The 57671-nt window shown below is 65.3% G+C and carries 49 protein-coding genes (2 of these 49 only partly in view); 24 read left to right on the top strand and 25 right to left on the bottom strand.

Annotated elements, in window-relative coordinates; translation table 11 throughout:
• On the bottom strand, positions 1-618 hold the 5' portion of the coding sequence (locus tag OSH05_RS03915) for a mannonate dehydratase (protein ID WP_104217483.1). 444 nt of this gene lie to the left of the window's left edge; only the first 618 of its 1062 coding nucleotides appear in the window; its start codon is at positions 616-618; the stop codon falls past the left edge of the window.
• 385 nt (positions 619-1003) lie between these two features.
• On the opposite strand from OSH05_RS03915, the gene OSH05_RS03910 reads away from it, so the two are divergent.
• Complete coding sequence (locus OSH05_RS03910) at positions 1004-1921, top strand: fatty acid desaturase (protein WP_266352045.1); 918 nt, start codon at positions 1004-1006, stop codon at positions 1919-1921.
• Positions 1918-2730 carry a phosphate/phosphite/phosphonate ABC transporter substrate-binding protein gene (locus OSH05_RS03905; protein WP_207778687.1) on the top strand — a complete coding sequence of 271 codons (813 nt, stop codon included), beginning with the start codon at positions 1918-1920 and terminating at the stop codon, positions 2728-2730. Before OSH05_RS03910 ends, OSH05_RS03905 begins: the two co-directional genes overlap by 4 nt.
• Positions 2731-2833: 103 nt before the next feature.
• On the opposite strand, the gene OSH05_RS03900 is transcribed toward OSH05_RS03905, so the two are convergent.
• The gene (locus tag OSH05_RS03900; protein WP_104217486.1) at positions 2834-3988 is read right to left on the bottom strand and encodes an acyltransferase family protein; all 1155 of its coding nucleotides are present in this window, start codon (positions 3986-3988) and stop codon (positions 2834-2836) included.
• 295 nt (positions 3989-4283) lie between these two features.
• Here OSH05_RS03900 and OSH05_RS03895 point away from each other — a divergent pair, with 295 nt between their 5' ends.
• The 9 genes from OSH05_RS03895 to OSH05_RS03855 are packed head-to-tail and all read left to right on the top strand — an operon-like array spanning position 4284 to position 12441.
• Positions 4284-5222 carry an NAD-dependent epimerase/dehydratase family protein gene (locus tag OSH05_RS03895; protein WP_104217487.1) on the top strand — a complete coding sequence of 313 codons (939 nt, stop codon included), beginning with the start codon at positions 4284-4286 and terminating at the stop codon, positions 5220-5222.
• 2 nt (positions 5223-5224) lie between these two features.
• On the top strand, positions 5225-5620 hold the full coding sequence (locus OSH05_RS03890; RefSeq protein ID WP_165801458.1) for a GtrA family protein: 396 nt from the start codon (positions 5225-5227) through the stop codon (positions 5618-5620).
• Positions 5617-6642 (top strand): glycosyltransferase family 2 protein, encoded by a 1026-nt coding sequence (locus tag OSH05_RS03885; RefSeq protein ID WP_104217489.1) that lies wholly within the window; start codon positions 5617-5619, stop codon positions 6640-6642. Before OSH05_RS03890 ends, OSH05_RS03885 begins: the two co-directional genes overlap by 4 nt.
• Before the next feature lie 19 nt (positions 6643-6661).
• A complete protein-coding gene (rfbF, locus tag OSH05_RS03880) occupies positions 6662-7438 on the top strand; it encodes a glucose-1-phosphate cytidylyltransferase (RefSeq protein WP_104217695.1) in 777 nt (258 codons plus the stop codon).
• A gap of 37 nt (positions 7439-7475) precedes the next feature.
• Positions 7476-8654: a DUF4915 domain-containing protein gene (locus OSH05_RS03875; protein ID WP_165801459.1), complete on the top strand. Its 1179-nt coding sequence runs from the start codon at positions 7476-7478 to the stop codon at positions 8652-8654.
• Positions 8655-8686: 32 nt separating this feature from the next.
• Positions 8687-9766 carry a CDP-glucose 4,6-dehydratase gene (gene rfbG / locus OSH05_RS03870; protein ID WP_266352044.1) on the top strand — a complete coding sequence of 360 codons (1080 nt, stop codon included), beginning with the start codon at positions 8687-8689 and terminating at the stop codon, positions 9764-9766.
• A gap of 1 nt (position 9767) precedes the next feature.
• Positions 9768-10586, top strand: coding sequence for a transketolase (locus OSH05_RS03865; RefSeq protein ID WP_104217491.1), 819 nt, complete (start codon positions 9768-9770; stop codon positions 10584-10586).
• Entirely contained in the window at positions 10583-11506 is a 924-nt protein-coding gene (locus tag OSH05_RS03860) for a transketolase family protein (protein ID WP_104217492.1), read from the top strand. The genes OSH05_RS03865 and OSH05_RS03860 overlap by 4 nt, the downstream gene beginning before the upstream one ends.
• An 8-nt stretch (positions 11507-11514) precedes the next feature.
• Positions 11515-12441, top strand: coding sequence for a sulfotransferase (locus OSH05_RS03855; protein ID WP_104217493.1), 927 nt, complete (start codon positions 11515-11517; stop codon positions 12439-12441).
• Positions 12442-12444: 3 nt separating this feature from the next.
• On the opposite strand, the gene OSH05_RS03850 is transcribed toward OSH05_RS03855, so the two are convergent.
• The 4 genes from OSH05_RS03850 to OSH05_RS03835 form a co-directional block, all read right to left on the bottom strand.
• Positions 12445-12966 (bottom strand): L-2-amino-thiazoline-4-carboxylic acid hydrolase, encoded by a 522-nt coding sequence (locus OSH05_RS03850; RefSeq protein ID WP_104217494.1) that lies wholly within the window; start codon positions 12964-12966, stop codon positions 12445-12447.
• 1 nt (position 12967) lies between these two features.
• On the bottom strand, positions 12968-14833 hold the full coding sequence (locus OSH05_RS03845; protein ID WP_104217495.1) for an amidohydrolase: 1866 nt from the start codon (positions 14831-14833) through the stop codon (positions 12968-12970).
• A 122-nt stretch (positions 14834-14955) separates the two neighbouring features.
• Positions 14956-17334 carry a transketolase gene (locus OSH05_RS03840; protein ID WP_104217697.1) on the bottom strand — a complete coding sequence of 793 codons (2379 nt, stop codon included), beginning with the start codon at positions 17332-17334 and terminating at the stop codon, positions 14956-14958.
• A gap of 112 nt (positions 17335-17446) precedes the next feature.
• Positions 17447-19534, bottom strand: a complete 2088-nt coding sequence (locus OSH05_RS03835; RefSeq protein ID WP_104217496.1) for an acyltransferase family protein — start codon at positions 19532-19534, stop codon at positions 17447-17449.
• A gap of 260 nt (positions 19535-19794) precedes the next feature.
• Here OSH05_RS03835 and OSH05_RS03830 point away from each other — a divergent pair, with 260 nt between their 5' ends.
• The 3 genes from OSH05_RS03830 (at position 19795) to OSH05_RS03820 (ending at position 24127) form a co-directional block, all read left to right on the top strand.
• Positions 19795-20772 (top strand): alpha/beta hydrolase, encoded by a 978-nt coding sequence (locus OSH05_RS03830; RefSeq protein ID WP_104217497.1) that lies wholly within the window; start codon positions 19795-19797, stop codon positions 20770-20772.
• 26 nt (positions 20773-20798) lie between these two features.
• A complete protein-coding gene (locus tag OSH05_RS03825; RefSeq protein WP_104217698.1) occupies positions 20799-21920 on the top strand; it encodes an iron-containing alcohol dehydrogenase in 1122 nt (373 codons plus the stop codon).
• An 86-nt stretch (positions 21921-22006) separates the two neighbouring features.
• Positions 22007-24127: a hypothetical protein gene (locus tag OSH05_RS03820; protein ID WP_104217498.1), complete on the top strand. Its 2121-nt coding sequence runs from the start codon at positions 22007-22009 to the stop codon at positions 24125-24127.
• Here the strand turns inward: OSH05_RS03820 and OSH05_RS03815 are convergent.
• The 6 genes from OSH05_RS03815 to OSH05_RS03790 all read right to left on the bottom strand — a co-directional run bounded on the left by OSH05_RS03815 (position 24112) and on the right by OSH05_RS03790 (position 30523).
• Positions 24112-24330, bottom strand: a complete 219-nt coding sequence (locus OSH05_RS03815; RefSeq protein WP_104217499.1) for a hypothetical protein — start codon at positions 24328-24330, stop codon at positions 24112-24114. The genes OSH05_RS03820 and OSH05_RS03815 overlap by 16 nt on opposite strands.
• A gap of 74 nt (positions 24331-24404) precedes the next feature.
• On the bottom strand, positions 24405-25349 hold the full coding sequence (locus tag OSH05_RS03810; RefSeq protein WP_104217500.1) for an ABC transporter permease: 945 nt from the start codon (positions 25347-25349) through the stop codon (positions 24405-24407).
• On the bottom strand, positions 25346-26395 hold the full coding sequence (locus tag OSH05_RS03805) for an ABC transporter permease (protein ID WP_104217501.1): 1050 nt from the start codon (positions 26393-26395) through the stop codon (positions 25346-25348). The genes OSH05_RS03810 and OSH05_RS03805 overlap by 4 nt, the downstream gene beginning before the upstream one ends.
• The gene (locus OSH05_RS03800) at positions 26395-27909 is read right to left on the bottom strand and encodes an ABC transporter ATP-binding protein (RefSeq protein WP_104217502.1); all 1515 of its coding nucleotides are present in this window, start codon (positions 27907-27909) and stop codon (positions 26395-26397) included. The genes OSH05_RS03805 and OSH05_RS03800 overlap by 1 nt, the downstream gene beginning before the upstream one ends.
• The gene (locus OSH05_RS03795) at positions 27906-29351 is read right to left on the bottom strand and encodes an amidase (protein WP_266352043.1); all 1446 of its coding nucleotides are present in this window, start codon (positions 29349-29351) and stop codon (positions 27906-27908) included. The genes OSH05_RS03800 and OSH05_RS03795 overlap by 4 nt, the downstream gene beginning before the upstream one ends.
• Before the next feature lie 191 nt (positions 29352-29542).
• Entirely contained in the window at positions 29543-30523 is a 981-nt protein-coding gene (locus OSH05_RS03790; protein WP_104217503.1) for a BMP family protein, read from the bottom strand.
• 213 nt (positions 30524-30736) lie between these two features.
• On the opposite strand from OSH05_RS03790, the gene OSH05_RS03785 reads away from it, so the two are divergent.
• The 3 genes from OSH05_RS03785 to OSH05_RS03775 all read left to right on the top strand — a co-directional run bounded on the left by OSH05_RS03785 (position 30737) and on the right by OSH05_RS03775 (position 34028).
• Positions 30737-31174: a universal stress protein gene (locus OSH05_RS03785; RefSeq protein ID WP_104217504.1), complete on the top strand. Its 438-nt coding sequence runs from the start codon at positions 30737-30739 to the stop codon at positions 31172-31174.
• Positions 31175-31276: 102 nt separating this feature from the next.
• Complete coding sequence (locus OSH05_RS03780; RefSeq protein WP_104217505.1) at positions 31277-33322, top strand: NAD(+) synthase; 2046 nt, start codon at positions 31277-31279, stop codon at positions 33320-33322.
• A gap of 34 nt (positions 33323-33356) precedes the next feature.
• The gene (locus OSH05_RS03775) at positions 33357-34028 is read left to right on the top strand and encodes a phosphoribosyltransferase (RefSeq protein ID WP_104217506.1); all 672 of its coding nucleotides are present in this window, start codon (positions 33357-33359) and stop codon (positions 34026-34028) included.
• 15 nt (positions 34029-34043) lie between these two features.
• On the opposite strand, the gene OSH05_RS03770 is transcribed toward OSH05_RS03775, so the two are convergent.
• From OSH05_RS03770 to OSH05_RS03750, 5 genes are all read right to left on the bottom strand, one after another.
• A complete protein-coding gene (locus OSH05_RS03770) occupies positions 34044-35186 on the bottom strand; it encodes an ABC-2 transporter permease (protein ID WP_104217507.1) in 1143 nt (380 codons plus the stop codon).
• A gap of 3 nt (positions 35187-35189) precedes the next feature.
• Positions 35190-37907, bottom strand: coding sequence for a ribosome-associated ATPase/putative transporter RbbA (gene rbbA / locus OSH05_RS03765; protein WP_104217508.1), 2718 nt, complete (start codon positions 37905-37907; stop codon positions 35190-35192).
• The gene (locus OSH05_RS03760; protein WP_407660343.1) at positions 37904-38932 is read right to left on the bottom strand and encodes an HlyD family secretion protein; all 1029 of its coding nucleotides are present in this window, start codon (positions 38930-38932) and stop codon (positions 37904-37906) included. Before OSH05_RS03760 ends, rbbA begins: the two co-directional genes overlap by 4 nt.
• A 173-nt stretch (positions 38933-39105) precedes the next feature.
• A complete protein-coding gene (mbfA, locus tag OSH05_RS03755) occupies positions 39106-40083 on the bottom strand; it encodes an iron exporter MbfA (RefSeq protein ID WP_104217509.1) in 978 nt (325 codons plus the stop codon).
• 110 nt (positions 40084-40193) lie between these two features.
• On the bottom strand, positions 40194-41933 hold the full coding sequence (locus tag OSH05_RS03750; RefSeq protein WP_104217510.1) for a SulP family inorganic anion transporter: 1740 nt from the start codon (positions 41931-41933) through the stop codon (positions 40194-40196).
• Between the two features lie 170 nt (positions 41934-42103).
• Between OSH05_RS03750 and OSH05_RS03745 the strand changes: the two genes are divergently transcribed.
• A complete protein-coding gene (locus tag OSH05_RS03745; protein ID WP_104217511.1) occupies positions 42104-42589 on the top strand; it encodes a Crp/Fnr family transcriptional regulator in 486 nt (161 codons plus the stop codon).
• Here the strand turns inward: OSH05_RS03745 and OSH05_RS03740 are convergent.
• From OSH05_RS03740 to OSH05_RS03725, 4 genes are all read right to left on the bottom strand, one after another.
• Positions 42549-43355 carry a metallophosphoesterase family protein gene (locus tag OSH05_RS03740; RefSeq protein WP_104217512.1) on the bottom strand — a complete coding sequence of 269 codons (807 nt, stop codon included), beginning with the start codon at positions 43353-43355 and terminating at the stop codon, positions 42549-42551. The two genes, OSH05_RS03745 and OSH05_RS03740, sit on opposite strands and share 41 nt — an antisense overlap.
• A 244-nt stretch (positions 43356-43599) precedes the next feature.
• A complete protein-coding gene (locus OSH05_RS03735; RefSeq protein ID WP_104217513.1) occupies positions 43600-45855 on the bottom strand; it encodes a N,N-dimethylformamidase beta subunit family domain-containing protein in 2256 nt (751 codons plus the stop codon).
• A 23-nt stretch (positions 45856-45878) separates the two neighbouring features.
• Positions 45879-46199, bottom strand: a complete 321-nt coding sequence (locus OSH05_RS03730; RefSeq protein WP_104217514.1) for a hypothetical protein — start codon at positions 46197-46199, stop codon at positions 45879-45881.
• Between the two features lie 152 nt (positions 46200-46351).
• Entirely contained in the window at positions 46352-47608 is a 1257-nt protein-coding gene (locus OSH05_RS03725) for an ROK family protein (RefSeq protein WP_104217515.1), read from the bottom strand.
• A 339-nt stretch (positions 47609-47947) separates the two neighbouring features.
• Here OSH05_RS03725 and OSH05_RS03720 point away from each other — a divergent pair, with 339 nt between their 5' ends.
• From OSH05_RS03720 to OSH05_RS03705, 4 genes are all read left to right on the top strand, one after another.
• Complete coding sequence (locus tag OSH05_RS03720) at positions 47948-49393, top strand: extracellular solute-binding protein (protein WP_104217516.1); 1446 nt, start codon at positions 47948-47950, stop codon at positions 49391-49393.
• Between the two features lie 112 nt (positions 49394-49505).
• Positions 49506-50375 carry a carbohydrate ABC transporter permease gene (locus tag OSH05_RS03715; protein ID WP_407660377.1) on the top strand — a complete coding sequence of 290 codons (870 nt, stop codon included), beginning with the start codon at positions 49506-49508 and terminating at the stop codon, positions 50373-50375.
• Between the two features lie 49 nt (positions 50376-50424).
• Entirely contained in the window at positions 50425-51213 is a 789-nt protein-coding gene (locus OSH05_RS03710; RefSeq protein WP_407660376.1) for a carbohydrate ABC transporter permease, read from the top strand.
• Between the two features lie 5 nt (positions 51214-51218).
• Positions 51219-52277 (top strand): Gfo/Idh/MocA family protein, encoded by a 1059-nt coding sequence (locus tag OSH05_RS03705; protein ID WP_104217519.1) that lies wholly within the window; start codon positions 51219-51221, stop codon positions 52275-52277.
• A gap of 118 nt (positions 52278-52395) precedes the next feature.
• Here OSH05_RS03705 and OSH05_RS03700 read toward each other — a convergent pair whose 3' ends face one another.
• The 4 genes from OSH05_RS03700 to OSH05_RS03685 all read right to left on the bottom strand — a co-directional run bounded on the left by OSH05_RS03700 (position 52396) and on the right by OSH05_RS03685 (position 56867).
• Entirely contained in the window at positions 52396-53427 is a 1032-nt protein-coding gene (locus OSH05_RS03700; RefSeq protein WP_104217520.1) for an ABC transporter permease, read from the bottom strand.
• Positions 53424-54941, bottom strand: coding sequence for a sugar ABC transporter ATP-binding protein (locus OSH05_RS03695; protein ID WP_104217521.1), 1518 nt, complete (start codon positions 54939-54941; stop codon positions 53424-53426). The genes OSH05_RS03700 and OSH05_RS03695 overlap by 4 nt, the downstream gene beginning before the upstream one ends.
• A gap of 62 nt (positions 54942-55003) precedes the next feature.
• Positions 55004-56032 (bottom strand): sugar ABC transporter substrate-binding protein, encoded by a 1029-nt coding sequence (locus tag OSH05_RS03690; protein WP_104217522.1) that lies wholly within the window; start codon positions 56030-56032, stop codon positions 55004-55006.
• Positions 56033-56186: 154 nt separating this feature from the next.
• Complete coding sequence (locus tag OSH05_RS03685; RefSeq protein WP_165801460.1) at positions 56187-56867, bottom strand: GntR family transcriptional regulator; 681 nt, start codon at positions 56865-56867, stop codon at positions 56187-56189.
• 125 nt (positions 56868-56992) lie between these two features.
• On the opposite strand from OSH05_RS03685, the gene OSH05_RS03680 reads away from it, so the two are divergent.
• Together OSH05_RS03680 and OSH05_RS03675 are read left to right on the top strand one after the other, a co-directional pair.
• Positions 56993-57319 carry a UxaA family hydrolase gene (locus OSH05_RS03680; RefSeq protein WP_104217524.1) on the top strand — a complete coding sequence of 109 codons (327 nt, stop codon included), beginning with the start codon at positions 56993-56995 and terminating at the stop codon, positions 57317-57319.
• A protein-coding gene (locus OSH05_RS03675) for a UxaA family hydrolase (RefSeq protein ID WP_266352042.1) crosses the window boundary here: on the top strand, positions 57316-57671 show its start. It continues 844 nt past the right edge of the window; the window shows 356 of its 1200 coding nt (coding positions 1-356); it begins with the start codon at positions 57316-57318; its stop codon lies beyond the right edge, outside the window. The genes OSH05_RS03680 and OSH05_RS03675 overlap by 4 nt, the downstream gene beginning before the upstream one ends.

Genomic DNA, 57671 nt, shown 5'->3' with positions numbered 1-57671 from the left:
CGCCTCGGCGATCGGCACGATCCGTGTCAGGAACTCGCCAAGGCGCTGCCAGAGCTGTTCGCTCGTGACCGGCGGGCGGATGCCGGTCGCGTGCTCGTCGACGACCATGTTCCAGGCCATGGAGGTGGGCAGCGGACTTTCCGTCTGCTCGTTCCGCCCGTCGAGGCCGACGGTCTGCGCGCCGCCGCGCGCCTTGTTCTCGATGATGCGTCCGGCGACACCGGCCAGGCTGAAATTATAGCCGAGCACCTTTATGCCGGCAGCGCCGAGATTGCCGATCACCTCCGCGACCGTGGCGTATTGCTCCTCCTTGCGCGGACCGTCGAAGAGAATGTCGCACCAGTGCAGCGGGTCGAAATTCTCCACCGCGAAGAAGGTCAGGCCGTGCCTGGCCATCCGCTCGCGGATGTCGACCAGTTCATCGACGCTCCACACCCGCCCATCGGCAAAGCCCCATCCCGATGTGTCGCCTACCGGCTGGTCTGTCTTCGAGAAGCGGTCATTGTTGCGGAAATAGTCGCACATATGAACGACGACATGCGTCGCGCCGCATTGCCGCGCGAAGGCGAAATGCGCGTCGTCGAGCATGTGCCGATAGAGGCCGAAGCCGATCTTCATGGAGAGCGTTTCCTTGATTCCCGCCGGTCCTGTTCCCTGACCGTTTCGGGGAGCTTGGCATTGTGACGGCATGTCCGGCAATCCGGCCGGAAGCTGTTCTTTGCAAGCCGCGCGGGGCTGACGAAAAACGCTTCTCAGAACAGGTCGAGGATTGCATTTCGTTTCGTTCTTCCAGCGTGCCGGCTCGGCTAGGCTTCGATGGTCGACGCGGCCGATCTTCGATGGCACGCCACACAAGGAGCCTTCCTAGACGGGCCTCGCCTTGCGGCCCTTTCAGTATAATCCCCGAACCTGTTGAAATCCCGTCATGTCGGACCTTCTAGCCGGCGGAGCGATAGCTCGCCGCAACGCCAGAACTGTGCTTGCCACCCGGAAATCTGCTGCGGTGGAATGGCCGACGCTGGCGCTGGTCGGGGGTGCCTATTCGGCATGGCTGGCGCTCACCTATTTTCACGCCGCGCTGCCCTGGTGGATAGTCTCGCTTGTCGGTGCCGTTCTGCTCGCGCTGCATTCCTCGCTCCAGCATGAAATGCTGCATGGCCATCCGACATTCTCGCGCCGGTTGAACTGCCTGCTCGCGACGCCGCCGCTGTCGCTCTGGCTGCCCTTCGAGAGCTATCGCATCTCCCATCTCATCCATCATCGCGACGAGCGCCTCACCGACCCGCTCGACGACCCGGAATCGCGCTATTGGACGGAAGCGGCCTGGCAACGACTCGGTCCGATCGGCCATACACTGATCCTGGCGCAATCGACGCTGCTCGGCCGGATGATTCTTGGCCCGGCCTGGAACGTCGCCTGCTTCTGGTGCACCGAGGCCGGCGCCCTGTGGCGCGGCGAAGGGCCGGCGCGGCGCATCTGGCTCGCGCACATCGTCCATCTCGTTCCGGTGGTTCTGTGGCTCGTCTTCGTCGCGCGGATGGATCTCGCCTTCTACGTCTTCGCCATCGTCTATCCTGGTACCTCGATCCTGCTGATCCGCTCCTTCGCGGAGCACCGCGCCGAGGCGTCCGTCATCGAGCGCACGGCGATCGTCGAGAATGCGCGCCTGCTCGGGCCGCTCTTCCTCTTCAACAACCTGCATGTCGTGCATCATTCCCTGCCGACCCTGCCCTGGTATGCGATCCCGGAATGGTATCGCCAGAACCGGGAACGGCTGATCCGGGAAAATGGCGGCCTCGTCTATGCTTCGTATTTCGACGTGGCCAGGCGCTATCTCTTCCGGCCGCATGACGCGGTAGCCCATCCGTTCGGGCGCGCGCCGCTTGCCGACGGCGCGGCCCTGTCCGACAATGGGTCATGAAAGCGACGTCGCCGAGGATCGTTTCTCTGCCGATGTACGGCGTCAACCGCCGATCGGTTGAACGGCTCTGGGAAGGCTTTGCCGACCATCTGCGCCGGACGGGGCTAGAGGCTCCGGATCATCTGGACTGGCCCGAGGACCTCGGCGAGCACTGGCGTCGGCCCGATGTGCTCCTGAGCCAGACCTGCGGCTATCCGCTCGTCGAGGGGCTTTGCCGTGACGTGAAAGTGGTCGGCGCGTTCCAGCTCTCTACCGAAGGCTGCGATGGCTTCCACTACCGCAGCCGGATCGTGGTTCGGGACGCCGATGCCGGCCGCGCGCTGACCGACTTCCGCGGCCGCGTCGCTGCCTTCAACAGCACCGATTCGCAATCGGGCTATAATTCGCTGCGCGCGCTGGTGGCCCCCCTGGCTGAGCGCGGCCGCTTCTTCGGCTCCGCCATCGAAAGCGGCGCCCATCGCCGCTCGCTTGAACTCGTCCGCTCCGGAGCCGCCGATCTCGCGGCGATCGATTGCGTTACGTTCGCCCTTGTCGAACGGTTCGAACCGGCAGAGTTGGATGGTCTCTGCACGATCGGCTGGACCGAAGCCGCGCCGGGCCTGCCACTCATCACCTCGGGTTTGACAAGCCGATCCGATCTCGAAAACCTTCGCCGCGCGATTGAGCGGGCCATGGCCGATCCGGCTCTCGCGCCCATCCGCGACACGCTCTTCATCTCCGGCTTCAGCCGGCTGGATTTGGCCGATTATGCGCGGTGCGCGCAGATGAAACGGACGGCGGAGGAGCTCGGCTATCCGCTGTTGGCTTGATCCATCCCGCTCTCCGGCAGGGCCGGGTGGCGGACGGACCCGCGGTCTAGCCTTCGATGCCACAGCTTCGGGCTTCGTGCCTCTGCAATCGATCAGACCTGCGTCAATGCGTAACGTCGCTGGCTGTGGCCGACTTCTGCCGGTTCGCGGTGAAGACGCGGTCGCGAAGGTTCATGAACGGTATTTCCCAATAGCGATTCAGCAACGTCGCAATGCCTATGGTGAGCAGCCAGTAGCAAAGATAGGCGACGTAAGGTCCGCGCCCTGCGGCAAATGGAAGGGAGGGAAGCAGGGTCAGCATCACGAGCGAGAAATGAACAAGATACATGGAATAGGAGATTCGGCTGAAGAAATAGATGACCCTCGCTCCGATCGAGGAATTGCCGCGAAGCGAGGAAAGAAGCGGAAGCAGGAGAGCGGTAGCGAGGGGAACGACGGACAGGGACAGATATTTGACGTAGAAGCCGCCCTGCATGAACAGAACGCGGTCGATCACCAGGATTGCCAGCCCGGCTGCGAGCATGCGGCGTGGTGCCAGGCGCCACAGGAACGGCGCGTACCGCTGCCCATAGACCGCGAACACGCCGATCGCGATCGCGTCGCTGTAGGTCAGCACCCGCTTGCGCAGCAGTTCGTCCCATTGCTGGAAGCTGCCGATGTCGTTGGAGGCGGCGACAAGGGTTCGGACGGCCGTGAAGCCGAGAATCGCCACACATATCATGAACAGAAAATATCGGCGGCGAAGGTCGGGCCGCAAGTGGCGAAGCAGCAGGAATGCGGCAAGCGGAAACACAAGATAGAACCATTCCTCCAGGCTTAGCGACCACGCCTCAGGGAAGAACGCGGGGTGGATCTGGAATAGATTCTGTGAGAACAGGAAATAGAGCGGCGCTTCCGGCGGAAAGGCCTTCCCGGATAGGACGCTCAGCAAGAGCAGAAACACCAACACGAGATAGTAATTGGGCAGCGTGCGGAGCCAGCGTCGGATCCAGAACCGACGAAGAACGCTCCAATTGGCGCTCTGTTCGACGAAGACGTCGATCACGATCCGGCCGATGAGATAGCCACTGAGAACGAAAAACACCGAGACGCCATCGATCGCGAAGGCGAAATAGACGTCGGACGGAAAGAAGTAATAGCCGTGGAGATAGACCACGGAGAGGATGGCGACGGCTCGCATGATGTCGAGGCCGAACGAGCGCGAACCTTGGTAAGGCTGCGCCGTTGACGGATGGGCGTCGGCAGTCGGATTAACCATTGGCGCCCTGATCTTACAGAACGCGCACTATTGGTTCGTTGGACGTTTCTCACTACTGGCCTGTAGTTGGAGCATCTGCCCGTAACAATCTAAGGTTGTTTTTTGGTTGCAATCGCTCGATTTTCGAGCTTCCCGAACGTCGTGGTGGTCGCACGCCATCGACTTCGTCTCACGAGCGGACAATGCAGGCAGTGAGGGGGGTTGCCAGGCGGCGAGCGGTGGGCAATCTGGCGACGCTTGGCGCGAGCATCGCATTTGGGCTTTCCGCACCCTCATCCACCACGGGGAACAATCCTTGAAAATCCTGCTCACCGGCGGTTCCGGCTTCATCGGCTCGCATCTCGGCGAGGCGTTGCTGGATGGCGGGCATGAGGTTGCCGTTCTGGTGCGAGATCCGAGAGCCTGGCGTCTCGATCCATGGCGGGATCGGGCGGTCATCCTGGCCGGCGATCTCGGTTCCCCCTCCGGCTGGTCGCAGGCGCTGGGCGACTTCGCGCCGGATGCCGTTGCCCATCTCGCCTGGAGCGGGGTTGCGGGCCGCGATCGCAACAGCGCCTCGCAAGCCGACAATATTTCGCTGTCGACCGATCTTATGGAGATCGCACATCGCGCCGGGGCGACAATCTTCCTCGGCCTCGGCTCCCAGGCAGAATACGGCCCACGCGAGGGCGCGATCACGCCGGATGCCCCGACAGCGCCGACCACCGCTTATGGCGAAGCGAAGCTTGCCGCGGGTCGGCTTCTCGCCAGTTCCGCCGAGAGGCGAGGGATGCGGTTCGTCTGGTTGCGCGTTTTCTCGACCTATGGGCCGCGCGACAATCCACACTGGCTGATTCCCTCGTTGATCCGTGATCTGGCGGCGGGAAAACGTCCTCCTATGACGGCCGCGGAGCAGCGATGGGACTTCTTGCATGTCCGCGACGCGGCGCGGGCACTGCGCCGTGCGATCGAGATGCCGGCAGCGCGGGGCATCTATAATCTGGGTTCGGGAAGTGCGCCGCCGCTGCGCAGCACCGCCGAGTTCATCCGCGATGCCGTCGATCCGGACTTGCCACTCGGGATCGGCGAGGTGGCCTATCGGCCGGATCAGGTCATGCATCTCGAGGCCGATATCTCGCGGTTGCGGCGCGATCTCAACTGGGAGCCTGAAATTCCGCTCCGCGAGGGCCTTGCCGAGACTGTTCGGTGGTATCTCGACAATCTCTGGATCTACGACGAAGCCAAGGCAGGATGACGATGAAGGCCCTCGCAATCCGATTGATTCAACACCGGCCGGCCCGGTTCATCGGCGTCGGCATCCTCAATACGATCTTCGGCTATCTGGTCTATCTGTTCTGGATCGCCGTCGGCCTGAGGCCGGAACTGGCGCTCGCCGTCTCCACGTCGATTGGCGCCTGCTTCAACTATGTCACGACCGGTCGCCTGGTGTTCCGCCATTCATCGCCGAACCGCATCGTGCACTTCTTCGCCTCCTATGCCGCACTCTACGTCGTCAATGCGCTCGCGCTTCGCGAACTGGTCGCGGCGGGAGTGCGCCCAGCCCTGGCGCAGGGCCTTCTCGTGCTGCCATTTGCGATTATCTCCTATCTCGTGTTCAAGTTCATCGTCTTCAGGCAGAGGGAGGGCTCATGAAGCGCCGGCTGATCAGCGTCGTCTCGCCCTGCTACAATGAAGAGCTGAATGTCGAGGCGTGCTACGAGGCGGTGCGACAGCTGTTCGACGCCGGCGGGCCGCTCGAACAATACGACTATGAACACATCTTCGCGGACAACAGCTCGAAGGACCGCACGGTCGATATATTGCGCGAGATTACTGCTGCTGATCCGCGCGTTCGCATTGTCGTAAATGCGCGAAACTACGGACCCTTTCGCTCGACTTTCAATGCCATGCGCCATACGCGCGGCGAGGCGGTCGTGCCGATGCTGCCGGTCGATCTGCAGGACCCTCCAGAGCTCATTCCCGACCTCGTCGAGCGCTGGGAGGCGGGGTATCTGCGCGTCTACGGCGTGCGGGCCAACCGGGAGGAGGGCGCAGTGATGCGCTTCCTGCGCGGCGCCTACTACGGCATGGTCAACCGCTTCTCCAATATCGACATTCCCGAGAATGTCGCGGAGTTCCAGCTGCTGGATCGCAAAATCGTCGATTCGCTTTTGCGCTTTCGCGACTATTACCCGTATATCCGCGGCATGATCGCCAATGTCGGCTTTGCCAAGGAGTCGATCGCCTTCGAATATACGTGGCGGGGGCGGCGCGCCGGCATATCCAAGAACAAGGCCTATGACCTTGTCGACCAGGCGCTGAACGGCATCATCTCGTTCACGAACTTCCCGATGCGGCTTGCGATCTTTCTCGGCTTTTCACTCGCTGCCCTCTCGGTGCTTTATGGCTTCGTCCAGCTCATCATCAATCTGATCTCGCCGCATCTGGCTCCGCCGGGCATTGCGACGCTGATCGTGGCGCTGTTCTTCCTGTCGGGCGTCCAGCTCGCTTTGATCGGACTGCTCGGCGAATATATTTCCGCCATTCACTTTCAGGTTCGCCAGGGTGACGTTCTCGTCGAGCGCGAACTCATCAATTTGGAGCCCCTGGGGGGCGCCGCAGATGGGGCGAGGGATAGCCGGCAACAAGACCGGCTGAGCGCGAGGGAGGCGTAGCGCCATGGAATGCCATGAGTTGAAGGCGGTCATCCTGGCGGGCGGGCTCGGCACCCGCATGCAGGACCTGACACGCCTGATCCCGAAGCCGATGATCGAGATCGGTGCGCACCCGATCCTCTGGCATGTGATGAAAGTCTTCGGCCATTACGGCGTCGCGAATTTCTGCGTCGCGCTCGGCTATCGCAGCGAGATCGTCAAGGAATATTTCGCCAATTACCGCTTGCGGCACAATTCGGCCCGCATCGACTTGAGAACCGGCTCGGTAGAGATATCCGGCACGGATACGGAGGACTGGATCGTCGATCTGGTAGAGACCGGCGCGCTGACTCAGACGGGCGGCCGTGTCGCCCGGTTGAAGCCGCATCTCCAGGATGCACCCTTCTTCCTCACCTATGGCGACGGCATCGCCGATGTGGATGTGGCGGCGCTCTACGCCTTTCATCGGTCGCATGGCCGGATCGCGACAGTGACGGCGGTCCGCCCGCCCTCGCGCTTCGGAGCGCTCGATATCGGCCCGGATGGCCGAGTCGGGCAGTTCACCGAGAAGCCGGTCTCGGGCGACACCTGGATCAGCGGCGGTTTCTTCGTCTTCGAGCCGCGCGTGTTCGATTATCTCACCACCGACGAGGATTGCGTCCTTGAGCGGGCGCCGCTGGAAAGGCTGGCGGCGGATGGCGAACTCGTCGCCTATCAGCATCGCGGCTTCTGGCAGGGCATCGATACGGCGCGCGACGTCGAGCATGTCAACCGGCTCTGGGAGGGCGGCAACGCCCCCTGGAAGGCATGGGCCTGATGTCGTGTATCGCGCAATGCGGCGGGAGAAGGGTCCCATGAGCGAGGCTGTGCCGAGCCGGCAATTTACGCGCGAGACCGCCAATATCGGCACCGGGCCGAATGAATGGAGCGCCGATCTTCCGGCGGAATGGCTGCAGTTCGAGGATGAGGGCGGCTTCTTCGATCTCCTGGCGGCGGCGGATTATTCGCTCTGCGTCACGCGCGAATATGAGCACTTCGTATTGGCGCTCGACGGCAAGGACGGGAAGGCACTGCAATCCGCCTTCCCGCTGCCGCATCCCTCCGGCTTCGCCTTCGATCCGGCGACGCGCGAACTGGTGGTCTCGTCGACGCGCACGCCTAACATCCTCGTCTGGCTGACGCCCTATGAGCCGAGCGCCGCCGGCGCGGAGATCGCCCCCGATGACCTGGATCTCGACCAGCCGGGTACGCTGTTCCTGCCGCGACAGGCGCGCTATCTTCCCGGCACGCTCTATATTCACGATCTGGTCCGCATGGGCGGCGACCTCTACGCCACGATCACCGGCCATAATTTCCTCGCGAAAGTCGACCTCGATCGCGGCTTCGAACGGGTCTGGTGGCCGAAGGCGCTGGACGGGCTCGGCGCCGCCGCCTTCAACCAGAACTATTTCCAGCTGAATTCGGTCGCCCCGAACGACACGCCGGATGTGAGCTTCTATACCGGCTTCTCCGACCTCGTGACCGGCGCCAAACCCTGGAAGGAGGGCTATGGCCCGAAGGGCAAGGGCGTCGTCTTTGCCGGCGAGACGCGCGAGCCGATCTTGCGCGGGCTGACCTGCCCGCATTCGGCCAAGCTCGACGGCGGCCGCCTCTGGATCTGCGATTCCGGGTTTGGGACGATCGGCTATGTCGAGAATTACGAGAACCTCGACGCCGGCACGGCGCGCTATGTCCCGATCGCGACGCTGCCCGGCTTCACCCGCGGCCTCGCCTTTGCCGGCGACTTGATCTTCGTCGGGCTTTCCAAGGTCATCGCGAAATATGAGCCTTATGCGCCGGGAATTGATTCCGCCTCGTCGCGCTGTGGCGTGGTCGCTATCGACCGGCACACCGGGAAGACGGTGGCGTCTCTGACCTGGCCTGAGGGCTACCAGCTTTACGATGTGCAGATCCTGCCGGGCGTCAAGAATCCGCGCTTTCCGGTGGCGAGGCGCGAGGACGGCATCAATCCGCTGCTGCGCTTTCTGTGGTAGCGCTTCATCGGGCGAACTGGGAGGATCAGCGCTTGCGCAGCCTCGATCCGGCGTTCTGGTCGGGCCGTTCGGTCTTCGTGACCGGCCATATGGGCTTCAAGGGGAGCTGGCTCGCCTATCTTCTGTCGCGTGCCGGCGCGCGCAGCACCGGCTTCGGCCGTGACGACCGCGAAACGCTGCTCTACCGGGACCTTTCGATCGGCGGCCACACTCACGTCGAGGGCGATGTGCGTGACCTCGCCGGGCTCAGCGAGGCACTTCGCCGTTCAGGCGCCGAGATCGTGTTTCATCTTGCCGCGCAGCCGATCGTGCTCAAATCCTATGAGGCGCCGGTCGACACATTCGCCGACAACATCATGGGCACGGTGCATCTGCTGGAGGCGGCGCGTCGCGCTCCGGAGGTCAAGGCCGTTATCGTGGTGACCAGTGACAAGGTCTATCGCAACGAGGAGAGCGGCCGTGCCTTTCGCGAGGGCGATCCGCTCGGCGGCAAGGATCCCTATAGCGCGTCGAAGGCGGCGGCCGAGATCGTCGCTGAAGCCATGGCACTGTCCTTCTTCCGTCATGAGGGCGCCGCGCGCATCGCCGCCGCACGCGCCGGAAACGTCATTGGTGGCGGCGACTGGGCCGAGCACCGCCTGCTGCCGGATGCCGCGCGTGCCTTGGCGAGAGGGGCGCCGCTTCAGGTGCGCAACCCTGGCTCGGTGCGGCCCTGGCAGCACGTCCTCGAACCGCTTTGCGGCTATCTGCTGCTGGCCGAGGATCTCGTAGGCAGGGGGGCTTCCGGCAACCATGGCTGGAATTTCGGCCCGGCGATCGAGGATGCCGTTCCCGCGGCTACCGTTGCCGATCGCTTCGTCGCCGCCTGGGGAGCGGGCGCCGCCTGGCAACTGGCCGGCGGCGCGGCGGCAAAGCCCGCCGAGGCCGGTTTCCTGTCGCTCGATTCCTCGCTGGCGCGGCGCGAACTCGGCTGGATGCCGGCCTGGAATGTCGACGAGGCCGTGGCGCGGACCGCCGCCTGGTACCGCGATCGCCTTGCCGGGATCGAGGCGCGCCGGCTGATGGATCGCGACATCGACGCCTATCCCGCCTTTTCGCGCATCCGGGCCTAGCATGGACATCGCCGCTTCCACTCCAGCCCTCGCGCGGCGCCTACGGGTCCACGCCCTCCGCATGGTGGCCGCATCGCGGTCGTCGCATATCGGCTCCTGCCTTTCCATGGCCGACCTGCTCGCCGTGCTCTATGGCGGTGTCCTCCGCTTTCGCCCCGACGAGCCGGGCTGGCCCGATCGCGACCGCGTCGTCGTCTCCAAGGGCCATGCCGCCGCAATCGTCTATGCGGTGTTGGCCGAGAGCGGCTATTTTCCGATCGAGCGGCTGGAGGGCTATGGCCGGGACGGGCAGCCGCTTTCCGGCCATGTGACGCATTCGGGCAATCCCGGCGTCGAGGTGTCGTCCGGATCGCTCGGCCACGGCCTGTCGATTGCCGCCGGCTTCGCGCTCGCGGGGCTGCGGAAAAAGCGGCCTATGCGGGCTTTCGCGCTTTTGAGCGACGGCGAATGCGACGAAGGATCGACCTGGGAGGCGGCCCTGTTCGCGCCTCACAATCGGCTTTCCAACCTCGTTGCGATCATCGACTACAACAAGATCCAAAGCTTCGGCCGCGTCGAGGATGTGCTGGCGCTGGAACCCTTCGCCGACAAATGGCGCGCCTTCGGCTGGGCGGTACGCGAGATCGACGGGCACGATCACGCGGCGATCCATGATGCGCTGAAGCGCCCCGAGCCTTCGGAGCGCCCGATCGCGATTCTAGCCCATACCGTGAAGGGCAAGGGCGTCTCCTTCATGGAGAATGATCTGCTCTGGCATTATCGCCCTCCCTCTCCGGAGCAGCTGGTCGCCGCCATCGCCGAGGTGGAGGCCGTCGGATGAGGACCGCCTTCATCGAGACACTCATCGAGGCGGCGCGCCGCGACGACGACATCTTCCTGCTGAACGCCGATCTCGGCTTCTCGGTGCTGGAGCCTTTCGCGGCGGAATTTCCCGATCGCTATGTGAATGTCGGCGTCTCCGAGCAGAATTTGATCGGTGTCGCGGCGGGGCTCGCGCTTTCCGGCTTCAAGGTGTTCGTCTACTCGATCGGCAATTTCCCGACCCAGCGCTGCCTCGAACAGATCCGGGTCGATGTCTGCTACCACCAGGCCCATGTCGTGGTTGCGGCGGTCGGCGGCGGCTTTTCCTATGGCGCGCAAGGCTATACCCACCATGCGATCGAGGATTTCGCCGTGATGCGGGCTTTGCCGGGAATGCGCGTTATGGCCCCCGGTGATCCGCATGAGACGCGGGCGCTCACCCGCCATCTCGCTGAGATTCCGGGGCCCGGATACATTCGGCTCGGCCGGGCCGGCGAGCCCGTCGTTCATGCTGCGCCCTTGGCCGTACCTCCAATCGCGCCGATCCACATGCGCGAAGGCGATGACGTGGTGCTGCTCAGCACCGGCGGCATCCTGACCGAAGCGGTAGCGGCGGCGGATCGCCTCGCCGAAGGCGGCATCGGCGTAAGGCTGCTGTCTGTGCCGGTACTGAAGCCGCTCGACGCGGCGGCGGTGCTGGACGCCATTTCCGGATTCGCCCTCGTCGCGACGATCGAGGAGCACAGCGAGATCGGCGGCCTCCGCGACACCATCGCGCCGCTGCTCGCGATGCGCGGTACGCGCACCCGGCTGCTGCCTTTCGCCGTCGGCGATGGCGCGACCCGCGGCGTCATTCTTTCGCAAGAGGCGATGCGCGCTCATTGCGGCATTGACGCTGCGTCAATCGCCGCGGGCATCCGTGCCGCGCTTGGCGCCTGAGGCCGGCGATGCGGCTTATCGAGATCTCGGCCTGGAACGACAGCGGCGGCGGGTTCCTGCACCGGCTGTTCGACGGCCATCCGGGCCTCGATATCTGGCCGTTCGAGTTGTTGCTCGGTGCCGATGGCGAGGCTGTCGATCGCCTGTCGCCGGACTGGTTCCATGGCCGTTTCCGCTGGCCGCGCCTCGCGCACTTTCTGGAGCAGGGCAGGGCGGAGGCTGCCTTCGATGCCATATCGGATCGCGAATTGAAGGCCGTGCTCACGGATCCGGACCGTGCCAAGCATCGCGACTACCCGGTCCGTGTCGCCCTCGATGACTGGCGGCGCGCGACCGCCGAACGCTGGCGCGCCGGAGCGGATCGCTCGCAGGCTGCCTTCATCGAGGCCTATATCGAAACCTTCCTTCGCCTTTCCGGGGCCCCTTCCGGTTGGAGGCCGGTGCTCGGCCATTGCCCCGTCATCATCATCGACGCGGGCCGCCTGTTCGCCGATTTCCCGGACGCCCGCATCCTTCACGTCGTTCGCGATCCGCTGGCCGGCTTCGCCGATATGCGCCGCCGCCATCCCGGCCTCGATGCGGCCAGCTATGCGCGGAAATGGTCGTTGGTGAACATGGCCGCGGCGCTCGCTTTTGCGAAGGCGCCGAGCCAGGTGGAGATTGCTACCTTCTCGTCGCTCCTCGCCGAGCGTCGCACCACGATGGAACGGCTCTGCCGGTTCCTGGATCTCAGCTTCGACGAAGCCCTGCTGCGGCCAAGCTGGCGCGGCGTGGCGCTGGACGAGAGCGACATGGGGCCGTTCGGTGGCGTCCCCGCCATCGGTCTCGACCGTGAGCGGCAACTGGCGGCGGCGCTCAGCGAGGCTGACCGGAAGCCCATCGAGACCCTCACGGTCGGCACTGCGGCGGTGCTTGCTCGCTTTGGCGTGCTATAGGCCTCAGCCTACCTCGTCCCGCATACTGTAGCGGAAGTCACAGCGTTTGGCGCCCGACATGATTGTGGTCGTCCGCGTCATCTGGATGCGCGGATCGTAGCCCTGGCAGAACGTCCCATCGCGCTGGCAGGAGAGGATGTCGCCGATCTCGCCGAGGCCCATCGCATGGTACATCTCGGCATAGCGGCAGCGCGTGACGTCATAGTCGAAGCGCTCCGGAGTCTCGGAGAGGACTTCGATGTGGAGCGCGTCGTCCTGGCGCCATTTCGGCTGCAGCGCGGCGAAGGAGACGAGGTCGACCGGGCCGTTTTGCGCCGCGGCGAAGCGTTTGCCCGATTCGATCGCCGCCCTGGTGATGGCGGCCTTCAGCGCTTCCCGCGCGGCCTCGCGGCCGAAGCGGGCGACCATCTCCTCATAGATCGGCTTGATGATCTCCGCCTCGATCCGGCGGCGCGCGAGAATGCCGAGCCCGTCGATCGCCGCCTCGACGGTGCCGCCCGGGTTGTTCTTCTGCCAGTCGCTCACATCAGCCCCGCGCTGCTATCGGAAAGAGCCTGCCCTCGAAGACGGTGCCCCAGATGGGGACATCCTTCAGCGTCTCGGGCGGAACCGCATAGGGGTCGGCATCGAGCACAGTGAAATTGGCGATCTTGCCGGGCGCGATCGAACCGAGCTCCGTCTCCTTGCGCCAGGAATAGGCCGCCTCGATGGTGATGGCGCGCAGCGCCTGATCGACGCTCACCCGCTGTTCCGGTCCGGCGACGCGGCCCGAGGGCGTGATGCGGTTGACGCCGCACCAGGCGAGATAGAGCGGATCGCTCGGCCCCATCGGCAGGTCCGAATGATAGGAGAGCGGGATGCCGTGGTCGACGACCGAGCGGGCGCGCACCATAACGTCGGCACGGGCCGGGCCGAGGCCGAACGCGCCGAACTTGTCGGCGAAGCCGACCGGATAATACGGATTGGCGCTGACGATGGCGCCGAGCCGTGCGATGCGCGCGACCTGGTCCTCCGAGGAATTGGCGAAATGCACGATCACGCTGCGATGGTCAGGCTGCGGGTTCTCCCGCATGCGCCGCTCCAGCATGTCGAGCACCACTTCGAGACCAAGATCGCCATTGACGTGAATGTGCAGCCGATAGCCGGCGTCCCAATAGAGCTTGGAGCGCGCCTCGATCTCGTCCGGCGTCAGGATCCAGGCGCCCTGATGGCCGTCGAGATAGCCATCCTTCATCTGCATCAGCTGCGAGATGATGGCGCCATCGGCGAAGAGTTTGATCTGGCCGGGGAAGAACATGAGCTTGTCGCCGGCGGTGTCTGGCGCGACGGCGATCTGCTCGGCCGTGGCGGCCAGCGCCTTGTCCATGCCGACGCGATCGGGAATGCCGCGGCCATCGGCGATGAAGGTCGAGTACATCGGCGTGTCGGGAGCGCCGAGGATCTGCTCATAAACTTTCCACATGTCGGGCGTGTAGAGCGCGCCGGGCTCGTTATAGGCGGTCACTCCCTTGGAATGCTCATAGGCGACCATCTGCCTCAAGCCGAAGGAAAGTCGGTCGGGCGTGATCAGCACCTTCAGGAACGGCGTCATCATCAGATTGAGGCCGCCTTCCCAGAAATGGCCTTCCTGCCAACTGGACTGCTCGCTCCAGAGACCCTTGCCTTGGGTTGACGCCTCGGTGATGCCGAGCGCTTCGAGCGCGGGGGTGTTGAAGAAGAACTCGTGGCAAGAGCGGTGCCATACAGCGATCGGCCGGGTCGAAGACAGGCCGTCGAGCACCGCGCGGTCGAGAGGCCCGTGCCACAGCGGCTGATAGCCCCAGGAGATCAGCCAGTCGGAGGGGGTGGCGATCTCCGCCTCCGCTTGCTTCAACCGTGCGCGGTAGCCGGCCTCGCTGCCGGCAGCCTTGAAGATCTTGCCCGGAAGCACCCAGTCCTCCGGCGCGATCACGGCGACGGCTAACGTCAGCGCGCCGAGGACGGGGTGGAGATGTTGATCGATGAAGCCGGGCATTACGACCTTGGCCTTGAATGTCTCGTCGATCGTGAAGGGCTGGTCACCGATCGCCGCCTTTACCTCGTCTAGGCTGCCGATCGCGACGATGCGCTTGCCTGAGACGGCCACGGCCTCTGCGGTCGGATTGGCGGCTTCCATGGTCACAATTCGCCCGGCGACATGGATCGTCACCGTCGTCTCCGCAGGTGCCGCCTCAAGGCCGCGCGTCACCTGCTCGTTCAAGTCGCCATCAGCTCGCGCGGGACGGATGATCGCCTCGGCGAGAAACGGCCCACTTGCCAGAGCCCCGGCGCTCTTCAGCAGCACCTGTCTGCGCGATGGCGTGGATAATTCGCGAAGCGCAGCGACGAAACTCGGATGACAACCAAGGCACATGGGAAGCTCCACGGAGCAGAGGTCGAGGCCCTGCGCTCTAGCCAACGCTCCGGGCGAGGGAACAGAGCCCGGCGAGCGCCGCTTCCAAGCCTATATCCGCCCGTCATGCGCCGCCATGCACGTCACGACGCCGGCTTCAAATGCCGCACCGGCTGGTGTGGCGCCAGCGCCGAGGCGGCACGTGCGATCGACTGAGCGTCAATGCCGTGATGGCGGTAGAGGTCCGCGATCGTACCGGTCTGGCCGAAATGCTCGACGCCCAATGAACGCGTCCGGTGTCCTCCGACCGAGCCGAGCCAGCCCAGCGTCGCCGGATGCCCGTCGATCACCGTGACGAGCGAGCAATGGGCGGGAAGCTTCTCGAACAGACGCTCGACATGCGAGCGCGCATGGACGAGGCCGCGTTCGCGCGCGCGCCCGGCGGCGGTCCAGCCGGCGTTCAGTCGGTCGGCCGAGGTGATGGCCAGCAGGCCGATATCGCGCCGGTCCTCGGCGAGCAGCCCGGTCGCCGCGATCGCCTCGGGCGCCACCGCGCCCTGATAGGCGATGACGAGCTCGGCGTTCGGCCCCGGCTCACGCAGCCAATAGGCGCCGTCGACGATCTCGCGCGCCAGCGTCGCGTCAATGGTGCGGCCCGGCTGCTCGATCGGCCGCGTCGAGAGGCGCAGATAGACCGATCCGCCCGTCTGGTCGCGCAGCCAGGTGCGCTCGTCGGCATCGCCGTCGCCATTCCGCTGGATATAGTCGAAGGCGAAGCGGAGGATTGTCGATAGTTCATCAACGAACGCCGGCTCGAAGGCGGCGAGCCCGTCCTGCGCCATGCCGATCAACGGCGTGCCGATCGATTGATGCGCCCCGCCCTCCGGTGCCAGCGTCACGCCGGACGGCGTCGCAACGAGGATGAAGCGCGCATCCTGGTAGCAGGCATAATTGAGCGCATCGGCGCCGCGATAGATGAACGGATCATAGAGCGTGCCGACCGGAAGCAGCCGCTCGCCATGGATCGCATGGCTGAGCCCCAGCGCCGACAGCATCAGGAACAGGTTCATCTCGGCGATGCCGAGTTCCAGATGCTGGCCCTTGGGCGAGAAGTCCCAGTTGAAGGTCGAGGGGATGCGCTCGGCCTTGAAGAGATCGGCGACGCTTTCGAGCGCGAACAGGCCGCGCCGGTTGACCCACGGCCCGAGATTGGTCGAGACGGTGACGTCGGGCGACGTCGTGACGATGCGGTCCGAGAAATCATTCGCCTCGCGCCCGATCTCGTTCAGGATCTGGCCGAAGCCGGCCTGCGTCGAGAGTGGCTTGCCCGGCTGGCCGGGCATGGCGAGTCTGGCCGGCACCTCGATATGGGGCGCCGGCTCGCCTGCTTTGCGCGCCGCGAACGGCACCTCTGCCACGAAACGGTCGAGCGCGGCCGGGGCGACGCCAAGCCCCTCATAGCGGTCCCATTCTTGGCCCGGGCGCACGCCCATCGCCTCGCGCAGCGTTTCGGTCTGGGCCGGCGTCATCAGCCCGGCGTGATTGTCCTTGTGGCCGGCGAGCGGCAGGCCGAAGCCCTTGATCGTATAGGCGATGAAGCAGGTTGGCCGGTCATGGCTCCCGGCCTTCTCGAACGCCTCCAGCAGGCTCGGCAGGTCATGGCCGGCCAGATTGGTCATGAGCTTCGCGAGCTCGGCGTCGGAACGCCGCTCGATCAGCGCCGTCACCGGCCCCTGGTCGCCGAGATCGTCGAGCAGGCGCTTCCGCCACGCCGCGCCGCCCTGGAAGCAGAGCGCCGAATAGAGCTGGTTGGGGCAATTGTCGATCCAGTCCCGCAGCCGCTCGCCGCCGTCCTCCTTGAAGGCGGCTTCGAGCAGAACGCCATATTTCAGGATGACGACGTCCCAGCCAAAATTGGCGAAGATCGCCTCGAAGCGCTGCCAAAGGCCTTCGCGTACCACGGCGTCGAGGCTCTGGCGGTTGTAGTCGACGATCCACCAGGTGTTGCGCAGGCCGTGCTTCCAGCCTTCGAGCAGGGCCTCGAAGATGTTGCCCTCGTCCATCTCTGCATCACCGACCAGCGCGACCATGCGGCCCTCCGGCCGGTCCTTGGCCCAGCCGTGGGCGCGGACATAGTCCTGCACCAGAGAGGAGAAGAGCGTCTGCGCCACGCCGAGGCCGACCGAGCCGGTCGAGAAATCGACGTCGTCCGTGTCCTTGGTGCGCGAGGGATAGCTCTGCGCGCCCTTGTAGGCCCGGAAGTTTTGAAGCTTCTCCAGGCTCTGCTTGCCGAGAAGATACTGGATCGCATGGAAGATCGGGCTCGCATGCGGCTTGACCGCGACACGGTCCTGCGGCCGCAACACGCCGAAATAGAGCGCCGTCAGGATGGTCGCGAGCGAGGCGGACGAGGCCTGGTGGCCACCGATCTTGATGCCTTCCTGCTCATCGCGGAGGTGATTGGCGTTGTGGATCGTCCAGGCGGCGAGCCAGAGCACCTTGCGCTCCAACTCCGCCAGCATGGCTTCCCGGCTGGGTTCGGCTTCCGACACGGGCGATCCTCCATCACCTGATTGTGGATGGCGAAAGCTAGCCGAAAAAGGTGGCCTTCGTCGAACCATTCCGCGCGGTGCTTCAGCCGCGGAAGGCCCATTCGAAATCGGAGCGGAAGTGGTCGTAGAGAAGCTTGGCGCCGAGATCGTTCAGATGGCCTGGGTCCATGTAGACGATGGCGCCATCCTGATTCGGCAAGCAGATGCGCTCGTCACAGAATATTTCCGTCGGGTCGACGACACGCGCATTCGGCAGCCCGGCTGCAACCTCCCTAAGGATTTCGAGCGGCCGGCGACGCGCGGCATCGACCTCCTGTCTTGGGACGCCGCATCGGTCGACCGACAAGCCAAGCGTGCGGGCGAGGTCCACGCACGTAAAGGGGTCGGGTACGCGAAGCTGCGGGATCGGTCCGATGATCAGGATGCGGCGCTGGCCCGCTCCGGCGAATGTGGTCAGCAATCGCGACAGCCTTTGCCGGAAATCATTCTCAATGTCCGTCTGGCCGGGCTGGGAATGGGCCAGCATCGAGTTCCAGAGAGCCTGGAAGATGGCGAACTCCGCCTTGCCGTCCAGATCCGCCATCATCTCCATCTTGGGTAGAAGCCCCTGACAGAAAGGCGTTTTCGCTGCATAGGCTGGATCCGAGAGAAGATGCAGCGGGTTGCAGCCCGGAACGGTAAAGGCGAAGAGGCGCGCCCCGTTTCTCCCTGCCTCGAAATCGATCCGCGGCAGCAGCGCGTAGGCCTCCGAATCGCCGACGAGAACGCCGATCGGCTGGCTGCCGTCGAAGCAGGACGCCGCCTTCGGTCCAGTGGCGTCCAGGCAGGAACCGGCGCCCTGGACATTCGCCGCCTTGACGCCGGCAAGGAGCGGGTTCTCGTTCGCACGCGAAAGCGCAATCCCGGCCGCGAAGCCGCCCAGGGTAGCGAGCAGGGCGCAGCCGATGACGCCGGCGCCGACGATCCGAAACGCGAATCCGGCATCGGTGCGAAGGCGCGGTCGCTGCCGCCACGTCGCGATCGGCCGCTCCAGCGCGTAATGCGTGGCGACCGAGAGCCCGACCGCGAGGCCGAGCGCCATAGCTCGGACGAACGGTACCGAGAGGTCGAGCGGCAGCATCTTGGCGAAGACGAGCAGCGGCCAATGCCAAAGGTATAGCGCATAGGAGATGCGGCCGATGAACACGAGCGGCCGGAGCGACAGCCAGCGGGCCACCAGCGAGCCCGGCGCTAGAAGTCCGCCTCCAATAACCAGACAGGCACCAAGCGTCGGCAGCAGGGCGGCGACGCCCGGATAGCCCGACACGCGCTCATAAAGGCCGATACGGACGCCGAGCCATTCGAGCCCGATGAGGCCGATGGAAAGCGCGAGCAGGACCATGCCGGCAAGGCCTGCCATCGATCCGACCCGTCTGGGCCGCCAGCGAACCGCATCGACGACGAGCGCAATCGCTCCGCCGGCCACGAATTGCCAGGCGCGCCACTGGGTCAGGAAGAAGGCCGGATTTGGATCGGCGACGATCGGGTGATTGTCCGGCGGTGTCAGGCGGATCGCGCCGACAAGGCTTGCCGCCGCGATCAGCGCGCCGGCGACCGCCAACAGGATCGTCAGGCTCCCGTTCCGCCGCCGGGCGAGCCAATAGAGACCGAAGAGCAGCACCGGCGCGATCAGATAGAACTGTTCCTCGACCGAAAGCGACCATGTGTGCAGCAAAGGCCGCTCCGTGGCGCCGACATCGAAATAGCCGCTCTTTTTCAGGAAGAAGATGTTGGTGAGGAAGATCGGGGCTGCGACGACCGAGCCCGTGAAATTGTCGAGATCGCGCGGCGAGCGGATCAGAACGAGGCCGATGGCGAGCGTGACGAGCAGAACCAGCAGATAGGGCGGCAGGATGCGTAGGGCACGGCGTGCATAGAAATCGAAGATCGAGAAGCGCCCGTCTTCCAGGGCATCCACGATCTGATTGATGATCAGGAAGCCCGAGATGACGAAGAAGATGTCGACGCCGACAAATCCGCCGCCAAGGCCCGGTACGCCGGCATGAAAGCCGAGCACCGCGGCGATCGAGATGGCTCTAAGCCCGTCAATGTGCGGCTTGTACGCCGGGCTGCTCCTGGGGATCGGCGGGCGAAGCTGCCGGGTCTGGATGCCGTCAGCGGCAAGATGCATGGGGCAGGGGCCTGATTGCGGCGGTTCGTTGCGTTCTGCCGGACACTGACACCAGCATCAAGCCAGGCGCAGAGGAGAAACAGTCGGGATCCGCATCATTTTAGTCGCAGGCACCGTTTTTTCGGTCGAGGATGCTCGTGCGCCACAGCTCCGTCTGTTCGGCGTTCGCTTCCGTTCGAAGATCGGCCTATTCCCCGGCGCCGGAAAATCGCCGATAAAGCCTCTCCCGCTCTCCGACTCCCGCCTCAGGAAACACGACCTTGTTCGAAGAGATCCTCGTCCCGAGCGGCGTCCGCTCGTTGCCGCTCGATCCGAAATTGCAGGCATCGGTCGAGGAGCGGAACCGCCAGCCGGCGCTTGGCGAGTTGCCGATCGCGGAAAGCAAGCGGCGCTTCCTCGCGGCGCGACCCCTGCCGGCCGGCGGCTATGGCGACGGCGTCGTTACCGAGGACCGGACGATTCCGGGCGAGGGCGGTCCGATACCCGTCCGCGTCTATCGCGACGGCGCCAAGGAGGGTCCGTTGCCGATCCTCGTCTATTTCCATGGCGGCGGTTTCGTGCTCGGCAATCTCGACTCGCATGACATCGTTTGCCGCCGCTTCTGCCGCGGGCAGGATCTTCTGGTGCTGTCCGTGGATTACCGCCTCGCGCCGGAACATCCCTATCCGGCGGCCACGGACGACGGCTGGTCCGCACTCCGCTTTGCGGCGAGCGAAGGCGCTTCGATCGGCGGCGATCCGACACGGCTGGCGCTGGCCGGTGACAGTGCCGGTGGCATGCTCGCGATTGCGACCGCGTTGCGGGCCCGCGACGAGGGCGGCCCGGCGCTCCGCGCACTCGTGCCCTTTTATCCGATGATGGATCTCGTCGCGGTCGGCGACTATCCGAGCTATCGCGCCTTTGGCGACGGATCGTCTGGCCTGACGACACGCGATGTCGAATGGTTCGTCGACCTTTATTGCGCCCGCGAGCGCCGCCACGACGCCTATGCGTCTCCCGCCCTGGTCGAGGAACTCGCGGGGCTGCCACCGACCTATACGGTGCTGGCCGAGCGGGATGTGCTCCACGACGAGGGCCGTGCTTTCGCGATCCGTCTCGGCGATCTTGGCCGATCGTCGACGCTCGTCGAAGTTGCCGGCGTCAATCACGGTTTCCTGAGTACGGATCTGGGCCTCGACTCGGTCGATCTTGTCTTCGAGGGAATCCACGAATGGCTCGGCCGGCGCCTCGCCGACTGAAGCCAGCTGCCTATTGGGAGGAAACCTTGGCGACGATTACCTATCTGACGCAGGTCGAGTTCGGTCCCGGTGTCCTTGCGACGCTGCCGGCGACGATCGAGGCGCTCGGCATCAAGCGCCCGCTGCTTATTTCCGACCGGGGGTTGGCCGCGAGCGGGCTGCTCGACCGGGTGAAGGCATTGCTGCCGGCCGGGACGCCGGCCTTTCTCGACGTCCCGCCGAACCCGACCGAAGCGGCGGTTCGGGCCGCGACAGCGATGTTCAACGATGGCTGCGACGGCCTCATCGCCGTTGGCGGCGGCTCCTCGATCGATCTGGCCAAAGGCGCGGCGCTGCTGTCGACCCACGCCGGCCAACTTGGCTCTTATGCTGCGATCTATGGCGGCATCGCGCGGATTGGGCCTGTACCGCCACTGGTCGCGATCCCGACGACCGCCGGCACGGGTGCCGAGGTCGGCCGTGCGGCGTTGCTGACGCTGGAAAATGGCGAGAAGCTCGGCTTTATCTCGCCGCACCTAATTCCGAAACGCGCCATCTGTGACCCCGAGCTGACGCTCGGCCTGCCGCCGTTCCTGACGGCTGCTACCGGGATGGACGCGCTTTCGCACGGGATCGAGGTCTATCTGTCGCCCCGCTACAATCCGCCTGCCGACGCCATCGCGGTCGATGGCGCGGCCCGGATCTGGCGCAACATCGAGCGCGCTGTCGCAGACGGATCCGACCTCGACGCCCGCACCGAGATGCTGATGGGCGCGTTGCAGGGGGGGCTGGGTTTCCAGAAGGGCCTCGGTGCGGTGCATGCGCTGAGCCACGCGCTAGGCGGCCTCAAAAGCCCGAGCCTGCATCACGGCACGCTCAACGCCATCCTGCTGCCGCCGGTGTTGCGCTTCAATGCCGGGACGGTGCCGGATCGCATCGCCCGCCTTGCGGAGGCCTTTGGCTTGCCGAGGGACGCGGACCTAGCTGCCGAGGTCGAGGCGCTCAACCGCCGCATCGGCATTCCGGCGGGCTTGGCCACCCTCGGCGTTCCGGAAAGCGTGCTGCCGATGATCGTAGAGCGGGCACTTGCCGATCACAGCCACGCCACCAATCCAAGGGTCGCGAGCGCGGAAGATTATCGGGCGATGCTTGATGCGGTCATGGTCTGAGCCTTGACCCGCCGTCTCGGGGCATTCCCGGCCCCGCCCGGGGGCTGCTTATGGGCGGGATCGCATCTGGGCCGGGAGGAGGTGCGATGACGGCCTCGCCATCGTCCGGGGCACCGACCATTCGGTCAGGCGATGGTGAGGCGTTGCATCGCCGCTCGTTGCTCGGCCCGCTAGCGGTATCGGTGGTGGCATCGGGCGCCATCCTGACGGCGTTTGTGGCCGCGATGCTCACAATGGCCGGCTCGGCGCCTTCTCTACCGCAGCTCGGAGTTATCTTTGCCGGCGCCATGATCGTCGTTCTCGCCGGCGAGCACTGGCTCGCCTGGGCGTCGGACGCTGTCTGGCCGGCACGACTAGCGCTCGTCTGGATTGCCGGCCTCGTCGCGACGATGGCGGCGCAGCTTCTCGGCTATTTCGTCTTCGGCCTTGATGCGCCTCACGCCTTCGCGATCTGGGCGCTGATCCTATTCGCGCTCACGATCGTCCGCCCGCCGCGATCTGCTGCGAGAGCTGGCCGTCTGTCGGATTTTCCCGATTGGGTCGTGCTGGCAGCTATCGCGATCATCGCCGGCTTTGCCTGCCGCAACATCGTCGCGGCGTTGCCATCGATCGTCGACACCGGCCGCCTCGTCGGCTTCTCCGACGACATATTGCACGCTGCGCATATCGCCGAATTCGGCGATCCGCTCGCCTATGGCCGCGGCTATCTCATGCTGTCCGATATCGGGCTCTCCTTCTATCATTACGGGCACTACATGCCGGTAGCGGCGGTCATGGCCCTGCTCGGCCTACCGCCACTGGCGGCGACATCAGCGCTCCTCGTGCCGCTGGGGGTCCTGATCGCGGGCGTCGGGATCTATGCGCTCGCAGGCGCACTCGGCGGGCGCGCGGCGGGATTGCTGGCGCTCGGCGTCATCTTCGCTTTGCCGGACGGGTCGCAATACGGCCCCGGAATGGGTTTCTTCGGCTTCCACGGGGTGCTCATCGCGGCGCCGGGTTCCGGTTTCGGCCTTGCGGCCGCATGCGGCGCTCTGGTGTGCCTCGACCGCTTCTGGCGACATGGCGAAGGACGGAGAATGCTGGCGACGGCGGCCGCGTTGACGGCGGCCATCACCCAGCTCCGATTCCATTTCATCCTGCTGATGATGCCGGCGCTCGCACTAACCGCCTTTGCGGCGCTGCCGGCGGTGAGGCGCCGTCCGTGGCAGGCGCTGGTCCTGTTCGCGACAGCCGTGGCCGGATTAGTCCTGCTATGCCTTTTCGTGCCTCCAGTTCGCGACCGCATAGCCGCCTTCACCAATGTCGTCCGCTTTCTCACCGTGGCGCTGGATTATCTCGGTCCCAGCTTTCATCCTGATTTCTTTGCCAACCTCGTCGCTTCCCTCGGTACCCGGTGGGCTGTGGCGGTCGGCGTGGCTGTGGCGTTGCTTGAGATCGTCGGCGTCCTGATCGTCGTCTATCCGCTGCTGCTATTCTGGAAAGTCCGCCGCTTTGGCTGGGAACTGGCGGATATCTTTCCGCTGGCGCTGACGCTGTCTTACATCGCAGTGATGGTCCTGGCGCCGTCGACGCCCTTTGCAGAGCCGAGCACGGAGCTGCAGCATCGGCCGCTCATCTTCTTTTATGCCATCATGGCGATCTATGCGTCGGCCTATCTGTGCCGCATCGTAGGGCTTGGCCGGGACCAGGTCCTGACGACTCGGACCGTCGCGGTTGCCGCGACTGCGTTGATCATCCTGTCCGGCCTATTCGCCGTTTTTGTCGGCTATGGTGATCGCGGCAAGCAGAATGCGATGGCAGCCAGCTATTCCCGCGTTCCAATCGATCCAGGCGTCGTGCCAATCGCTCTGGCCATCCGGGAGGCCGCGCGACCTGGACAGACGCTGGCCGTCGCCACGTTGGAGCCGTCCGAGATGATCATCGAGCTGTGTGCCGAGATCGCGAGCATCAGCGCCGTTCCATGCTACGTCTCGCGGCCGAGCGAAGCATGGCGAGTGGCGGGCGCGAATGGAGCGACCGTCGAGGCCCGGCTGGCGACTATGCGCGATGTTGCCGCGAGCCCCACTCTGCCTGCCGCCTATGCGAAGCTGAGGGCAGCCGGGGTCGACTGGTATGTCGTTCGTGCGAGCGCGCCGTTGGCTTTCGACCCCCAGTTCAGCGGCGCCATGCTGCGCAATTCGGCAGGCGCGCTCTACGAGGTTCCCTGACCCGGGGGCGGCGGCGGGGCCTCGTCCGTCCAGTTCAGGAAGAAGTTCCACACCGCATAGGCGAGTGTGCCGCCAATGATGACGAGCCACATCTGCTCGCGGACATAGAGCGCCTCGAAGGCGAACCAGACGGCCAGCATCGTGACGACGGCAACGCGCCGCCAGAGCGGTCGAAAAAAGGCTTGGTCCGCCTGGTTCTTCATGCCGTCGAAACTCCTGCCCAAAGTGGACGGCCTTTGTCTCCCGATCAGGGCTGCCGGGTCAAGCTCGTGCCCCCTTACCGCTCGCCCCGTCGGAATGGCTGCATCAGCGCCTGCGGCACGCGGGCGCGGCGGGCCATGACGAGCAGGGCGGCAATTGAGAGCAGATAGGGGATCATCAGGAAGAGCTGGTACGGCACGGCCTTGCCGACGACATGCTGCAGGCGCAGCTGGTAGGCGTCGAAGAGCGCAAAGAGCAGGGCGCCAAGCAGCGCGCGCTCCGGTCGCCACGAGGCGAAGACGACGAGCGCAATGCAGACCCAGCCGCGGCCCTGGATCATGGTCGGGAAGAAGGAGTTGAAGGCGGAGAGCGTCAGGAACGCGCCGCCGACGCCCATCAGCGCGCTGCCGAAGACGACGGCCGCGATGCGAACGCGGATCGGGTCGATGCCCTGCGCTTCGGCCGCATGCGGATTTTCGCCGACGATGCGCACCGCAAGGCCGAGCGGTGTCCGCTGCAACGCGAAGGCGAGGATAATCGCAAGCGCGATGGCCAGATAGGTCGGCGCCGTCTGGTTGAACAGTGCCTCGCCCAGGAAGGGCAGGTCCGACAGCCCCGGGATATGGAGGACCTGGAACGGCACGATGGTCGGTGGCGAGCCGGAGACGGGCACGCTCAGGCGGAAGATGAAATAGGTCAGGCTCGACGCGAACAGCGTGATGCCGAGCCCGGTGACATGCTGCGACAGGCCAAGCGGCACCGTCAGCAGCGCATGCAGCAATCCAAAGGCCGCGCCGCCCAGCGCCGCCGCGAGGATGCCGAGCCAGAGATCGCCGCCTTGATAGACCGTCATCCAGCCGATCATGGCGCCGAAGGTCATGATGCCCTCGATGCCGAGATTGAGCACGCCGGCCCGCTCGCAGATCAGCGCTCCCAGCGTGCCGAACAGCAACGGCGTCGCGATCCGCAAGACGGCGGCCCATAGCCCGGCGCTGGCGAAGATGTCGAGCGCGTCCATCATCGCCGCACCCGGTAGCTGGCGAGGAACAGCGCCACCAGCATGGTGAGCAGCGATAGCGACACGATGACGTCGGCGATGAAGCTCGGCACGCCCATGGCCCGGCTCATGCCGTCGGCGCCGACGAACATGGTGGCGACGAAGACCGCCGCGAGAATGACGCCGAGGGGATGCAGGCCTGCCAGCATGGCGACGACGATGCCGGTATAGCCGAAGCCGGGCGACAGGTCGATCGTCACATAGGCCTTGACGCCAAGCACCTCGATCGCACCGGCGAGCCCGGCGAGCCCGCCGGAAAGGCAGGCGACGCGCACCAATATGCCGGTAATCGAGACGCCGGCGAAGCGGGCGGCTTGTGGATTGAGGCCGGCGGCGCGGCTCTCGAGGCCGAAACGGGTGCGGGCCTGGACCAGCCACAACACGATCGCGAGGCCGATGGCGATCAGCAATCCGATGTGAAGTCGCGAGCGCGGCACCAGCTTCGGCAGGGCGGCATCGGCCAGGATCGGCACCGATTGCGGCCAGCCGAAAGCGAGCGGGTCCTTCAACGGTCCCTCGATCATCATCGACACGAACAGCAGGGCGACGAAATTGAGCAGCAGCGTCGTCACCACCTCGTCGACCCCGAAACGCAGCCTCAATGCCAGCGGGATGAGCAGCAGCACGGCGCCCGCGGCGGCGCCGGCCAGCATGAGCAGCGGGATACCGGCGATCGGCGGCAGGTGCAGGCCATATTTCGAGCCGAGCGCGGCGGTGGCGAGCGCGCCGACATAGAACTGGCCCTCGGCGCCGATATTCCAGAGCCGGGCGCGGAAGGCGACGGCTGCCGCAAGCCCGGTCAGGATGAGCGGCGTCGTGCGCGTCAGCGTTTCGGTGATCGACAGCTTGGAGCCGAAGGCGCCGATGAACATGCGCTGATAGGCTTCCAGCACCGGCGCCCCCGCAATGGCGATCAGGATGCCGGCCAAGACGAGCGCCGCGAGGACGGCGCCGACAGGCGCCGCGACGACGAGGGAGAGCGGGACATGGGCGCGCCGTTCGAGCCGCATCAGGCCGCCTCCTCCCAGACGCCGGCCATCATCAGCCCGAGCCGGCGAGGGTCGGCCTCCGCCACGGGAATCGGCGGCGACAGGCGGCCCTTGACGATCGCCTGCACCCGGTCGGCGAGTTGCAATACTTCGTCGAGGTCTTCCGAGATCAGCAGGACCGCGGTGCCAGCTCGGCGGGCGGCGAGGATTTCGGCGTGGACCGCAGCAACCGCGCCTTCGTCGAGGCCGCGCGTCGGCTGCGCCGCGATCAGGATGCGCGGCGAATTGACCAGATTGCGACCGAGAATCAGCTTCTGCATGTTGCCGCCCGACAGCAGCCGCGTCGCGGTATCGGGTCCGCCACCGCGCACGTCGAAGCGGCGGATGATCTCGCTCGCAAAATGTCGCCCCTCGCCGCGGCGGACGAGGCCGCGCGTGGAGAAGCGGGGCTCGCCGATGCGCTCCAGCACGGCGTTCTCCCAGATCGCCATTTCGCCGATGGCGCCATCGGCGTTGCGGTCCTCCGGGATGCGGCCAATACCGCGCTCGACGAAATCGCGCGGCGAGATGGCCTCGACGGCTTCGCCAAAGAATTCCAGCCGCCCGGAAGACGGCACGGCCAGGCCCGAGACGAGCCGGCCCAGCGCCGACTGGCCATTGCCGGAAACACCGATCACGGCCAGCGTTTCACCGGCGCGCACCTCGAAACTCACCTCGGAGAGCTGGCGGACGCCGCCGGCCATGACGCTGACACCGGCGGCCTTCAGCGCGATGTCGCCCGGCGCCTGTGGGTCGCGATGCGGGCGGGCGACGCGGCGGCCGACCATCAGTTCGGCCAGTTCCTCGCGGCTGGTCTCGCCCGCCTTGCGCTCGGCGACGACCTTGCCGCCGCGCAACACCACGACGCGGTCGGCGGCGGCCAGGACTTCGTGCAGCTTGTGCGAGATGAAGATCAGCGACAGGCCTTCATTGGCCATGCCGCGCAGCGTCGCATAGAGCTTCTCGGCCTCCTGGTGGGTGAGGACGGCGGTCGGCTCGTCGAGGATCAGCACCCTGGCGTCGCGATAGAGCGATTTCAGGATTTCGACGCGCTGGCGTTCCCCGACCGAGAGATCGCCGAGGCGGGCATCGGGATGGACGGCGAGGCCGAAGCGCTCCGACAATGCCGCCAGTTTGGCGCGTGCCTTGCGCTTGTCGAGCCCGAAGGAAAAGAGCCGTTCCGTCCCGGCGATGACGTTCTCGATGACCGAGAGATTGGCGGCCAGCGCGAAATGCTGGTGCACCATGCCGATGCCGGCCTCGATCGCGGCGCGGGGCCGGCCCGGCGGCAATTCGCGGCCGAAGGCGGTGACGGTCCCCGCATCGGCGGTGTAGTGGCCGAACAGGATGTTCATCAGCGTCGTCTTGCCGGCACCGTTCTCGCCGAGCAGGGCCAGCAATTCGCCCTGCCGAAGTTCCAGCGAGACGTCGTCATTGGCAACCAGCGGACCGAAGCGCTTCGTAATGCCCTTGAGCTGGAGCACAGGAGGGTTCACGGACGATCGTCCGGCAGCCCCGCGATCGTCGTCGCAAACGACCAGGGTACGGCGCGCTGCAGCATTCGGGCGAGGCGCAGCAGCAGGCCGTCGCTGGCCATCGGCCCGATGAGCTGGACGGGGAGGGGCAGGCCGTCGCTGTCCCGGCCATGCGGCACGCTGAGGGCCGGCGTACCGGCGATGTTGGCCAGCATGGCATAGGGCGCGAAATCGCTCATCCGCCGCCATTGCAGTTCGACATCGTCATGGTCGAAGGGATAGGCGCCGATCTTCAGCGGGGGTCCGGAGAGCATCGGCGTCAGGATGACGTCGAATTCGTCGAACAGCCGCCACAGCGCGTGGGCGGTGCGCACTGCGACGACTTCGGCCTGCTGATAGTCGCGGGCGGTCATCGCCAGCCCCCGCCGTGCGACGGCCGCCGAAAGCCGCTCGACCTTGGCAAGGTCCGGCATGTTGCGGGCGAGGTTGGTCGAGATGATGACGTCGAAGACGAGCGAGGCGTTCCTCACCAGCGGCGCCAGCCGGGCCGGGTCCAGCGGCAGGATGCTGTGACCGGCGGCGGCGAGGACATCGGCGGCATGCTGGACCGCTTCGCGCCGCGCCGGCTCGATCGCCTTGCCGTCGATGACGTCGAGGCAAAGTCCGATGCGAAGCGGTTGGACCGGCTCATCCAGTCTGGGCGCGACCGGGCCGTCGAGATCGGGATCGGGGAAATAGCCTTCGGCATGGCCGGAGAAATGGTCGAGCGCCAAGGCCGTGTCGCGCAGCGAGCGGCTGACGACAAGTTCGGCGGCGATCCCGCCGATATGATTGCTGAAATCGGGACCGCCCGGTGTGGCGCCGCGCGTCGCCTTCAAGCCGACGAGACCGCAGCAGGCGGCCGGCACGCGGGTCGAGCCGCCCGCGTCGGAGGCATGCGCCAGCGCCACGATTCCGGAGGCGACCGCCGCACCCGCGCCGCCGGAAGAGCCGCCCGGCGTCCGCGTCGGGTCCAGCGGATTGCGCGCGATCGGCCCGATCGCCGGTTCGCTCCAAATCGCGAGGCCGAATTCGGGAACGGTGGTGATGCCGAACGGCACCAATCCGCCGGCCTTGAACCGGCGGGCAAGTTCGTCGTCCTTCTCCGGCGGGACGCTCGGCACCGATGCCGAGGCCAGCACGATGGGCAGACCGGCCGCGGCGACGCCGAGATCCTTCATGAGGAAGGGAACGCCGGGAAACGGCTTCAACCCATAGAGCTTTGGCCGGGACTTGATGCCTTTGTCGATCGCCTCCGCCTGGGCGCGGCCGAGATCGGCGGCGAGATGAGAAATGGCGCCATAGGCCTTGGCGGCCTCGGCGCGGTCGAGCGCCGCTTCGAGCGCGGCGACGGCCGATGTCGCACCGGAGCGGATTGAGGCAGCCAGCGTGGCGCCATCGGCGGGATCCAGGGTGTCTCTCAAGGCGCGAATTCCTGACAAACCAGAAAGCTGTCGTTGCCGGGCTTGACCCGGCAATCCAGTCTATCCTCTGTGTGTCGACAACTCAGCAAGCCCCAAAAAATAGGTCTGGATTGCCGGGTCAAGCCCGGCAATGACAGTGTTCTGGGACTACAATCCGATGGCGGTCAACCTCTTGTCTGTGACGCCAAGCCTCAGGTCGGCTCGGCCGGATCGACTGGAACCGTGAAGGTGCCCGCCTTGATCGCCTCGCGCTTGGCCTGCATGGCCGGAACGGAATCGGCCACGACCATGCTCTCGGTGAAGATGATGTCGTTGCCGCCTTCCTTCATGAACGAGAACGGGCTGTAGTCCTTGCCCGTCTTGGCGCCGGCCTGCGTATCCTTGATCGCGGCGTCGAGGATCGGCCGGAAATACCACATGGCATTGGCGAAGACGGTGTCGGGATAGCGCGGCGTGTAGTCGAGCAGTGAGCCGACGGATTTGATGCCCTTCTCTTTCGCGGCGTCGGCGGTGCCGATGCGCTCGCCGAACAATATGTCGGCGCCGGCGTCGATCTGTGCCAGCGCCGCCTCGCGCGCCTTGGGCGGATCGAAGAACGTGCCGATGAAGCCGTTCAGGAATTTCGCGTCCGGCCGCACTTCCTTGACGCCGGCCCGGAAGGCGTTGATCAGGATGTTGACCTCGGGGATCGGGATGGCGCCGACCGCGCCGAAGGTTCCGCTCTTCGACATCGGCGCCGCCAGCATGCCGGCGAGATAGGCCGCCTCGTGGTTCCAGGTTCCGAAGGTGCCGAAATTGTCGCCGGCCGGTCCGCCGGACGAGCCCATAAGGAAGGCCGTGCCGGGATAATCGGCCGCGACCTGCCGCGCCTCGGTCTCGACGGCATAGGATTCGCCGACGATCAGCTTGTTGCCAGCTTCCGCATATTCGCGCATGGCGCGCGGATAATCGGTCCCGGAGACTCCTTCGGAGAAGGTATATTCGATGACGCCATCCTTGGCGGCGGCGAGCAGCGCCTCGTGCAGGCGCGAATTCCAGGCATTCTCGACCGGGGAAGCATGGATGCCGGCGACCTTCAGCTTCTCGGCGGCGAAAGCCCGCGGCGCGGCGAGGACGAGGCTTCCCGCGGCCGAAGCCTTCAGGAAGGTCCTTCGGGAGATCCGATTGGCCATGGTGGTGTTCCCTTCTGGATGCCGCATTGAGCGGTCGTGCCCGGCCGCGCCGAGCTTTTGTCTAACCGGTCAATTTCGACAATCTGCCCAGCTTCTTGTCAAGCCCAGCGCGTGGGCAGGTCGTTTCCGCCTCGGCCCGCTCAAGGCTTGATCTCGATCAACGCTCCGCGTGGTCGTCGTCTTATCCTTGTGCTGACATCTGGGAGGAGAAGCATGTTCCATCATATACTCGTGCCGACAGACGGATCGCCGCTCTCGGGCATGGCGATCGAGAAGTCCGTGGCGCTCGCCAAGTCTCTCGGCGCCAGGATCACGTTCCTGACCGCGGTCGAGCCTTTCCACATCTGGACCGACAACGCCAACCAGCTCGCCTATACGCGGGAAGAGTATGAGCGTATTTCGAAAGAATCGGCCGGTGGATATCTGGACAGCGCCGTGGCCGCGGCCGAGGCCGCCGGTGTCGCCGTCGGCAGGGTGCAGGTGGAAACGGACGAGCCCTATCGCGCCATTATCGATGCGGCGGTCGAGCGTGGCTGTGACCTCGTCGCCATGGCCTCGCATGGACGGCGCGGCGTCGCGGCGCTCGTCATCGGCAGCGAGACGCAGAAGGTCCTGACGCATTCGGCGATTCCCGTTCTCGTCTATCGCTGAACGGGACTTTCCGGCCGGGACAGGGGCGGGTCGGCGCGCTATGGTGCGCCGTCGCGACGGCTTGCTGCCATCGCGGATCTGCCATCCTAAGACGCGGCCGCAATGAAGCATTTCTCCTCCCTCTACAGCCACGACTTCCTGCGGATCGCTGCCTGCGTTCCGCGCGCCACCGTCGCCGATCCCGATTTCGCCGTCGCCGAGACGCTGCGCATAGCGGCGGCGGGCGACGCGTCGCGCACGGCGGTGATGCTGTTCCCGGAACTGGGCATCTCGTCCTATTCGATCGACGATCTCGTGCTCCAGGACGCGCTGCTGGAGGCCGTCGAAGCGGGGCTGGCGCGTCTTGCCGAGGCTTCGAAGGACCTCTTTCCCGTCCTCGTCGTCGGTGCTCCGCTCCGTGACGGGGGCCGCCTCTACAATACGGCCGTCGCCATCCATCGCGGCCGTATCCTCGGCGTCGTGCCGAAGGCCTATCCGCCGAATTATCGCGAGTTCTACGAGCGGCGCCATTTCACGCCGGGAACCGGTGTCGTTGGCCGCGAGATTTCCGTTGCCGGCAACAAGGTTCCCTTCGGCATAGACCTGCTGTTCCGAGCCGAGGGTGAGGTGACCTTCACCTTCCACATGGAGATCTGCGAGGACGTCTGGGTTCCCCTGCCGCCCTCGACGCGCGCCGCGCTGGCCGGGGCCGAGGTGCTGCTCAATCTCTCGGCCAGCAACATCACCATCGGCAAGGCGGATGCGCGGCGCCTGCTCTGCGCCAGCCAGTCCATGCGCACGGTGGCGGCCTATGCCTATTCGGCAGCGGGTCCGGGGGAATCGACGACCGATCTCGCCTGGGATGGCCAGGCGGCAGTGTTCGAGAACGGCGTGCTCCTCGCCGAGAGCGAACGGTTTCCGCGTAACGCCACGCAGGCAACGGCCGATATCGATCTCGGCCGGCTGCGGCAGGAGCGGATGCGGCTCAACACCTATGGCGACAGCGTGCGCGAGGAGCTCGGGCGAGCGCCGCCCTTCCGCTTCGTGGCATTTCCGTTCAGGGCGCCGGCTGAGCCGGTGGCGCTGGAGCGGGCGATCGAGCGTTTTCCCTATGTCCCGTCCGATCCTTCCCGCCTGCGCGACGATTGCTATGAGGCCTACAACATTCAGGTCCAGGGCCTCGCCAAGCGGCTGGAATCGACCGGAATCGACAAGGCCGTGATCGGTGTCTCGGGTGGCCTCGATTCGACGCAGGCGCTGATGGTCGCCGTCCGGGCCATGGAGCGGCTCGGCCATGATGCGAGCCACGTCCTTGCCTATACGATGCCGGGCTTCGCGACGTCGGATGAGACCAAGTCGAATGCTTGGTCGCTGATGCGCGCCCTCGGCGTCACGGCCGAGGAGATCGACATCCGCCCGGCGGCGCGGCAGATGCTGACCGATCTCGGTCACCCGTTCTCGAACGGCGAGCCGGTCTATGACGTCACCTTCGAGAATGTGCAGGCGGGCTTGAGGACCGATTATCTCTTCCGCCTCGCCAACCAGAATCGCGGCCTCGTCGTCGGCACCGGCGATCTGTCCGAGCTCGGCCTTGGCTGGTGCACCTATGGCGTCGGCGATCACATGTCGCACTACAACGTCAACGCCTCGGTCTCGAAGACGCTGATCCAGCATCTGATTCGCTTCGTCGCCGCCTCGGGCGATGTCGATCCGGCGACGGCCGACGTGCTCTACGCTATCCTTGCCACCGAGATCTCGCCGGAACTGGTGCCGACCGCCGCCGGGCAGACCATCCAGTCGACGCAGCAGATCGTCGGACCCTACGCGCTGCAAGATTTCAACCTTTACTATTTGACCCGCTACGGCTTTCGCCCGTCTAAGATCGCTTTCCTCGCCCACCACGCCTGGCAGGATGCGTCGGCCGGCAGCTGGCCGGCCGATCTGCCGGCGGATGACAAGCGCGCTTATTCGCTGGCCGAGATCCGCCATTGGCTGAAGCTGTTCCTGAGGCGCTTCTTCGCCAATCAGTTCAAGCGCTCGACGCTGCCGAACGGGCCAAAGATCTCGTCCGGCGGGTCGCTGTCTCCTCGGGGCGACTGGCGAGCGCCTTCAGACGCCGTCGCCGATGTCTGGCTCAGGGAGCTGGAGGCCAACGTGCCGGAGGCGTGACGGCCCGCGACGAGCGGGCCGGGGAGGTGAGGAGATGCAACGCTTCCATGACCGTCAGGATGCCGGCCGGCGCCTCGCCGCGGCGCTCACCTCCTACGCCGGCAGCGACGCGCTGGTCCTCGCCCTGCCACGAGGCGGCGTGCCGGTCGCGGCGGAGATCGCGGCGTCGCTGGGCGCGGAGCTCGACCTGCTGCTGGTGCGCAAGATCGGTTTTCCGTCGGAACCGGAGTTCGCGATGGGCGCCGTCGCCGACGCGCCAGTGCCGATCCTCGTCCGCAACGAGGCCGCGATCCGCGCGGCTCATGTCTCGCAGGCCGCGTTCGACGAAGTCGCCGCGCGCGAGATCGCCGAACTGGGCCGTCGCCGAAGGCTCTATGTCGGGGAACGCGCTCATGCGCCGATTGCCGGTCGCACCGTGATCCTTGTCGATGATGGCATCGCAACGGGAGCTACGGTCCGCGCGGCGCTCACGGCGTTGAGGCGGATGAAGCCTGCCCGTCTGGTGCTCGCCGTCCCTGTCGGAGCCCCGGACATGATCGCCGAACTCCGTCGCGAGGTCGACGACATGGTCTGCCTGATGACGCCAAGCCCGTTCGGTGCGATCGGCTGTTTCTACGACGACTTCTCGCAGGTCGGCGACGAGACGGTCGTTGCGGCGTTGGCCTGGTTCGGGCCGCCGGCTTCGCGCGGCGGGCCGCAGTCATAGCGGCGAGGCGATCGTCTATCCGGCGCTCAGCAATGCCTTGCGGAAGCGCAGCGTCGCCAGGGCGAAATAGACGGCGCCGATGAGCACGAGCGCGACTATCTGTGGCCAGACGATGTCGAGCCCGGCACCGCGATAGAGGATCGCCTGCGACAGCGACACGAAATGCGGCGAGGGAGCCGCCTGCATGATGGTCTGCAACCAGCCTGGCATGCTCTCCATCGGTGTCGTGCTGCCCGATAGCAGCTCCATCACGATCAGAACTGGCATGACGATGAGCCCGAACTGCGCCATCGACGTCGAGGCCGTGGCGATCAGAATGCCAAGCGAGGTCACGGAGAACAGATAGATCGTCGAGGCTGCGAGAAAGAGCGGCAGCGAGCCCGCCACGGGAACGCCAAGCAGCCGCTCGACGACCGCGACCAGCGAAATGGTCGCGGCCACGATGATGACGAGGCCATTGGCCCAGATCTTCGCCAGCATGATCTCGACCGGCGTCACCGGCATGACCAGAAGATGCTCGATCGTGCCATGTTCGCGTTCGCGGATCAGCGCCGCGCCGGTCAGGATCACCGCCAGCATCGTCACATTGTTGATGACCTGCATCAGCGCGGTGAACCAGGCCGAGACCAGATTGGGGTTGAATTTCGCCCGGACGACGAGGTCGATCGGCTGGCTGGCGCTCGTCTTGAGCGCGGTTACCGCCTCCTGAAGTAGGATCGATTGCAGGTAGGAAGCACCGTTACCGGCCTGCGACATGGCGGTCGCGTCGATATTGATCTGCAGCGACGGCTTCTTGCCGGCGATCGCGTCCGTCTCGAAGTTCGGCGGGATCTCGATGACGAAGACATATTTGCCGCTGTCCATCATCCCATCGATCGCATCGGCATCGATCAGTACCGGCTCCTTGAAATAGGGCGCGAGGATCGCGTCGCGCAGCCGTGTCGACAGCAGTGACCGATCTTCGTCGACCATGGCGACGGCGGCGTTCTCGACCTCCATCTTGGCGCCGGTCGATACGGCATAGATGGCGAAGCTGAAGGCATAGACGATGAGGAACAGGAGGACCGGGTCGGCCTTCAGGCTGTAGAGTTCCTTGACGCCGAGCCGGAAGATACGCGCGATGCGGGCCGAAAGGCTCTTCATGGAGCGGCTGGCCATGGCTCAGGCCCCCTGCTTGCGCAGCGCCACGACCGAGGCGCCGATGAAGAAGAGGCCGAAGCCGACGAGCACGAGAAGATTGGGCCAGAGTTCGGCGAGGCCGAGACCCTTGGCGAAGGCGCCAACGCTGATCGGCTGGTACCAGGCGGCCGGAAAGGCGAGGCCGATGAGCCGGCCGCTGCCCGACAGCGACGAGACCGGAACCAGCAGGCCGGAGAAATTGACCGCAGGTATAATCGCGATGATCGCGGTGGCGAAGATCGCCGCGACCTGGCTGCGAACGAAGCTGGAGACGAAGAGACCGAAGCCGGTCGTCGCCAGCACATAGGCGAGCGTCGCCGCCGCCAGCATCGCGAACGATCCCTTGACCGGTACGTCGAACAGGAAGCGGGCGACGAGCACCAGCATCAGGAAATTCACGAAGGCGATGCCGACATAGGGCAGTTGCTTGCCGACAAGGAATTCGATCTTGGTTACCGGCGTCGACCGGAAATTGCTGATCGAGCCGCTTTCCTTCTCCTTGACGATGCCGATCGCGGTCATGATCGCGGGAATGAGGACGAGCACCAGCACGATGACGCTCGGCACGATGGCATTGGTGCTCTTGAAGGCCTGATTATAGCGAAATCGCGTCTCGATCTGGATCGGATAGAGCGATGTGGCGCTGCCTGTACGCCGCTCGATCTGGTCCGTGAGGTAGCTCTGTGCGAGGCCAGAGACGTAGCCGCGCGTCGTCTCGGCACGGAATGGCATGGCGCCGTCGAGCCAGACCGCGACTTCAGGCTGACGCGCGCGCAGCAGGTCGCGGCCGAAATCCGGAGGGATCTCTACGGCGATGTTGATGTCGCCGCTCTTGAGCCGCTGGTCGATCTGGTCCGGCGCTGTGATCGGCGTCTGCTCGTCGAAATAGCGCGAGCCCTGGAAGCTCTCCAGCAATTGGCGGCTCTCGGCACTCTGGTCCTGGTCGAAAGCGGCGAAGCGCAGATGCTCGACGTCGAAGGAAATGCCGAAGCCGAAGGTCAGGAGCAGCAGCAGCGGACCGACAAAGGCAAAGATGAGCCGCGCCGGATCGCGCACGATCTCCAGCCATTCGCGCGAGGCATAGGCAAAGAGCCGGCGCCGATCGAAGCGGCGCAGCTTGGGCGGCTCATAGTGCTTCGCCGCGTCGCCGTCATCGGCCTCTTCGCCGCTGCCCATGCCGGCCTGTTCGAGCACCGAGATGAACACGTCTTCCAGCGAATCCATGCCGCGCTCGGCCTTCAGCTCGGTCGGGCTGCCGACGGCGAGCACTTTGCCGGCATGCATCAGCGAGATCCTGTCGCAACGTTCTGCCTCGTTCATGAAATGGGTGGACAGGAAGATCGTCACCCCTTCCTTGCGCGACAACTCGATCAGGATGCGCCAGAAGCCGTCGCGCGCGACCGGGTCGACGCCGGATGTGGGCTCGTCCAAGATCAGGACTTCCGGCCGGTGGACCATCGCGACGGCGAGTTGCAGGCGTTGGCGCATGCCGAGCGGAAGGCTGTCCGGGCGTTGGTCGGCGACGGCGCGCAGATCGAACCGGTCGAGCATCTCGCCAACCCGCGCCGCGATCTCGCCCATGGGAATCTGGAACAGCTCGGCATGCAGCACGAGGTTCTGCCGCACGGTCAGTTCGCCATAGAGCGAGAAGGCCTGCGACATGAAGCCGACGCGGCGGCGCGTCTCCATGTCGCTGGCGTCGAGCGGCTCGCCGAACAGCTTCGCCTCGCCCTCGCTCGCCGGCAGCAGGCCCGTCAGCATGCGCATCGTCGTGCTCTTGCCTGACCCGTTCGAGCCGAGAAAGCCGAAGATCTCGCCCTTGCGTATCCGGAAGCTCACATGGTCGACGGCGGTGAAGTCGCCGAAGCGGCGCGTCAGCCCGTCGGCTTCAATCGCGATCGCGCCGTCCGTCTCGCTGCGTGGCCAGTCGGGCAGCGGCGTGTCCGCCGCCCGGATCGCCTCCGGCAGCAGCGCGACGAAGGCCCGCTCCAGGCTCTCGGCGCCGGTCTTTTCCTTGATATCGGCCGGTGATCCGGTGGCGATGATCTTGCCGTCATGCATGGCGGCGAGCCAGTCGAAGCGGTCCGCCTCCTCCATATAGGCCGTGGCGACGATGACGCTCATGCCCGGACGGCGGGTTCGCATCGTCTCGATCAGTTCCCAGAACTGGCGCCGCGATAGCGGATCGATGCCGGTCGTCGGCTCGTCGAGAATGAGGAGGTCGGGATCGTGGATCAGCGCGGCGCAGATGCCGAGCTTCTGCTTCATGCCACCCGAAAGCTTGCCGGCCGGTCGCTGGCGGAACGGCGCGAGGCCCGTGGCCCGCAGCAATTCGTCGATCCGTGCCGCGCGCTCCACCGCGCCCTGGCCGAAGAGCCGGCCAAAGAAATCGAGGTTCTCCTCAATACTGAGCGTTGGATAGAGATTGCGGCCGAGGCCCTGCGGCATATAGGCGATGCGGGCGCCGGCTTGCCGACGTTCGGCGCTCCGCCGCATGTCGCAGCCGAGGACCTGGACGCTGCCCTTCTGGATGCGTGTCACGCCGGCGATGATGCCGAGAAGCGTCGACTTGCCGACGCCGTCGGGACCGATGAGCCCCGCCATGACGCCCGCCGGAACGTCGATGTCGATGCCGGCGAGCGCCGCCGTCTTGCCATAGCGGTGCTCGACGCCGACGAAACGGATCGCCGATCCGGTCATTTGGGGAGCTTCACATCCAGTTCGGTCGGCCAGGTGATGGCGGGATCGGTGCGCAGATAGGCAACGCCGCGCACGCCGGTCTTGACGTAGGTCTCATACTGCCGGAGCAGGCTCGGCGCGATCTGCAGCTTGACGCGGAACATCAGCTTCTCGCGTTCGTCGTCGGTCTCGACCGTCTTCGGCGTGAACTGGGCGCTGCCGGCGACGAAGGAGACGTTCGCCGGGACGACATAGTCCGGAGCCGGATCGAGCACGATGCGCGCCTCCCCGCCGACCTGGAGGACGCCGGCCACACGCGCCGGCACGAACACGGTCATGTAGACGCTGGAAAGATCGAGCAACGTCACGATGGGGGCACCGGCGGCCACGACCTCGCCGGCCTGAACGAGCTTGTATTCGACGCGGCCCCGGCGCGGCGCCTTCAGCACGGAATCGTCGATGAGCGAGGCAATGCGCGCCACATCGGCACGCGCTGCATCCGCCGCCGCATTGGCCTCATCAAGGCTCGCCCTGGCGGCGTTGAGCGCGGCTTCCGCGACATTGAGCGTCGACTGCTTCAGATCGACCGCCTGATCGGTGCCGAAGCCCTTGTTCTTGAGTGTCGAGGCGCGATCGAATTCCTGCTTGGCGAGGGTCAGTTCGCTTTGTCGCTGCGCGATCGCCGCCTCGGCGCCGGCGATCGCCGTCTCCGCCTTGCGCACCTGCGCATTGCCGCCGGCCAGCTCCGCATCCAGCTCGCTTGTATCCATACGCGCGAGGATGGTGCCAGCATCGACCGTGTCGCCCTCGTTCACGAGGACGTCCGAGACGCGTCCAGCGAGCTTGGCGGAAATGAGAACTTCGTCGGCCTCGATCCGGCCGTTGGTGGCCGAGATTCCATCGGGGAGACGCTTGCCGCCGAGTTTCTGCCAGAGTTGCTGCAGCTTCGCGCCGAAGCCATCGGCATCCGCCGCTGCCGCTGAGCCGTTGCCCGCGAGGCAAGCCAGAAGGGCGAAAGTGACGGCGAGCGTTTTGTAGCGTCGCAAGAGAGGACCCCGCGAATGGGCCGCATCCGTGTGCCGCCAATAGGGCGGCGCGGATCGTGGCGCTGGTGAGATTTACGCTGTCTCTATCAGTCCGATACGTCGACCAGCTTGACCTAGGTCAGACGCACGCCACAATCGCAGGCGACCTAACGAGTGGAGTTCCCGTCGAGGTGCTATCCCGACCCGATCAGGATACCCGCCGCCAGCACCAGCGCGCCGCCGACGACCACCTGCAAGGCGGCGCGGAAGAAGGGTGTCTCCATGAAGCGGTTCTGGATGAAGGCGATCGCCCATAGCTCGACGAACACGACGGCGATGGCGATCACTGTCGCAGTCCAGAAATGCGGGATGAAATAGGGCAGGGCGTGGCCGAGGCCGCCGATCGCCGTCATGATGCCCGAAGCGAAGCCGCGCTTGATCGGCGAGCCGCGCCCCGACAGCACGCCGTCGTCGTGCGCCGCCTCGGTGAACCCCATCGAGATACCGGCGCCGGTCGCTGCCGCGAGGCCGACGAGGAGCGTCGTGTGCGAATCCTGCGTCGCGAAAGCCGTGGCGAAGATCGGCGCCAGAGTCGAGACCGACCCGTCCATTAGCCCGGCAAGGCCCGGCTGCACCCAGGTCAGGATGAATTGCCGGCGCGCCTGATGCGCTTCCTCTTCCTTGGCTTCCTCGGGCAGGTGAGCGGCTTCCGCCTCACTCGCCCGCGCCATGTGCTGGCGCTCCTGGGCCGCCAGATCGCCGAGCAATTCGCGAGTCTGCGGGTCACTGGTCCGCTTCGCCGCCGCCATGTAGTAGTTATAGGCGTCGGCCTCCATATTGGCCGCTTCCTGGCGGATGCGCTCGATGCCGAGATTCTCCACCAGCCAGATCGGGCGGCGGGAATAATAGCCGGTGATGTGTTCGCGTCGGATCAACGGGATCGCATCGCCGAAGCGGCGCTGGAACTCCTGGATCAGCCGCTTGCGGTGCCCGTCCTCTTCCTCCGCCATCTCGTCGAAGATCGCCGCCGAGGCAGGGTAGTCCTTGCGCAGATGCGACGCATAGGTCGCGTAGATGCGCCCGTCGTCCTCTTCGGACGATATCGCGAGCGCGAGAACCTCGCGTTCGGAAAGGTCGGCGAAGCGCTTGCGGTTGGTGCGGGTGAAGAGCATGGGTGCGCCTCTTATTTAGAGGCGTTCTAATCAGCGTGCACGGCAAGGTCAACCGCGGCTGGCGGCCCGCGCCAAGCCGCGACGGCCGTCGGTCGATCTGAGAGGCGCCTTCATGCCTTTGCCAGAGACACTTCGTCCGTCGCCATGGGTTCGCCTTTTGCCTCGGCGACTGCGTCCGCGATCGTGGTCCGGTATCGCACCAGATCGGAACTGACGTCGTGCCTGAGCAGTACTTCGCGAACGGAGCGCGATGTCCCGGTGAGGTAGAGCGTCGTCGCGTGCCGCGAAGCCTTTTTCGCAACGCCGTAGATCGTGTTCGCGGCCGTCGAATCGAGGAAGGGCACGGAGGAGAAGTCGATCACGACCGTCTTGCTCTGGTCGGCGATGCTGTCGAGGACCGCGCCAACCGAGGAGGCCGCCGCGAAAAAGAACGCTCCGGTGATGCGATAGACGATCATGTTCTTGTCGGTCGCCAGCGCGGAATTATAGCGGGTGCGGGGCTCGGCGTCGTCGGCGGTGTCGTCCGAGACGAAGGGGGTCTGCGATTCGATCGCCGTTGCCTGCGACATGCGGTTGATGAACAGCAGCGCGCCAATGGTGAAGCCCACGACGATGCCGAGCGTGATGTCCTTGAAAATGGTCAGGAGGAAGGTCGCGAGCAGAACCACTGCGTCGCCATGCGATGAGCGCAGGAGCACAGCGAATTCATGCTGCTGCGCCATGTTCCAGGCCACGATGACCAGAACGCCGGCAAGCGCTGCGAGCGGGATGTAGCTGGCCAGCGGCGCGGCGACCAGCATGAACAGCAGCAGGAAAGCGGAATGCAATATGCCGGCGATGGGCCCATGCGCGCCGGCGCGCACATTGGTCGCCGTCCGCGCCAGAACGCCCGCCACGCAGATGCCGCCGAACAGGGCCGATCCGATATTGGCGATGCCCTGCGCGACAAGCTCGCAGTTCGAGCGATGGCGACGCCCGGTCATGCTGTCGGAGACGACGGCCGAAAGCAGGGATTCGATCGCCGCCAGCAGCGCGAAGGCGACGGCGGCGGGGAAGACGGCGACGGCCTTGTCGATGGAAATGGCTGGAAGGTGCGGTATTGGAAGGGTGCTCGGAATGCCGCCGAAACGCGAGCCGATCGTCTCCACCGGAAGCGAGAAGGCCGCGGCTGCGAGCGAGGCTGCGGCGACGGCGAACAGGAGGCCCGGCCAGCCGGGGCGGAACCGCTTCAAGCCGACGATGATGACGATGGTGAGCCCCGCGATCCCGACGGACGCCGGATTGACCGTCCCGGCCGCCTGGCCGAGCGCCTGCAGCTTGGGCCAGAGTTCGGCGGGGTCATGCTGCAGCGTCAGCCCAAACAGGTCCTTGATCTGGCCGGCGAAGATGATGGCGGCGATTCCGGCCGTAAATCCTACCGTGACCGGATAGGGGATGAACTTCACATAGGTGCCGAGCCTCAATAGTCCGGCTGCGGCGAGCATCAGCCCCGCCATGATCGTCGCGATGACCAGTCCGTCGATGCCATGTAGCGCCATCGTCGCGGCGGTCACGACGATGAAGGAGGCGGACGGGCCGCCAATCTGGAAGCGGCTGCCGCCGAAGACACTGACGAGGAAGCCGCCGACGATGGATGTGTATAGGCCGCGGTCCGGCGTGGTGCCGCCGGCGATGGCGAGCGCCATGGACAGCGGCAGGGCCACGATCGCAACCGTCAGGCCGGCAAACAGATCGGCCTTGAAGTCGGAAAAATGATACCCCTCCCGCAGGATCGTCACGAGCTTCGGCGTGAACATGCTGGCGAAGTCGGGTCGATCGGAACGCGGTCGGCCCACGAGCGGAAGTGACATTTCCAGGCCTCATGGAGGGAATGCGCCGAGCGAAAGCCGGCGCGAGAAGGGATGCGGACTGTACATCATCGACCTATGGCCGGGGAATTGCTTTGACGACGGTCAAGCGGCGATGTTCCATGCACGAGGGTCATGGAGCAGCGACGTGGCTTCGATGGGAGGGCTTGGTGATGATGTCGGTCTTGCATCGGTACGACGAGGGGCTGAAGCTGCAATTCGACGCTGGCACCGTGCTGCTTTCCGAAGGTACGACGTCGGGGCGCCTCTACGTTCTGGCTGACGGCGTCCTGGAGGTCGTTCGCGGCGAGACCCAGGTCGCGCTCGTCACCGAACCCGGCGCCATCTTCGGCGAAATGTCGGTCCTGCTCGATGCACCCCACACGGCGACCGTGCGCGCGATGATGTCATCGACCGTCTATGCCTTCGACGACGCGGCGGCGTTCATGCGTTCCGATCCGCATTTCGCCTTCTTCGTCGCCCGCATGCTCGCCCAGCGGCTCAATGCCGCCACGAGCTATCTCGTCGACATGAAGCAGCAATATGACCACCATGGCGACCATCTCGGCATGGTGAGCGAGGTGCTGGACAGCTTGATGCACCACCCCGACACCGACTTTAAGCCGGGATCCGATCGCCTTCCCGATCCGGGGATGTGAGCCATTCCGGCAGGCGGGTCAGATAGGGCAGCGGCCGCTCCAGCGCCTGGTCGAGCCGCATGGACTGCACGCCGGCCTGTGAGATCCAGACCGCTTCGCCAATGTCGGTATCGAGCACGATATGGGCCGGCGGCGCGCCATAGCTCTGGCCGGTATTGAAGATGATCGTCGAGCCGATGCGGTCGACCCAGGAACCGCCCTTGGCGAAGGGCGACTGGTGGACGTGACCGGAAAAGACGATGTCCGGCTTGTATTGCTCGATCCATTCACTGAGCGCCGTGTCGCCGAAATGGCGCTGCCCGGTCCAACTCGTCGGCGAATTGTCCGGCGGCGCGTGATAGAGCCAGAACCAGCGCCGCTTCGGCTTCAAGGCATCGGCGGCAATCTGCGCGCCGACCCGCTCGCGCGCCACCGGACCGTCCCACCATGGGCAGATGGTGAAAAGCGTGCCGTCGATCGTGAAGGATTCGTCGTCGGCCGGGACGTCGCGATGCCGGAAGTCGCGGATCCAGCGCGCGACCTTCTCGCCGGAGGCGTCGCGCGAATCGAGATCATGATTGCCGGAACAGGTGACGAGCCGCGTCTTGGCGCGGATGCGGTCGATATATTTCTTCACCACCACCGTCTGCGCGCGCCAGTCGACCGACGAGGAGAGGTCGAGATGGTCGCCGGCGATGATGACGAGGTCGAAATGACCGGCGACCGCAAGAACCCAGTCATACTGGGCCAGCGAATAATGCAGATCGGAGACTATGAGACACCGCATGGCCTGGCTCTAACTGGAGGGCTGCCGCCGTCCGGGTCGAACGCCCGCCCCCTGATTGCATACAATTCCATAGCACGTCACGAAGCGCGGTGATGCCCTGTTTTGCAGCAGACATGGACCATATTCGTGGCGTTCCGAACGAGGAACGGGTCGGTCGTTTCGACGGAACGATGGGCGCGCGTCCGGATTGCCCTGCGCGTCTCGCCCTGAAGGCCTGCCGCGACGGGACTATCGTGCATCTACCTCAGAAAGGCGTCTCGTCGAGGAAGCGCTCCAGAACGTTCCAGGTGATCCTCGAGACGTTGTTGTCGCCGCCGTTCGGCAGCAGCGAGCCGCACCAGGCGATCGAGCCGGTTCCGAATACGGCGCCGCCCGCCGGTGTCTCGTAGAAGGTAAGATCGGCGTGGACGCGCTCGTTCTGGTCGCCGCCGAGATTGGGCAGGACGATGCTGAACTCCTCATTGGTCAGCATCATCATGGAGCTGTGGCCGTCGGAGGAGGCGAGGCGGAGGATGTTGGGCGGCGAGCCGAGCGGCAGGGAGATACAGTCGAGCTCGATGCCGGCCGCGCCGCCGCCGACAAGGCCGAAATTGCCGATGATCTCGTCCGGCACATCCTTGAAGATGAAGCCCACGCGGGGATTGTCGGCGTCTGGAGCGCGACGGTAATAGCTCGACATATCGAAGCCCTGCGCGATGAAGCCGATGCCGCACATGACATTGGGAGCACGCCCGAGCCGCCGCCACAGGCCGCCATATTCGCCCGTGAACGAATGGTGATATTCGCCCGGCTCCTGCTCCCAGGTGCGGGTTCCGTCCTCGGCCCGCCGCACCTCGATCACGCCCGGCAGCGATTTGTTGAAGGCGATCCGCCAGTACCAGCCATTGGCGCCGAGATACATGAGCCGGCCGCCGCGATCGACCCAGGCCTTCATCGCGTCCCACATTGCCGTGGAATGATATTCGGGATGCGTGCCGGTCAGGACGATTGGGTATTCGGCCAGAAGCTCGTAGCCGTCCTCATGCAAATCCTCGTCGGTGACGACGTCGTAGTCGACGCCCTTCCTGTCGAGCCAGGCAAAGAGATGGGTATCGGCATTGTACTGGTAGAGCGCCGAGCCGGGTCCCCCGAGCCAGGAATGGTAGCGCGGTGAGAAATTGAGGTTGGGCCGGAGCCGGCTCGAATAATTGACGCCCGATCCGTCGGCATGGGTGTCGTAGAGCGACCCGCCAAGTTCGGCATGATCATACATGTAGAGATCGGCATGGCCGAAGGTGAGGAGCCGGCCCATCTGCCGCTCGGCGCCGCGCGCCGTGATGTGCTCGCCGTGATTGGCATAGGCGAGATAGGACATGGTCGGCGCCAGCAGCAGCACTTTCGGCCGCTTGCCGCGCGCAGCTTTGGCCCGCGGCGGCCGCACGAAAAAGGCAATATAAGCCTCGCGTGTGGCGGTCTCGTCGCTGTCGCCGCAGACGGCATGCAGCGCATAGGCGCCGCTCGGCATGTCGTCGGGGAGGCGGACTTCGACCGACGTTTTCCAGGCGGCGTCATAGACGTCGTCATGGTGGAAATGCACGGCGCCATACTGCTCCGGCTTCCTTGGCCAGGCATGCTCCTCGCCGGTCCAGTTCCAGCCCTTCATGCCGCGCGTCGGCAATTGCTCGAGCCGGCCATGCAGCAGCGACGGACCGACATCCGTTGCCGCCGCCGTGTCGATCCCGCGCGAGAAGTCCCAGCGCGCAACGACGGAAGTGGCAAGTTCCTGGGGCATATGAGCCTGGAGGAGGCGCAAATGGTCCTCCGGCCCGTGCTGTCCGGCGAGAAGCGTCGGGCTGTCGATCTTGCCGTCATAGTGGCGGTCGACGCTACCGTCCTTCTCGACCGTGCCGGCCAGCAGGAAGGGCGCTGCGAGCGCCGCCGGACGGACATCGAGCCGCCCCGAGAAGACACCGGCATCTTGGGTCTTCGCATACGCAATGAAGGGACGCTGCGCGATCGTGACATCGCCGCTCGCCGGGTCGAGCGATATCACCAGGTGATACCAGCGGCGCGGTATCATCACGCCGTCGACGAAGGCCGTCGAGATGCCGCCTTTGCCGTCCCCAACGACGATTCCGGTTCGGCCGCCGGCGATAACGATGCGAAAGCCCGATTGCGTCGCGCTGTCCCATTGGGCGGCGAGGGTTTGGTCGGGGCGCGTTGGCAGAGTCGGCCAGATAAAGGCGCAGAAGGTGAATGGCTTTTCGGCCAGCGGCGGCACGCCCTCGGCAATCATGTAGGAGCCGGCATCGACCCGCTGGACGAGCGCGGCATGACGGCCGTCGGCGTCGGTCGGGACATGCCGGAATTCAAGCCCCGGTCCCTCCGGATTGCAGTCGCCATTCACCACGCGGACGATGCGCGCGTCGAAGGACGCGCCTTCCTCGACCGAGAGCTTGAAGGCGATCGTCTCGCCCGGCGCGACGCTGTAGCGATCAGGATAGCCGACGATTTTGAGCATGGCTTGGATCCGGTAAGGCGGTGTCAGTCGCGGAAGGGCATGTTGATGTCTTCGCCGGTGATGGCGCGCCAGCGCCGACGGAAGACCTCCCACTCGGCGGAGCCGATATCGGTGAAGATGGGTTCGTCCTCGATCGCGATCGGCTCCGACCGGTCGACCGGCATCTGACCCAGCACCCACTCCTCGAATGGCTTGCGGCAGACGAGCACGACCTGTCGGCCGCTCGGATCATGGCGCATGATGTTGAGAAGGCGCTGCAGGCCGGGGCTGTGGGCGCCGATCGGCTTTTGGCGGAATTCCTCGATATAGACGCGATCGGCATCGGGATCGATCTTGTAGACCATGCGGGATCCATCCTCCTGGCACTATCGACCATGTTCCGCTTCGATCAGGATATCCGGCAAGCGAACATAATCAAACGGAAAATCGGGTAACTCGACGTTGTGTTCGTCTAAAGGCAGCAGGAACGCTTGTTGAGCGTGCGAAATCGAACAAACTAAAGTGGAAAGTGCAGCAGGTCGGACAGCACCAGCCCGGCAGCGCCCAGAAGGGCGGCCCGGTCCTCCGTGTCGCCGGTCTCGAAGCTGACTTCTCCACCCGGCCGGCTCGGGACCAGCCGGCGCACATGCCGTGCGATGGCTTCGACCATGCGCGAGCCGCCGCCGACGACGTCGCCATGCAGGATGAAGAAATTCGGGGCGACGGTCTGCTGCAGATTTGCGATGCCGATGGCGACGTTGCGGGCGTAGAGGTCGAGAAGTTCCTCCGCGCCGACTGCGCCATCGCCTGCGAGGGCAACCAGACGCTGCGAGTTGATCCCATCCGGATCCGGTAGCCCGGCCTCACGTGCCCGGCGACGCAGCCAGCCCAAGGTCGCGATCGTCTCCCAGCAGCCGCGCCGCCCGCAATGACAGATATCGCCATCGACCTGCACGAAGGTGTGGCCGAGTTCGCCTCCGGCACCGGAAAGGCCGCGATAGAGATGACCGTCGAGATGCAGCGCGCCGCCCAGCACCTCGCCGGTATAGACGACGGCAAAATTGCGCATGCCGCGGCCCTTGCCAAACCAGCGATCGCCGACGAGCAGCGCGCGTGGATGATGGTCGATCTGGACCGGCAGGTTGAAGCGGCGAGCGAGGATGTCGCCCACCGGATAGCCGGCCAGCACCGGCGCGAGGTTCACGGCGATGATCGAGCGGCGGTTGGTATCCACCATGCCACCCGCGGCCACGCCGAGGCCGAGCGGGCTGCGCTTCGCCGAGGCGAGCGTTCGGGAGACGCAACGGATGAGCCGCTCCGTAACCTCGTCGGCCCCGCTTAGATGCGCGGATAGCGGCTCGCTGTGCTCGGCTTCGATCTTGCCCTCAAGGCTCACGAGGCAGGAGCGGACTTCCTCCGGCATCAGCAGGATGCCGCAGATCGGCCGGGATTGCGGGGAGAACCAGAGCGGGCGCGCCGGCTTGCCGCCGACGTCGCCGGCCGGCATCGGCTCTCCCTCGACCAGGAATTGCTGGTCGAGCAGTGGCTGCACAATGCCGGAAATGGTCGTCCGGTTGACGCCGGCGAAGCGGGCGAGTTCCGCCCGGCTCGACGGCCCACGGTCGAAGAGGGCCTGGACCACACGGCCGCGATTGGTCGAGCCAACGAGCGATGAGGAGAGCAGGGAAGGGCGGTCACGCAAGGCGGTAGGGCTGTCGGTCGGCAGCGGCGCCGGCCGATCCGCATCGAACAATCCGTCCTCGCTGCTCGCCATCGTTTTCTGAATCCAAGCCTCTCGACCTGCGCATATCCCTTTCAGCGGCATCCGCCAAGCTTTCGGCGATATCCGCAGAGAAAGGCGGCCTGCGTGCCTTCGCGCGCCGGTGATGTAGACCCCGTAGGAACCGGCGGTTGCACGCATCGCGGCGCCATTCCTTTCTAGCCCATCTTCAGGTCGTTGACGATCACGAATGTTTGTGCGAGCCTCAAACAAACAGGGAAGTCCAGCAACCAGGAGCGCTCCGGTAGGGCGGTTCGAAGGCGGCGGATTTGAAGAAATCGCGGGGCGAAGCGCCGCGGGACTATGAACCTTCCAGATGAGGAGACTCGGAGAATGGCGAACTTCGCTAATTTCACCCCGACCCGCCGCGGGCTGCTGAAGGGCGGCACGGCGCTGGCTGGAGCCGCGGCGCTCGGCGGCATGCCGCGCGTGGCATCGGCTCAGGAGAAGACGCTGCGCGTCCTCCTCGCCGGCGATCCCTTCTATTATGCGATCGAAGGCCTCAAGGACGAGTTCACCAAGGAGACCGGCATCAAGCTCGAGATCGAGGCGATCTCGCTTGAGGCGCTGCAGGCCCGCCTGACCTCCTCCTTCGTCTCCAACGAGCCGGACGCCGACGTCATCTCGGTCGACCAGATGTGGCTCGGCCAGTATCTTGGCAGCAAGTGGATCAAGCCGCTCGATGATTTCATCAAGGCGGACAAGGACATGGACTTCTCGGACTTCATTCCGGAAGTCCTCTATTCGATGAATACGTGGCGCGGCCAGGTCGGCACGCTTCCCGTCGCGTCCTACGCGCAGATGGTTTTCTATCGCAAGGACCTGATGGAATCCAAGGGCATCAAGATCCCCGAGGATGGCAGCTGGACCTGGGACGAATACGCCGAGATCATCAAGCAGGTGAACGGCGCCGACTTCGACAGCCAGAAGATCGTCGGAACGGTCCTGGCCGGCCAGCAGCCGGCGCCGATCGTCCACATGTACACCCAGCTGCAGGCCAGCAAGGGCGCCCGCTGGTTCAAGGCCTTCCCGGCCGCACCGACCTGGGATTTCGAGCCCACCATCGACAGCCCGGAAAACCTCGACGCGCTCAAGGCCTTCGTCGACCTCTACAAATACGCCCCGCCGGAGTCGATCAACTACAACTGGTTCGACGCCGGCATGCGCTTCGCGAAGGGCGATATCGGCATGTTCTACTGGTGGACGGCCTATTCCTATCTTTGCAAGAAGGACGGCTACATGTCCGGCAAGGACTCGGTCGTCGCCGACAAGATGGGCATCGTCCCGCTGCCGAAGCAGCCCGGCAAGGACCAGGTGGTCTCGCTCGGCGGCCACAGCCTCGGCATCGCCGGCAACACGCAGAAGCCGGATGAATCCTGGCAGTTCATCAAATGGGCCACCTCTGCCAAGACGCAGAAGGCCATGGGCCTCTTCAACAAGTTCGGCTTCCAGTTCTCGGACTTCGGCCGCAAGTCGCTCTATTCGGATCCCGACCTGCTGAAGATCTATCCGTATCTGCCCGGCCAGCTCGTCGCCCTGCAATCTGGCAATGGCAAGATCGTCCGCCCACCGGCGCCGGTCTACACCACGCTCGAAGGCATTTACGGCCTCAATTTGAACAACGCGCTTTCCGGCGCGATGAGCCCGGAGGACTGCCTGAAGCAGACCTCGAGCTACTTCACGAACATCCTCAAGGGGAACTTCCTCATCCCCTTCAGCCAGCCCTCCTTCGACGATACGCTGGACGCCACCAAGGCGCTCATCAAGTCGCTCTCCTGAGGCTGAATTCGGCGGCGCGCGGAAGGACCGTGCGCCGCCTCCTTCGTGAAAGAGGAAGTCGATGACGCTCGCTTCAGTCCCGGCGGCGCCGCGTAAGCGTGTGCGGCGGCACATGCCCAACTATGTTCCCTGGCTGCTCATCAGCCCGTCGATCATCCTGCTCCTGACGCTGATCGCATTCCCGCTTCTGTTCGCGTTGAAGAACAGCTTCTATTTCTGGAACCTGCAGATGGGCCCCACGCCGATGGGGTTCGTCGGTTTCGACAATTACAAGATGGCGCTTCAGGGCGGCTTCTTCCTCGGCGCACTGTGGAATACCGTCCTGATGACGGTGGTCGGCACGGCCGTCGAGTTCATGCTGGGGCTGATGATTGCGCTGCTGCTCGCGCGCCAGCTCAAGGGCATGAATGTCGCCCGCGCGCTGCTCATCATGCCGACGACCATCGCGCCGATCGTGGTCGGCTTCCTGTTCCGCTATATGTATGATCCGGGCGGCGGGCTCATTCCCTGGCTGCTGACGTCGGTCGGCATTCCGATCCCGGCGCAGGGCCTGCTCGGATCGAGCAGCACCGCGCTCTGGGCCGTGCTCTTCGCCGATATCTGGCAGTGGACGCCGTTCTTCGCGATTGTGCTCTATGCCGGGCTGCTGTCGATCCCCGACGACATCATCGAGGCGGCACGCCTCGACCGCACGCCGCCGCTCGCCATGCTCTGGCACATCAAGATGCCGCTCATCAAGAAGACGGCGCTGATCGTGGTGATGCTGCGTTTCATGCAGCTTTTCAACACCTTCGACCTGATCGTCGTGCTGACCAAGGGCGGACCGGGAGCGTCGACGCGAACGCTGGGCTACACGCTCTACCAGGCCGGTCTCGTCGACTTCAACATCGGCCTCTCCAGCGCCATGACCTGGATGATGGTGATCATCGTCAACGCGATCATCGGCCTTTTCGTCTTCTTCGCGTTTCGGGATTGGGATTGAGCCGATGGACCAGACCGAAAAGCTCCCCAGCAAGATCTTCGCCTATGCGATGGTCATCGTCCTGATGCTGGTCTTCATCGGGCCGATCGTCTGGTTCGTGCTGCTCGCCATTCGCCCGACGGCGACGGCCTTCACCATGCCGCCGGTGCTGGTCTTCGAGCCGACCTGGGATGCGATCCGCTATACCTTCCTCGATCCCGGCAACAACCGGCCGCAGCTCTTTAACAGCGTGATCATCGCCGCCGGCGCGGTGCTGCTGAACCTGCCGTTCTCGTTCCCCGCGGCCTATGCGCTGTCGCGCTACAAGATCCGCGGCCGCAAGAACATCATGCTCTGGTATCTGGGACTGCTGATGGCGCCGCCTGTCGCCTTCCTGATCCCCTATTCGATCCTGGCGAGTTCCGTCGGGCTCAAGGGCACCTATTTCTCGATGATCCTGATCTGCCAGACGCTGACCATTCCCTTCTCGGTGTGGCTGATGCGCTCCTTCATCGACGAGGTGCCGGTCGAGATCGAGGAGGCGGCCCGCGTCGACGGCGCGAGCACGGCGGCGATCATGCTGCGGATCGTGCTGCCGCTGGTGCGCCCCGGCATCATCGTCACCTCGATGTTCGCCTTCGTCTTCTCCTGGAACAACGCCGCCTTCCCGCTGGTGCTCGCCAACCGCTCGACGACGACGCTGCCTGTCGGCACGCTGCAATATTTCGGCACGGCCGGCGTCACCTGGGGCTTCATCGCGGTCGCAGCCGTCGCGGCGATGATCCCCCCCATGCTCATCTTCCTGGCCCTCGACCGCTATGTCGTGCGCGGGCTCACCTTTGGCTCTGTGAAAGGATGACTGCAATGTCGCAACTGCGTGCTCCGGGCCGGAAGACCCGCTTCGGAGTCGTCGGTGCGGGCCTCTGGGGCTCGTTCCATTGTCAGACTCTCAATGCCATTGAGGCATCCGAGCTCTATGCCGTCTGCGATCTGAACCCGGAACGCGGCGCCGAAATGCAGCGCCAGTTCGGCGCGACCAAGGTCTATACGGATTATCGCGAACTGCTCGCCGATCCGGAGGTCGAGGCGATCACCGTGGCGACGCCCGATTTCGCCCATGGCGATATCGTGCTCGCCGCCATCAAGGCCGGCAAGCATGTCATGAGCGAGAAGCCGCTCGCGACGACGCTAGCTGAGGCCGAGGCGATCGCCAACGCCGCCGCCGTTTCCGGCACCAAGACCATGGTCGACTTCCACAACCGCGTCAGCCCGCCGATCGTGGCGGTCCGGCAGGCGGTGGCTGCCGGTGAGATCGGCATGCCGCTGCATGCCTCGGCGCGGCTCTCCAACACGCAGTTCGTGCCGTTTGAACTCCTGTCCTGGGCGTCGAAGTCCTCGGCGCTCTGGTTCCTCGGCAGCCACGCGCTCGACGCGCTGCGCTTCATCATGGGCGCCGAGGTCAAGCGGGTGCAGGCGATGGCGCGTCATGGCCACCTCTCCGGCAAGGGCGTCGACACCGCCGACGTGCATATGGCGCTGCTCGAATTCGACAATGGCTGCGTGGCGACGCTCCAGAACAGCTGGGTACTGCCGCTCGACATGCCGAGCATCGTCGATTTCCGTATCGACATCGTCGGCGACAAGGGCGCGGTCGAGACCTACCCGACCCTGAACGACGTCGTGAAGAAGTACACGGGCAACGGCCTGCGCGGTGCCGACGTGATCGGCATCACGCCGACGGCCGGCGGGCGCATCGGCGGTTTCGTCACCGAGGCGATTGCTCGCTTCGTCGACGCGGTGGTCTTGGATGCCCCGGTGCTGGCTGACGCCCGCGACGGCTTGCAGGTCACCCGCGTGCTGGTCGCGATCGAAGAATCGGCAAGGACCGGCAAGACGATCACGCTCGCCGACGGCGTCGCCTGACGCAGCCAACCCTTCGCTCGTCGCGCCGGATCCCTCTCTTCCGTCGGTGCGGCAAGCGTTCGGCCGCGCGTTCCCTCCTGCCTCCCGGGAAGGGCTCGCGCGGCCGGTTTGCGAAGGCTCAGTTCTGCGGCACGCCCGCAGTCAGTCTGGCCACCATCAGCGCGCCCAGGATGATCGCGCCATAGATCGCCTGGATCCAGAACGAGGGCACCTGCGCCAGCGTCAGCAGGTTCTGGACGACGCCGAGCAGCAGCACGCCGGTGAGCGCGCCGAACATCGTGCCCTTGCCGCCATCCAGCGATATTCCGCCGATGACCGCGGCGGCGAAGACCGTGAAGATCATGCCGTTGCCCTGGTTGGCGCTGATCGCGCCGACATAGCCGGTGATCACCAGCCCGCCGACCGAAGCGAGCACGCCTGCCAGCACATAAATGCCCCAGGTGATGCGCTCGACGCGGATGCCAGCGGCGCGCGCTGCCTCCGGATTGCCGCCGATCGCATAGAGCGCGCGGCCGAGCCGGTGATATTTGAGCACGAGTCCGGCGATCAGGAAGGCGAGGGCCGCCAGCCAGACGGCCAGCGGAATGCCGAGGAAGGTCACGATCATCAGCGCGTAGAAGGCGTCCGGCAGGTCAAACAGCGTCCGGCCCTTGGAGGCGCCGACCAGCATCCCGCGCAGGATGATCAGCATGGCCAGCGTGACGATGAAGGCGTTCAGCTGCAGGCGGACGATCAGGAAGCCGTTGATGAAGCCGACAATCGCCCCGATCGACAGCACCAGCAACATGCCGACGATGGTCGGCAGTTCGAGCCCGAAACCGTTATTGGCGATCGGCAAGACGACCAGCGCCCCGATGGCCGGCGCGAATCCGGCCGTCGATTCCAGCGACAGGTCGAACTTGCCGGTGATGATGATCAGCGATTCCGCCAGCACGACCAGGGCAAGCGCTGCCGAGGAGGTGAGGATTGTCGTGATGTTGGCCTGGGTGAGGAACGCCGGGCTCACCAGGGCGCCGACGATGATCAGAACGACGAGTGCCGGCAACAGCGCCAGGTCGCGGAACCGTCCGGCCAGCGCCCGAGAAAGGCTCGGACGGCTCGGCGAAAGACTTGGGCCGGCCGCCGGCGAAAGGGAGTCTCGGGTACTCATAGCGCCTCGATTCCTTCTATGGAGGCGACGAGCGCATTGTCGCTCCAGCCCGCCTTGTGTTCCGCGACGATCGACCCGTGGCGCATGACCAGCACCCGGTCGCAGGTTCTTAAGTCTTCGACTTCGCTGGAGACGACGAGGATGGCCTTGCCCTCCTGCCGCATCCGCTCGACGACGCCGAGCAAGGCCTCCTTCGACTTCACGTCGACGCCCGCCGTCGGATCCATCAGCACGAGGACGGAGGGGTCATTGGCGAGCGCGCGGCCCATCACGACCTTCTGCTGATTGCCGCCGGAGAGACCCGATACCAGCTGTTCCGGCCCTTGCGTGACGACGCCGAGCGCGCGGATCGTCTCCTCGGCCAGCCTGGCCCGCTTGCGAGGCGGGATGAAGCCGAACGGTCCAAGCTTGCGGTTCACGGTCATGGTCGTGTTGTCGGCGATCGGCATGGTGAGGATAAGCCCCTCCTTGTGCCGGCTCTTTGGCACGCAGCCGACGCCGAGCGCCAGTGCAGCGGGCACGTCGCCGGAGGGGAGTTTTTTCTTGTCGATACGGATCGTCCCGGCCCGATATTGTCCGAGCCCGGCGATCGCCTCGGCGACGCCAACGCGCCCGCTCGACGTCGAGCCCGAGAGGCCGACGACTTCTCCGCGGCGGATCGTGAAGCTGATGTCGCCAAAATCCTCGCCCGAGATCCCCTCAACCTCGAGGGCGATCGGGGTCTTCGGATCCACCGTGCGCCCGGCCGCGTCGGCAACGCCGAGATGGACGTTCTCGCCGGTCATCGCCTCGATCAGGCGGTTCTTCGGCAGGTCTGCGACCGGCGCGGTGATGATGTGGCGCGCATCCCGCAGCACCGTCACCGCCTGGCAGATCTCATAGACCTCCTGCAGATGGTGCGAGATGAACAGGAAGGTAACGCCGGACGCCTGAAGCTCGCGGATGCGCGTGAACAGGCGCTTGATCTCCTCGCCGTCGAGCTGGGCGGTCGGCTCGTCGAGAATGATGAAACGGGCGCCGTAGGAAAGGGCCCGGGCAATCTCCACCAATTGGCGCGCCTCGACACGAAGGTCGCCGGCACGCATATCCTCCGGCACGGCGACATTCCAGCGGTCGAGCAGTTCGCGCGCCTGCCGGCGCAGCGTCGACCAGGAGATGAAGCCGCGTTCGAGCGGCTGGCGGTTGATGAAGAGGTTCTCCGCGACGGTCAGGTCCGGGATGATGGTCGAGTGCTGATAGACGCAGGCGACGCGCTGGCGCCAGGCCTCGCGATCGGAGATCGGCGGCGCCGGCTCGCCCGAGAAGCGCACCTCGCCGGTGTCCGAGGCGCGCAGGCCCGTCAGGATGCCGACCAGCGTCGATTTGCCGGCGCCGTTGCGCCCGACCAGCGCGTGGGATTCACCGGGAAGCACGGTAAGGCGCGCATCGCTGAGCGCGATCGTGGGGCCGTAGCGCTTGGATACGCCGATCGCCTCGACGATCGGCAGCGCGGCACCCGTTTGGGTCTGCTGCATGGAGTGGTGCCCGTGATGGGAAAGGGGTGCGCGCCCCGCTTTCGCGGGGCGCGCTTCGAACCTCAGAGCTGGTTGCCCCAGAACGCCTTGTCGTCGACGTTTTCCTTGGTGACCAGCGGCGCGGCCAACTGGTCCTCGAGAACGCCAGGGCGGACTTCGACGATGGTCGACTCATGGTCCGTCGCGCCGGGAGCGAAGGTCTTACCCTCCATCGCCTGCTTCAGGTACATGATGCCGTACTTCGCGTAGAGGTCGGCCGGCTGCGAGACGGTGGCGTCGATCTCGCCCTTGCGGATCGCGTCGAATTCCTGCGGGATGCCGTCATTCGAAACGATGATGATGTGGCCGGCTTCGCCAGCCGGCTTCAGCAGGCCCTTGCGCTTCAGCGTCTGCAGCGTCGGCGCCAGGAACACGCCGCCGGCGTGCATGTAGATCGCCTTCAGATCCGGATTGGAGTTCAGGATCGCGTCGAGACCCGCGGCCGCATCCTCGCCCGACCAAGCCTTGGTCGGCACTTCGAGCTGCTTCAGGTTCGGGTAGTTCTTGGTGACGCAATCGCGGAAGCCGTTGCCGCGATCACGGCCGTTGATCGAGGCCTGGTCGCCCATGATCTGCAGGACGGCGCCTTCCTTGACGTTGTCGCCAATGAATTTGCAGGCCTTCTCGCCATAGGCGACGTTGTTGGCACGCACGACGATGGCGACCGGGCCATTGTCCGGGGCCACGTCGACCGCAACCACCTTGGCGCCGGCCTTTTCGGCCGCCTTCAGCACATTGCCGGCCGCGGCGGATTCGAAGGGCGAGAAGATGATGCCCTTGGCGCCGAGAGCCAGCGCGTTCTGCACGCCGGTGATCTGTTTTGCCGTGTCGAATTCCGAGTTGAACGGCTCAAGGAGCTCGACGCCCTGCGCCTTGGCTTCCTCGATGATGTACTTGTTGTAGGACGTCCAGAACGGCGAGGTAAGCGTCGTCAGGTCGACGGCGACCTTGCCGGATTCGGCCTTGGCACCGGCAGCGCCGATGAAAGCCATGACGCCAGCGAGCAGGACGGCTTTCGCAACAGCGGCCGGCCTCGTTTTCAGAGACTTCATTCTTATTCCTCCCAAGGTTTATTCTCACTTCCTCGTGCCGACATCCGTCCGCTCCATCGCTGGTTCGGAACAAGCTGGCGGCTACGACCTCCTCCCGAAGTCATCCCGTGCAAGCGGTACAAAGCGGCGGCCTCCACCGACGCGATGCAAAAGGTCAGCTTCTGACCGGCAGTTCCTCCGGTGCACGAGACAACATCGCATCCCGGCTCACGGTCAAATGCGACCGCAGCGCCTCGACGGCTCCTTCCGAATCGCCGCGCGCAATCGCCTCGACAATGGCCGAATGCTCGCGTTCGGTGCGTTCCAGCGTATAGCTCTTCAGCGTGAAATTGCGGATCGTTTGCGTCTGTCGCTGCACGACCCGGTGCCATCCGGCGATCGTCTCATTGGCGCCAAGCTCCACCAGCATCTCGTGGAACTCGCGATCAAGACGGATGGCATCGGCCAGCGCCTCGTCCTTCTGCTTCCGGACTTCCGAGACATGCGCCTCGAACAGGCCGCTGAGGCGCTTCACGAAATCAGGCGTCGCCCGGCCGGCGGCGAGGCCGGCCGAAAGCGCGTGCAGTTCGACCAGCATGCGCGCCTCGAAGATTTCGACGATGTCGGCGGGCTCGAAGCGCCGGACGACCGAGGCGCGGCGCGCGGAGCCCATCACGAGGCCGTCGCGCTCTAGCAACGCCAGCGCTTCCTTCACCGGAGTCTGGCTGATCGCGAGCTTGTCGGCGATCTCGTCGGCGAGCAGGCGCTCGCCGCCGCGCAGGCGCCCGGAGACGATCTGGCTGCGCAGTTCTTCATAGGCCTGCTCGGCCAGCGTCGCCCGTTTCAGTGCCCTCATGGCGCCGACCTTATGCGGCGAAAGCCCGGCCATGCAATATAAAAAATTTTGTTTCCGATCTTTCGGCGATGCGCTAACCCAGATGAAAATCGGTCGGTTGAAACGGCCGGTCATCGGAGGAAGCCGTGCCATCATCGATCGATCCGCGTCTCCTGCTGCTGCATGACGGCGACAATGTCGTGGTGGCGCGCTCCCGCATCCCGGAAGGCGAAACGGTACTGATCGACGGCGTGGACCTGCCGCTCGGCGCGGCCCTTTCCATCGGCCATAAATTGGCGCGACGGGACATCGCGATGGGCGAGAAGATCCTGAAATATGGCGCGCCGATCGGATCGGCGACCGAGGTGATCCCGCGCGGCGCCCATGTCCATGTCCACAATGTGAAGAGCGACTACACGCCGACGCATCATCTCCTGGACGAGCAGGCGGCGACGAGCGGGGTCCCATCATGATCGAAATGCGCGGCTATCTGCGTTCGGACGGGCGCAAGGGCATCCGCAATGTGGTGGCGGTCGGCTATCTCGTCGAATGCGCCCATCATGTTGCGCGCGAGATCGCGATCCCGTTCCGCGAGGACGGCGTCCATGTCATCGGCTTTCCAGGCTGCTATCCGAACGAGTATGGCGGGCGGATGATGGAGCAGCTTTGCACCCATCCCAATGTCGGTGCCGTGCTCCTCGTCTCGCTTGGCTGTGAGAGCTTCAACAAATACGCGCTGGAGCGCGCCGTTCGCGCCAGCGGCCGGCCGGTGAAGACCATCGTCATCCAGGCGTCCGGCGGCACGCGGAAATCGATCGAGGAAGG

It is taken from the genome of Kaistia algarum (assembly GCF_026343945.1).
Classification (GTDB): Bacteria; Pseudomonadota; Alphaproteobacteria; order Rhizobiales; family Kaistiaceae; genus Kaistia; species Kaistia algarum.
The sequence above is the reverse complement of the archived record's forward strand: the minus strand, read 5'-3'. Positions and strand labels throughout refer to the sequence as shown.

Excerpts from the sequence above, each read along its gene's own strand:
- OSH05_RS03710 (WP_407660376.1), top strand. The coding sequence starts at position 50,425 with ATGGTCATCGTCCTGATGCTGGTCTTCATCGGGCCGATCGTCTGGTTC.
- OSH05_RS03785 (WP_104217504.1), top strand. The coding sequence starts at position 30,737 with ATGTTCCATCATATACTCGTGCCGACAGACGGATCGCCGCTCTCGGGC.
- OSH05_RS03715 (WP_407660377.1), top strand. The coding sequence starts at position 49,506 with ATGCCCAACTATGTTCCCTGGCTGCTCATCAGCCCGTCGATCATCCTG.
- OSH05_RS03840 (WP_104217697.1), bottom strand. The coding sequence starts at position 17,334 with ATGCTGGCGGAGTTGGAGCGCAAGGTGCTCTGGCTCGCCGCCTGGACG.
- OSH05_RS03725 (WP_104217515.1), bottom strand. The coding sequence starts at position 47,608 with ATGGCGAGCAGCGAGGACGGATTGTTCGATGCGGATCGGCCGGCGCCG.
- OSH05_RS03790 (WP_104217503.1), bottom strand. The coding sequence starts at position 30,523 with ATGGCCAATCGGATCTCCCGAAGGACCTTCCTGAAGGCTTCGGCCGCG.
- OSH05_RS03695 (WP_104217521.1), bottom strand. The coding sequence starts at position 54,941 with ATGCAGCAGACCCAAACGGGTGCCGCGCTGCCGATCGTCGAGGCGATC.
- OSH05_RS03720 (WP_104217516.1), top strand. The coding sequence starts at position 47,948 with ATGGCGAACTTCGCTAATTTCACCCCGACCCGCCGCGGGCTGCTGAAG.
- OSH05_RS03740 (WP_104217512.1), bottom strand. The coding sequence starts at position 43,355 with ATGCGGTGTCTCATAGTCTCCGATCTGCATTATTCGCTGGCCCAGTAT.
- OSH05_RS03775 (WP_104217506.1), top strand. The coding sequence starts at position 33,357 with ATGCAACGCTTCCATGACCGTCAGGATGCCGGCCGGCGCCTCGCCGCG.
- OSH05_RS03730 (WP_104217514.1), bottom strand. The coding sequence starts at position 46,199 with ATGGTCTACAAGATCGATCCCGATGCCGATCGCGTCTATATCGAGGAA.
- OSH05_RS03820 (WP_104217498.1), top strand. The coding sequence starts at position 22,007 with ATGACGGCCTCGCCATCGTCCGGGGCACCGACCATTCGGTCAGGCGAT.
- OSH05_RS03885 (WP_104217489.1), top strand. The coding sequence starts at position 5,617 with ATGAAGCGCCGGCTGATCAGCGTCGTCTCGCCCTGCTACAATGAAGAG.
- rbbA (WP_104217508.1), bottom strand. The coding sequence starts at position 37,907 with ATGACCGGATCGGCGATCCGTTTCGTCGGCGTCGAGCACCGCTATGGC.
- OSH05_RS03890 (WP_165801458.1), top strand. The coding sequence starts at position 5,225 with ATGAAGGCCCTCGCAATCCGATTGATTCAACACCGGCCGGCCCGGTTC.
- OSH05_RS03735 (WP_104217513.1), bottom strand. The coding sequence starts at position 45,855 with ATGCTCAAAATCGTCGGCTATCCTGATCGCTACAGCGTCGCGCCGGGC.
- OSH05_RS03865 (WP_104217491.1), top strand. The coding sequence starts at position 9,768 with ATGGACATCGCCGCTTCCACTCCAGCCCTCGCGCGGCGCCTACGGGTC.
- mbfA (WP_104217509.1), bottom strand. The coding sequence starts at position 40,083 with ATGCTCTTCACCCGCACCAACCGCAAGCGCTTCGCCGACCTTTCCGAA.
- OSH05_RS03750 (WP_104217510.1), bottom strand. The coding sequence starts at position 41,933 with ATGTCACTTCCGCTCGTGGGCCGACCGCGTTCCGATCGACCCGACTTC.
- OSH05_RS03805 (WP_104217501.1), bottom strand. The coding sequence starts at position 26,395 with ATGCGGCTCGAACGGCGCGCCCATGTCCCGCTCTCCCTCGTCGTCGCG.
- OSH05_RS03835 (WP_104217496.1), bottom strand. The coding sequence starts at position 19,534 with ATGCATCTTGCCGCTGACGGCATCCAGACCCGGCAGCTTCGCCCGCCG.
- OSH05_RS03700 (WP_104217520.1), bottom strand. The coding sequence starts at position 53,427 with ATGAGTACCCGAGACTCCCTTTCGCCGGCGGCCGGCCCAAGTCTTTCG.
- OSH05_RS03875 (WP_165801459.1), top strand. The coding sequence starts at position 7,476 with ATGAGCGAGGCTGTGCCGAGCCGGCAATTTACGCGCGAGACCGCCAAT.
- OSH05_RS03685 (WP_165801460.1), bottom strand. The coding sequence starts at position 56,867 with ATGAGGGCACTGAAACGGGCGACGCTGGCCGAGCAGGCCTATGAAGAA.
- OSH05_RS03860 (WP_104217492.1), top strand. The coding sequence starts at position 10,583 with ATGAGGACCGCCTTCATCGAGACACTCATCGAGGCGGCGCGCCGCGAC.
- OSH05_RS03815 (WP_104217499.1), bottom strand. The coding sequence starts at position 24,330 with ATGAAGAACCAGGCGGACCAAGCCTTTTTTCGACCGCTCTGGCGGCGC.
- OSH05_RS03770 (WP_104217507.1), bottom strand. The coding sequence starts at position 35,186 with ATGGCCAGCCGCTCCATGAAGAGCCTTTCGGCCCGCATCGCGCGTATC.
- OSH05_RS03845 (WP_104217495.1), bottom strand. The coding sequence starts at position 14,833 with ATGTGCCTTGGTTGTCATCCGAGTTTCGTCGCTGCGCTTCGCGAATTA.
- OSH05_RS03900 (WP_104217486.1), bottom strand. The coding sequence starts at position 3,988 with ATGGTTAATCCGACTGCCGACGCCCATCCGTCAACGGCGCAGCCTTAC.
- OSH05_RS03745 (WP_104217511.1), top strand. The coding sequence starts at position 42,104 with ATGATGTCGGTCTTGCATCGGTACGACGAGGGGCTGAAGCTGCAATTC.
- OSH05_RS03690 (WP_104217522.1), bottom strand. The coding sequence starts at position 56,032 with ATGAAGTCTCTGAAAACGAGGCCGGCCGCTGTTGCGAAAGCCGTCCTG.
- OSH05_RS03855 (WP_104217493.1), top strand. The coding sequence starts at position 11,515 with ATGCGGCTTATCGAGATCTCGGCCTGGAACGACAGCGGCGGCGGGTTC.
- OSH05_RS03905 (WP_207778687.1), top strand. The coding sequence starts at position 1,918 with ATGAAAGCGACGTCGCCGAGGATCGTTTCTCTGCCGATGTACGGCGTC.
- OSH05_RS03705 (WP_104217519.1), top strand. The coding sequence starts at position 51,219 with ATGTCGCAACTGCGTGCTCCGGGCCGGAAGACCCGCTTCGGAGTCGTC.
- OSH05_RS03810 (WP_104217500.1), bottom strand. The coding sequence starts at position 25,349 with ATGATGGACGCGCTCGACATCTTCGCCAGCGCCGGGCTATGGGCCGCC.
- OSH05_RS03780 (WP_104217505.1), top strand. The coding sequence starts at position 31,277 with ATGAAGCATTTCTCCTCCCTCTACAGCCACGACTTCCTGCGGATCGCT.